At 59.3% G+C, this 57,211-nt stretch carries 53 protein-coding genes (1 of these 53 cut by a window edge); 27 read left to right on the top strand and 26 right to left on the bottom strand.

Features of this window, described 5'->3' with window-relative positions; genetic code table 11:
* Positions 1–48 carry the 5' portion of an FxsA family protein gene (locus KGA88_RS13770; RefSeq protein ID WP_008053539.1) on the bottom strand. It extends 429 nt beyond the left edge of the window, so the window shows 48 of its 477 coding nt (coding positions 1–48); the start codon lies at positions 46–48; its stop codon lies beyond the left edge, outside the window.
* Positions 49–114: 66 nt separating this feature from the next.
* On the bottom strand, positions 115–846 hold the full coding sequence (locus tag KGA88_RS13765) for a HugZ family protein (RefSeq protein WP_110660408.1): 732 nt from the start codon (positions 844–846) through the stop codon (positions 115–117).
* Positions 847–998: 152 nt separating this feature from the next.
* On the opposite strand from KGA88_RS13765, the gene KGA88_RS13760 reads away from it, so the two are divergent.
* Positions 999–1,757, top strand: coding sequence for an SDR family oxidoreductase (locus KGA88_RS13760; protein ID WP_110660409.1), 759 nt, complete (start codon positions 999–1,001; stop codon positions 1,755–1,757).
* A 133-nt stretch (positions 1,758–1,890) separates the two neighbouring features.
* Here KGA88_RS13760 and apbC read toward each other — a convergent pair whose 3' ends face one another.
* Positions 1,891–2,985: an iron-sulfur cluster carrier protein ApbC gene (apbC, locus tag KGA88_RS13755; protein ID WP_110660410.1), complete on the bottom strand. Its 1,095-nt coding sequence runs from the start codon at positions 2,983–2,985 to the stop codon at positions 1,891–1,893.
* Between the two features lie 333 nt (positions 2,986–3,318).
* Between apbC and metG the strand changes: the two genes are divergently transcribed.
* From metG to KGA88_RS13715, 8 genes are all read left to right on the top strand, one after another.
* Positions 3,319–5,370, top strand: a complete 2,052-nt coding sequence (gene metG, locus KGA88_RS13750) for a methionine--tRNA ligase (protein WP_110660411.1) — start codon at positions 3,319–3,321, stop codon at positions 5,368–5,370.
* A gap of 223 nt (positions 5,371–5,593) precedes the next feature.
* Positions 5,594–6,163, top strand: a complete 570-nt coding sequence (locus KGA88_RS13745; protein WP_110660412.1) for an electron transport complex protein RnfA — start codon at positions 5,594–5,596, stop codon at positions 6,161–6,163.
* Positions 6,160–7,173 (top strand): electron transport complex subunit RsxB, encoded by a 1,014-nt coding sequence (rsxB, locus tag KGA88_RS13740; protein WP_223591687.1) that lies wholly within the window; start codon positions 6,160–6,162, stop codon positions 7,171–7,173. Before KGA88_RS13745 ends, rsxB begins: the two co-directional genes overlap by 4 nt.
* Positions 7,160–8,146 (top strand): RnfABCDGE type electron transport complex subunit D, encoded by a 987-nt coding sequence (locus tag KGA88_RS13735; protein WP_223591685.1) that lies wholly within the window; start codon positions 7,160–7,162, stop codon positions 8,144–8,146. The genes rsxB and KGA88_RS13735 overlap by 14 nt, the downstream gene beginning before the upstream one ends.
* Positions 8,143–8,754, top strand: a complete 612-nt coding sequence (locus KGA88_RS13730; RefSeq protein ID WP_110662579.1) for an RnfABCDGE type electron transport complex subunit G — start codon at positions 8,143–8,145, stop codon at positions 8,752–8,754. The genes KGA88_RS13735 and KGA88_RS13730 overlap by 4 nt, the downstream gene beginning before the upstream one ends.
* Positions 8,747–9,331, top strand: a complete 585-nt coding sequence (locus KGA88_RS13725; protein ID WP_110662581.1) for an Rnf-Nqr domain containing protein — start codon at positions 8,747–8,749, stop codon at positions 9,329–9,331. Before KGA88_RS13730 ends, KGA88_RS13725 begins: the two co-directional genes overlap by 8 nt.
* 25 nt (positions 9,332–9,356) lie before the next feature.
* Entirely contained in the window at positions 9,357–9,995 is a 639-nt protein-coding gene (nth, locus tag KGA88_RS13720) for an endonuclease III (RefSeq protein WP_223591682.1), read from the top strand.
* A gap of 106 nt (positions 9,996–10,101) precedes the next feature.
* Complete coding sequence (locus tag KGA88_RS13715) at positions 10,102–10,281, top strand: PA3496 family putative envelope integrity protein (protein WP_110660665.1); 180 nt, start codon at positions 10,102–10,104, stop codon at positions 10,279–10,281.
* A gap of 82 nt (positions 10,282–10,363) precedes the next feature.
* Here KGA88_RS13715 and KGA88_RS13710 read toward each other — a convergent pair whose 3' ends face one another.
* A complete protein-coding gene (locus KGA88_RS13710; RefSeq protein WP_110660664.1) occupies positions 10,364–10,990 on the bottom strand; it encodes a response regulator transcription factor in 627 nt (208 codons plus the stop codon).
* A 526-nt stretch (positions 10,991–11,516) separates the two neighbouring features.
* Here KGA88_RS13710 and KGA88_RS13705 point away from each other — a divergent pair.
* Positions 11,517–12,227 carry a hypothetical protein gene (locus tag KGA88_RS13705; RefSeq protein ID WP_110660663.1) on the top strand — a complete coding sequence of 237 codons (711 nt, stop codon included), beginning with the start codon at positions 11,517–11,519 and terminating at the stop codon, positions 12,225–12,227.
* A gap of 159 nt (positions 12,228–12,386) precedes the next feature.
* On the opposite strand, the gene KGA88_RS13700 is transcribed toward KGA88_RS13705, so the two are convergent.
* Both KGA88_RS13700 and KGA88_RS13695 read right to left on the bottom strand, forming a co-directional pair.
* Positions 12,387–13,604, bottom strand: a complete 1,218-nt coding sequence (locus tag KGA88_RS13700; protein WP_223591680.1) for an argininosuccinate synthase — start codon at positions 13,602–13,604, stop codon at positions 12,387–12,389.
* A gap of 129 nt (positions 13,605–13,733) precedes the next feature.
* Positions 13,734–14,639 carry a flagellar protein MotY gene (locus KGA88_RS13695; RefSeq protein WP_110660661.1) on the bottom strand — a complete coding sequence of 302 codons (906 nt, stop codon included), beginning with the start codon at positions 14,637–14,639 and terminating at the stop codon, positions 13,734–13,736.
* A gap of 159 nt (positions 14,640–14,798) precedes the next feature.
* Between KGA88_RS13695 and pyrC the strand changes: the two genes are divergently transcribed.
* Positions 14,799–15,845, top strand: coding sequence for a dihydroorotase (gene pyrC, locus KGA88_RS13690; protein WP_110660660.1), 1,047 nt, complete (start codon positions 14,799–14,801; stop codon positions 15,843–15,845).
* Positions 15,842–16,519, top strand: a complete 678-nt coding sequence (gene rnt, locus KGA88_RS13685; RefSeq protein WP_110660659.1) for a ribonuclease T — start codon at positions 15,842–15,844, stop codon at positions 16,517–16,519. Before pyrC ends, rnt begins: the two co-directional genes overlap by 4 nt.
* A gap of 173 nt (positions 16,520–16,692) precedes the next feature.
* Here the strand turns inward: rnt and KGA88_RS13680 are convergent, their stop codons facing one another.
* Positions 16,693–17,295, bottom strand: a complete 603-nt coding sequence (locus KGA88_RS13680) for a peroxiredoxin (RefSeq protein ID WP_007971324.1) — start codon at positions 17,293–17,295, stop codon at positions 16,693–16,695.
* A 311-nt stretch (positions 17,296–17,606) separates the two neighbouring features.
* Between KGA88_RS13680 and KGA88_RS13675 the strand changes: the two genes are divergently transcribed.
* Both KGA88_RS13675 and bfr read left to right on the top strand, forming a co-directional pair.
* Positions 17,607–17,825, top strand: coding sequence for a bacterioferritin-associated ferredoxin (locus KGA88_RS13675; protein WP_223591678.1), 219 nt, complete (start codon positions 17,607–17,609; stop codon positions 17,823–17,825).
* A gap of 198 nt (positions 17,826–18,023) precedes the next feature.
* Positions 18,024–18,500, top strand: a complete 477-nt coding sequence (gene bfr / locus KGA88_RS13670; protein ID WP_110660658.1) for a bacterioferritin — start codon at positions 18,024–18,026, stop codon at positions 18,498–18,500.
* A gap of 189 nt (positions 18,501–18,689) precedes the next feature.
* Here bfr and grxD read toward each other — a convergent pair whose 3' ends face one another.
* The 3 genes from grxD to KGA88_RS13655 all read right to left on the bottom strand — a co-directional run bounded on the left by grxD (position 18,690) and on the right by KGA88_RS13655 (position 21,662).
* Positions 18,690–19,031, bottom strand: a complete 342-nt coding sequence (gene grxD / locus KGA88_RS13665; RefSeq protein WP_034149018.1) for a Grx4 family monothiol glutaredoxin — start codon at positions 19,029–19,031, stop codon at positions 18,690–18,692.
* A gap of 97 nt (positions 19,032–19,128) precedes the next feature.
* Positions 19,129–21,237 carry a molybdopterin oxidoreductase family protein gene (locus tag KGA88_RS13660; RefSeq protein WP_223591676.1) on the bottom strand — a complete coding sequence of 703 codons (2,109 nt, stop codon included), beginning with the start codon at positions 21,235–21,237 and terminating at the stop codon, positions 19,129–19,131.
* A gap of 134 nt (positions 21,238–21,371) precedes the next feature.
* Complete coding sequence (locus KGA88_RS13655; protein WP_110661865.1) at positions 21,372–21,662, bottom strand: hypothetical protein; 291 nt, start codon at positions 21,660–21,662, stop codon at positions 21,372–21,374.
* Between the two features lie 404 nt (positions 21,663–22,066).
* Between KGA88_RS13655 and argF the strand changes: the two genes are divergently transcribed.
* Together argF and KGA88_RS13645 are read left to right on the top strand one after the other, a co-directional pair.
* Positions 22,067–22,987 (top strand): ornithine carbamoyltransferase, encoded by a 921-nt coding sequence (gene argF / locus KGA88_RS13650; RefSeq protein ID WP_110661864.1) that lies wholly within the window; start codon positions 22,067–22,069, stop codon positions 22,985–22,987.
* Complete coding sequence (locus KGA88_RS13645) at positions 22,984–24,093, top strand: ABC transporter ATP-binding protein (protein ID WP_110661863.1); 1,110 nt, start codon at positions 22,984–22,986, stop codon at positions 24,091–24,093. The genes argF and KGA88_RS13645 overlap by 4 nt, the downstream gene beginning before the upstream one ends.
* A 125-nt stretch (positions 24,094–24,218) precedes the next feature.
* Here the strand turns inward: KGA88_RS13645 and KGA88_RS13640 are convergent, their stop codons facing one another.
* Together KGA88_RS13640 and ybaK are read right to left on the bottom strand one after the other, a co-directional pair.
* A complete protein-coding gene (locus KGA88_RS13640) occupies positions 24,219–25,001 on the bottom strand; it encodes a PhzF family phenazine biosynthesis protein (RefSeq protein ID WP_223591669.1) in 783 nt (260 codons plus the stop codon).
* A gap of 107 nt (positions 25,002–25,108) precedes the next feature.
* Complete coding sequence (gene ybaK / locus KGA88_RS13635; RefSeq protein ID WP_110659830.1) at positions 25,109–25,579, bottom strand: Cys-tRNA(Pro) deacylase; 471 nt, start codon at positions 25,577–25,579, stop codon at positions 25,109–25,111.
* A 346-nt stretch (positions 25,580–25,925) separates the two neighbouring features.
* Between ybaK and KGA88_RS13630 the strand changes: the two genes are divergently transcribed.
* The 4 genes from KGA88_RS13630 to glpD all read left to right on the top strand — a co-directional run bounded on the left by KGA88_RS13630 (position 25,926) and on the right by glpD (position 31,067).
* Complete coding sequence (locus KGA88_RS13630) at positions 25,926–26,777, top strand: MIP/aquaporin family protein (RefSeq protein WP_110659831.1); 852 nt, start codon at positions 25,926–25,928, stop codon at positions 26,775–26,777.
* Between the two features lie 73 nt (positions 26,778–26,850).
* Positions 26,851–28,356 carry a glycerol kinase GlpK gene (glpK, locus tag KGA88_RS13625; RefSeq protein ID WP_223591668.1) on the top strand — a complete coding sequence of 502 codons (1,506 nt, stop codon included), beginning with the start codon at positions 26,851–26,853 and terminating at the stop codon, positions 28,354–28,356.
* A 95-nt stretch (positions 28,357–28,451) separates the two neighbouring features.
* Positions 28,452–29,207 (top strand): DeoR/GlpR family transcriptional regulator, encoded by a 756-nt coding sequence (locus KGA88_RS13620; protein WP_007971301.1) that lies wholly within the window; start codon positions 28,452–28,454, stop codon positions 29,205–29,207.
* 321 nt (positions 29,208–29,528) lie between these two features.
* The gene (gene glpD / locus KGA88_RS13615; RefSeq protein WP_110659835.1) at positions 29,529–31,067 is read left to right on the top strand and encodes a glycerol-3-phosphate dehydrogenase; all 1,539 of its coding nucleotides are present in this window, start codon (positions 29,529–29,531) and stop codon (positions 31,065–31,067) included.
* Positions 31,068–31,134: 67 nt separating this feature from the next.
* Here the strand turns inward: glpD and KGA88_RS13610 are convergent, their stop codons facing one another.
* The 3 genes from KGA88_RS13610 to KGA88_RS13600 form a co-directional block, all read right to left on the bottom strand.
* Positions 31,135–32,241, bottom strand: coding sequence for an NADH:flavin oxidoreductase/NADH oxidase (locus KGA88_RS13610; RefSeq protein ID WP_110659832.1), 1,107 nt, complete (start codon positions 32,239–32,241; stop codon positions 31,135–31,137).
* Between the two features lie 380 nt (positions 32,242–32,621).
* Complete coding sequence (recJ, locus tag KGA88_RS13605; protein WP_160387033.1) at positions 32,622–34,331, bottom strand: single-stranded-DNA-specific exonuclease RecJ; 1,710 nt, start codon at positions 34,329–34,331, stop codon at positions 32,622–32,624.
* 66 nt (positions 34,332–34,397) lie between these two features.
* Complete coding sequence (locus KGA88_RS13600) at positions 34,398–34,940, bottom strand: YaeQ family protein (protein WP_007971297.1); 543 nt, start codon at positions 34,938–34,940, stop codon at positions 34,398–34,400.
* Between the two features lie 147 nt (positions 34,941–35,087).
* On the opposite strand from KGA88_RS13600, the gene KGA88_RS13595 reads away from it, so the two are divergent.
* Positions 35,088–36,287: a CaiB/BaiF CoA transferase family protein gene (locus KGA88_RS13595; protein ID WP_110659834.1), complete on the top strand. Its 1,200-nt coding sequence runs from the start codon at positions 35,088–35,090 to the stop codon at positions 36,285–36,287.
* Positions 36,241–37,197 carry a TIGR02285 family protein gene (locus KGA88_RS13590; protein ID WP_223591666.1) on the top strand — a complete coding sequence of 319 codons (957 nt, stop codon included), beginning with the start codon at positions 36,241–36,243 and terminating at the stop codon, positions 37,195–37,197. The genes KGA88_RS13595 and KGA88_RS13590 overlap by 47 nt, the downstream gene beginning before the upstream one ends.
* A 170-nt stretch (positions 37,198–37,367) precedes the next feature.
* Here KGA88_RS13590 and KGA88_RS13585 read toward each other — a convergent pair whose 3' ends face one another.
* The 6 genes from KGA88_RS13585 to xerD form a co-directional block, all read right to left on the bottom strand.
* Positions 37,368–37,655, bottom strand: a complete 288-nt coding sequence (locus KGA88_RS13585) for a DUF3509 domain-containing protein (protein WP_223591656.1) — start codon at positions 37,653–37,655, stop codon at positions 37,368–37,370.
* Positions 37,656–37,816: 161 nt separating this feature from the next.
* Entirely contained in the window at positions 37,817–39,172 is a 1,356-nt protein-coding gene (locus KGA88_RS13580) for a transporter substrate-binding domain-containing protein (RefSeq protein WP_223591654.1), read from the bottom strand.
* A gap of 119 nt (positions 39,173–39,291) precedes the next feature.
* Positions 39,292–40,701: a threonine synthase gene (thrC, locus tag KGA88_RS13575; protein WP_007971289.1), complete on the bottom strand. Its 1,410-nt coding sequence runs from the start codon at positions 40,699–40,701 to the stop codon at positions 39,292–39,294.
* Between the two features lie 109 nt (positions 40,702–40,810).
* Positions 40,811–42,115, bottom strand: coding sequence for a homoserine dehydrogenase (locus tag KGA88_RS13570; RefSeq protein ID WP_007998527.1), 1,305 nt, complete (start codon positions 42,113–42,115; stop codon positions 40,811–40,813).
* Between the two features lie 134 nt (positions 42,116–42,249).
* Positions 42,250–42,981: a bifunctional protein-disulfide isomerase/oxidoreductase DsbC gene (gene dsbC, locus KGA88_RS13565; RefSeq protein WP_110661271.1), complete on the bottom strand. Its 732-nt coding sequence runs from the start codon at positions 42,979–42,981 to the stop codon at positions 42,250–42,252.
* A 267-nt stretch (positions 42,982–43,248) separates the two neighbouring features.
* A complete protein-coding gene (gene xerD / locus KGA88_RS13560; RefSeq protein WP_223591644.1) occupies positions 43,249–44,145 on the bottom strand; it encodes a site-specific tyrosine recombinase XerD in 897 nt (298 codons plus the stop codon).
* Positions 44,146–44,252: 107 nt separating this feature from the next.
* Here xerD and KGA88_RS13555 point away from each other — a divergent pair, with 107 nt between their 5' ends.
* Entirely contained in the window at positions 44,253–46,064 is a 1,812-nt protein-coding gene (locus KGA88_RS13555; RefSeq protein ID WP_223591642.1) for a cation:proton antiporter, read from the top strand.
* A 261-nt stretch (positions 46,065–46,325) separates the two neighbouring features.
* Here the strand turns inward: KGA88_RS13555 and rplS are convergent, their stop codons facing one another.
* The 5 genes from rplS to ffh form a co-directional block, all read right to left on the bottom strand.
* On the bottom strand, positions 46,326–46,676 hold the full coding sequence (rplS, locus tag KGA88_RS13550; protein WP_003175895.1) for a 50S ribosomal protein L19: 351 nt from the start codon (positions 46,674–46,676) through the stop codon (positions 46,326–46,328).
* A gap of 45 nt (positions 46,677–46,721) precedes the next feature.
* Entirely contained in the window at positions 46,722–47,474 is a 753-nt protein-coding gene (trmD, locus tag KGA88_RS13545; protein ID WP_007897583.1) for a tRNA (guanosine(37)-N1)-methyltransferase TrmD, read from the bottom strand.
* A gap of 2 nt (positions 47,475–47,476) precedes the next feature.
* The gene (gene rimM / locus KGA88_RS13540) at positions 47,477–48,013 is read right to left on the bottom strand and encodes a ribosome maturation factor RimM (protein WP_110661249.1); all 537 of its coding nucleotides are present in this window, start codon (positions 48,011–48,013) and stop codon (positions 47,477–47,479) included.
* Between the two features lie 5 nt (positions 48,014–48,018).
* Positions 48,019–48,270 (bottom strand): 30S ribosomal protein S16, encoded by a 252-nt coding sequence (gene rpsP, locus KGA88_RS13535; RefSeq protein WP_007972721.1) that lies wholly within the window; start codon positions 48,268–48,270, stop codon positions 48,019–48,021.
* A 250-nt stretch (positions 48,271–48,520) separates the two neighbouring features.
* Positions 48,521–49,897 (bottom strand): signal recognition particle protein, encoded by a 1,377-nt coding sequence (ffh, locus tag KGA88_RS13530; RefSeq protein WP_056726162.1) that lies wholly within the window; start codon positions 49,895–49,897, stop codon positions 48,521–48,523.
* Positions 49,898–50,107: 210 nt separating this feature from the next.
* Between ffh and KGA88_RS13525 the strand changes: the two genes are divergently transcribed.
* The 4 genes from KGA88_RS13525 to KGA88_RS13510 all read left to right on the top strand — a co-directional run bounded on the left by KGA88_RS13525 (position 50,108) and on the right by KGA88_RS13510 (position 56,955).
* Positions 50,108–50,920, top strand: a complete 813-nt coding sequence (locus KGA88_RS13525; RefSeq protein ID WP_110661248.1) for an inner membrane protein YpjD — start codon at positions 50,108–50,110, stop codon at positions 50,918–50,920.
* Between the two features lie 12 nt (positions 50,921–50,932).
* Positions 50,933–52,165 carry a transporter associated domain-containing protein gene (locus KGA88_RS13520; RefSeq protein WP_110661247.1) on the top strand — a complete coding sequence of 411 codons (1,233 nt, stop codon included), beginning with the start codon at positions 50,933–50,935 and terminating at the stop codon, positions 52,163–52,165.
* A gap of 386 nt (positions 52,166–52,551) precedes the next feature.
* Positions 52,552–53,868: an MFS transporter gene (locus tag KGA88_RS13515; RefSeq protein ID WP_110663013.1), complete on the top strand. Its 1,317-nt coding sequence runs from the start codon at positions 52,552–52,554 to the stop codon at positions 53,866–53,868.
* Between the two features lie 240 nt (positions 53,869–54,108).
* On the top strand, positions 54,109–56,955 hold the full coding sequence (locus KGA88_RS13510; protein ID WP_223591633.1) for a valine--tRNA ligase: 2,847 nt from the start codon (positions 54,109–54,111) through the stop codon (positions 56,953–56,955).
* Positions 56,956–57,211: the final 256 nt, after the last annotated feature.

The following is a 57,211-nucleotide window of genomic DNA, read 5'->3' as shown; positions in this document are numbered from 1 at the left end:
CAGCTCCAACACCGGGAACAGCAGAAAGAGCAACAAAAAAGGGCGCATCAAATGGTTCCTCAACGCAAGAATGCCTTGCCAGTTCACCTTAGATGACGTCGCCGTTTCGTGATTTCAAGCGTCGGCCACTTCATTTTTCGGCCAATGTTCGGCGTGAGCCAGAGAAACCAAGGCTTCGCGGACTTGTGTCGGGGTATTACAAGGCGCTTGGAACGGCAACCAGTACAGGCTTTGACCGATACGCAAGTGCATGCCTTCTGTGTCGATACCGACCATCTGCGCCGGCGAAGTTTTCGGCAGGCCCGCCAGGTCCACGTAGTGGGCAATGGCTTTGGCATGATCGGCGTTCATGTGCTCGACCATGCTCACCTCGGCCTTGCCGGCGAACGGGTTGGCCAGGGCCAGGTCGTTGACCCAGTGAATCGCGCCAAAACCACCGATATAGCGATGGCGTACAGGCTCGAGCACCCAGAAATCGAAATCGTGGGCCTGGTGATAACCCTGCGACTCCGGGAAGTAGCGGTAGTAACGCTCGGAGGCGGCCTCGATGGCGGCTTCGTCTTCGATCTGATGAGCCTCGGCCAGATAGGTCAGGCGACCGACAGCTTGCACGTCCTCAGCCCCGCGCTCGCCGACAAAGAGCGAGCACTTCGGATCTTTTTGCAAATTATGCGTGTGCTGGGCGATGCGGCTGATCAGGATCAGCGGCCGGCCCAGCTCGTCCAGACAGTACGGAACCACGGAGCCGAACGGAAAACCGGGCATCGATTTGGAGTGCGTCGAGAGTACCCCACGGTATTCCTTGAGAAGCAATTCTCGTGCATGCTTGGCCGCTTCAACGCTCAATTTATGACTCCTTAATTAGAATCCGTCAAAAAAACGGATCGGCCACTGGTAAAAGTACCAGCACGCCATTGGGGGCAATTCTCAAGTGCCAAGGTAGGCGTGAAAGAGAAGATGCCTAATAAGAAAACACCCAGACCTACCGGGGCATGCGAATGCAACTCACTGACAAAGTAATCATTATCACTGGCGGTTGCCAGGGTTTAGGTCGCTCCATGGCCGAGTATTTCGCCAGCAAGGGCGCGAAGCTCGCACTGGTCGACCTCAATCAGGAAAAACTCGACGACGCCGTCGCGGCCTGCAAGGCCAAGGGTGTCGAAGCGCGCGCTTACCTGTGCAACGTCGCCAATGAAGAACAGGTGACCCACATGGTCTCCCAGGTCGCCGAAGACTTCGGCGCGATCCACGGTTTGATCAACAACGCCGGGATCCTGCGCGACGGCCTGTTGCTCAAGGTCAAGGATGGCGAAATGACCAAGATGAGCCTGGCCCAGTGGCAGGCGGTCATCGACGTCAACCTGACCGGCGTGTTCCTGTGCACCCGTGAAGTCGCGGCGAAAATGGTCGAGCTGAACAACAGCGGCGCGATCATCAATATCTCGTCGATTTCCCGCGCCGGCAACGTCGGTCAGACCAACTACTCGGCGGCCAAGGCCGGTGTCGCGGCGGCGACCGTGACCTGGGCCAAGGAACTGGCGCGCTATGGCATTCGCGTGGCCGGCATTGCACCGGGCTTCATCGAAACCGAAATGACCCTGGGCATGAAGCCTGAAGCGCTGGAGAAAATGACCGCCGGGATTCCGCTCAAGCGCATGGGCAAGCCGGAAGAGATCGCCCATTCGGCGGCGTACATCTTCGAGAACGACTATTACACCGGTCGGATTCTGGAGATGGATGGCGGGTTGCGGATCTAACCCTGACACAAAACCAATGTGGGAGCGGGCTTGCTCGCGAAGGCGATAGATCAGTCAACTTATTGGTTGAATGACACACCGCTTTCGCGAGCAAGCCCGCTCCCACATTTGGTCAGCGTTTATCTGACGAATATCAATCGTCGCTGATGCTGATATTCGGCATCGCCGGCGTCAACGCTTCCTGCAACACAATCCGCGCGCCAACGTGACGGGCCAGTTCCTGGTAAACCAGGGCGATCGGGCTGTCAGGCTCGGCGATCACCGTTGGCTTGCCGCCATCGGCCTGTTCGCGGATGGTCATCGCCAGCGGCAGCGAAGCCAGCAGTTCGACGCCATACTGGTTGGCCAGCTTCACGCCGCCACCCTCGCCGAACAGATGCTCGGCATGGCCGCAGTTCGAGCAGATGTGCACGGCCATGTTTTCCACCACGCCCAGCACCGGAATGTTGACCTTGCGGAACATTTCCACGCCCTTTCGCGCGTCCAGCAATGCCAGGTCCTGCGGGGTGGTAACGATGACCGCACCGGCCACCGGCACTTTCTGCGCCAGGGTCAGCTGGATGTCACCGGTGCCTGGCGGCATGTCGATGACCAGATAATCCAGGTCGCCCCATGCCGTCTGGGTTACCAGTTGCAGCAAGGCACCGGAGACCATCGGACCACGCCAGACCATCGGCGTGTTGTCGTCGGTCAGGAAGGCCATGGACATCACTTCCACACCATGGGACTTGAGCGGAACGAACCACTTCTGATCCTTGACCTCGGGACGGGTGCGCTCGGGGATGCCGAACATGATGCCCTGGCTCGGACCGTAGATGTCCGCATCGAGAATCCCGACCTTGGCGCCTTCACGAGCCAGGGCCAGGGCCAGGTTGGCCGCCGTGGTGGACTTGCCCACGCCGCCCTTGCCGGAGGCCACGGCTACCACGTTCTTGACGTTGGCCAGCCCCGGAATCTGTGCCTGGGCCTTGTGTGCAGCGATCACGCTAGTGATCTCGACACGGGCACTGGCCACGCCATCCAACCCCTGAATGGCCATTTCCAGCATCTGCGCCCAGCCACTCTTGAACAGACCGGCGGCGTAACCCAGTTCGAGCTGAACGCTGACGCGGTCGCCCTGGATCTCGATGTTGCGCACGCACCCGGCGCTGACCGGGTCCTGGTTCAGGTAAGGGTCGGTGTATTGGCGAAGGACGGCTTCCACCGCTGCGCGATTGACGGCGCTCATGGGCAACTCCGAAAACAGGACTTGGAAAAGATGACAGGTATCGTACCTGTTCCGCGCCCGAGGCGGCATGCTTGTAGATCATTTGTTGCCAATGCATGACTGTGGCGAGGGAGCTTGCTCCCGCTGGGTGGCGAAGCCGCCCCAATTCCGGCAGCCCGGTTCCTGCAGACTAATCGCATCAGCTTGATTACGACTGCTGCGCAGTCGAACGGGGGCAAGCCCCCTCGCCACAGGTTTCACCGGCTATGCATCCGGAAACAGGCTCACAGGGTGAAAAATATGCGCCAGCGCTTTATAGTGGCCGACCTCCGTTTCATCAAGTAGCCGAGCCCCATGTCCGAGCCACGCAAGATCCTCGTCACCAGCGCCCTGCCCTATGCCAATGGTTCGATTCACCTTGGCCATATGCTGGAATACATCCAGACCGATATGTGGGTGCGCTTCCAGAAGCACCGCGGCAATCAATGCATCTATGTCTGCGCCGACGACGCCCACGGTTCGGCGATCATGCTGCGCGCGGAAAAGGAAGGCATCACCCCGGAACAACTGATCGCCAACGTCCAGGCTGAACACAGCGCCGACTTTGCCGACTTCCTGGTGGACTTCGACAACTTCCACTCCACTCACGCCGAAGAAAACCGTGAGCTGTCGAGCCAGATCTACCTGAAGCTGCGTGACGCCGGGCACATCGCCACGCGCTCGATCACCCAGTACTTCGACCCGGAAAAGAAAATGTTCCTGGCCGACCGCTTCATCAAGGGCACTTGCCCGAAATGCGGCACTGAAGACCAGTACGGCGACAACTGCGAAAAATGCGGCGCGACCTACGCACCGACCGACCTGAAGGATCCGAAGTCGGCAATCTCCGGCGCCACCCCGGTGCTCAAGGATTCCCAGCACTTCTTCTTCAAGCTGCCTGACTTCCAGGCCATGTTGCAGACCTGGACCCGCAGCGGCACCCTGCAGGATGCCGTCGCCAACAAGATCGCCGAATGGCTGGATGCCGGCCTGCAACAGTGGGACATCTCCCGCGATGCGCCGTACTTCGGTTTCGAGATTCCCGACGAGCCGGGCAAATACTTCTACGTCTGGCTGGATGCGCCGATCGGCTACATGGCCAGCTTCAAGAACCTCTGCAACCGCACGCCGGAGCTGGACTTCGACGCGTTCTGGGGCAAGGACTCCACCGCCGAGCTGTACCACTTCATCGGCAAGGACATCGTCAACTTCCATGCCCTGTTCTGGCCAGCCATGCTCGAAGGTGCGGGCTACCGCAAGCCGACCGGGATCAACGTGCACGGCTACCTGACCGTCAACGGCCAGAAGATGTCCAAGTCCCGTGGCACTTTCATCAAGGCCCGGACCTACCTGGACCACCTGTCGCCGGAATACCTGCGTTACTACTACGCGGCCAAGCTGGGCCGTGGCGTCGACGACCTCGACCTGAACCTCGAAGACTTCGTGCAGAAGGTCAACTCCGACCTGGTGGGCAAGGTCGTCAACATCGCCAGCCGTTGCGCCGGGTTCATCAATAAAGGCAACGCCGGCGTGATGGTCGACACCAACGCCGCGCCGGAACTGACCGACGCATTCCTGGCCGCCGCGCCAAGCATCGCCGACGCCTATGAAGCCCGCGACTTCGCCCGCGCCATGCGCGAGATCATGGGCCTGGCCGACCGCGCCAACGCCTGGATCGCCGACAAGGCACCGTGGTCGCTGAACAAGCAGGAAGGCAAGCAGGACGAAGTCCAGGCCATCTGCGCCACCGGCGTCAACCTGTTCCGCCAACTGGTGATCTTCCTCAAGCCTGTGCTGCCGTTGCTGGCCGCCGATGCCGAGGCGTTCCTGAATGTCGCGCCGCTGACCTGGAACGACCACGCGACCTTGCTCAGCAATCATCAATTGAACGAGTTCAAGCCATTGATGACCCGTATCGACCCGGTCAAGGTACAAGCCATGACCGACGCTTCGAAAGAAGACCTGACCGCCAGCCAGACTGACACCGGCGAAGCCGCACCGGCCGGCAACGGCGAGCTGGCCAAGGATCCGCTGTCGCCGGAAATCGAGTTCGACACCTTTGCCGCGGTCGATTTGCGCGTCGCCCTGATCGTCAAGGCCGAACACGTGGAAGGCGCCGACAAGCTGTTGCGCCTGACCCTGGACATCGGCGACGAGACGCGCAACGTGTTCTCCGGGATCAAGAGCGCTTACCCGGACCCATCGAAGCTCGATGGTCGCCTGACCATGATGATCGCCAACCTCAAGCCACGGAAAATGAAGTTCGGCATCTCCGAAGGCATGGTGATGGCGGCCGGTCCTGGCGGTGAAGAGATCTACCTGCTCAGCCCTGACAGCGGCGCCAAGCCGGGCCAGCGCATCAAGTAAGGCCTGCGGCAAATCGATCCCACAGTCGTGCCTGGCGCGGCTGTGGGATTTTCATATCTGGCCCACCCTCCGTCCTTGCCGGATAATGCCTAAGCTCCTGTAGGAGCGAGTTGGCTCGCGATGGTCGTCAACGATAATGCGTGCCCACAGGTTGAACGCGGCGCTCTTGAGTCCATCGCGAGCAAGCTCGCTCCTACAACAACTGTTCCTGCCGGCATGAACAATGACCGAAATCCTGCTTACGCTTATCAGCGCCGCCCTGATCAACAACCTCGTGTTGCACTGGCCGCTGGCCGTCGATCCGCTGTTGGCCGGCCAGCGCCGTCAGGTCCATGCCCTGGGCATTGCGACAACGTGCCTGATGCTGATCGTGGGCATGCTCGGCTACGCGCTCTATCACTGGCTGCTGGTGCCCCTGCAATTGACGGCGCTGCGTCTTTTTGTGTTTCTGCCATTGAGCGTACTGCTGATTGGCCCGTTGCTGAATCTGCTGCCACGGGTGTTTTCGACACTGCCGTTCGAAGGCCTCTGGCCGTTGCTACTGGGCAATGCCGGCGTACTCGGCGTGGCCTTGTTCAATGCTCAAGAGGACAAGGGCTTGCTTCACGCCACGGCCTTGAGCCTCGGTGCGGGGTTGGGCTTCTGGCTGGTGTTGAGCCTGTTCACTGATTTGCGTGAGCGCACGGCCGACAACGATGTGCCCCTGCCCTTTCGCGGCCTGCCGATCGACCTGATCGGTGCCGGCCTGATCGCAGTGGTTTTTCTCGGATTCAGCGGACTGATCAAAACATGAGTCTGATTCAAAGCATCGACGCACTCTTGCCGCAAACCCAATGCGGCAAGTGCGGCCACCCCGGGTGCAAGCCGTACGCCGAAGGCATCGCCAACGGTGAGCCGATCAACAAGTGCCCACCCGGGGGCAACGAAACCATCGCGGCACTGGCCGAACTGCTGAAGGTGCCGGTGCTGGAACTGGACATCACTCGCGGCTCGGCACCCGCGCAGATCGCCTACATCCGCGAAGCCGAGTGCATTGGTTGCACCAAGTGCATCCAGGCCTGCCCGATCGATGCCATCGTCGGCGCAGCCAAGCTGATGCATACGGTCATTATCGATGAGTGCACCGGTTGCGATCTGTGCGTGGCGCCGTGCCCGGTGGACTGCATCGAAATGCGCCCATTGCTGGCCAATACGGTACTGCCCGTTGTCGGCGGCCTGGCCCTGACACCGCAAGCGCGGCAGGCCCGCACCCTCAAGCGCGATCACGCGCGGCGCCGCTTCGAACAACGCAATGCCCGCTTGCTGCGTGAGGAGCAACAGAAAATCGCCGAGCGCCAGGCCCGACAACGAGTCGCGCAACCTGCGCAAACAGCAGTCGACCCGGTACAGGCCGCTCTCGAGCGTGTCCGCGCACAGAAAGCCGCCAATGCCGATGCCGCGTTGAAAAAGGCCAAGATCGATGTGGCGATGAGTCGGGCACAACTGCACAAATCGCTGAAGGCCTTCGGGCATCCGCCGACCTTCGAGCAGCAATCGCAGCTGATCGTCCTGCAACAGCAGTTTGAAGCCGCCGAAAAAAACCTGGCGCAACTGGAAAGCGCCGCCCCGCCAGCCCCTGCGCCGACGATCACCGCCGTGCCATCAAATGATGCCGAGCTGAAACGGGCCAAGATCCAGTTGGCCATGCGCCGCGCCGAACTGAAGAAGGCTCAGGCCAACGAAGCACCGGCGGAACAAATCGAAGCCCTGGAGCGCACACTCGGCGAGGCCGAACGCCAGGTGAACGCCCATGCCGGCCCTTGAAGCAGTCGATGGTCGCCTGCAGCAGGCGATGAAGCTGGTGCTGCTGGCCACCCTGCCGGGAGTGCTCGCGGCGTTCTGGCTGTACGGCTGGGGTGTATTGATCAATCTGGTCCTGGCGACCGCAGCGGCGGTGGCCGTCGAAGCCGCCGTCGTGCAATGGCGCAAGCCCCCCCTGAGACCCACCCTGCGCGACGGTAGCGCGTTGGTCAGTGCCACCTTGCTGGCCTTGGCGCTGCCGCCTTACTGCCCATGGTGGCTGACTCTCAGTGCTGGCGCTTTTGCGATGGTCTTTGGCAAGCACTTGTATGGCGGCGTCGGCTCGAATCCCTTCAATCCGGCGATGCTCGGTTTTGCTCTGGTGCTAGTGACCTTTCCCCAAGCCATGACCCATTGGCCATCGCCCCATGGCATGGACCTGCTCAGTGGCTTGCAGCAAGTGTTTGGTGTCGGCCAGGCAGCGGATGCGTGGGTGCAGGCCACGGCACTGGACAGTCTGCGGATCAACAAAAGCCTGACCATGGATGAACTGTTTGCCGCCAACCCCGCATTCGGCCACTACGGCGGCCGGGGTGTTGAATGGATGAACCTGGCGTTCCTGGCGGGCGGAATGTTTCTCCTGCAGCGACGGGTCATCAGTTGGCATGCTCCGGTCGGCATGCTGGCCAGCCTATTCATCATCAGCCTGCTGTGCTGGAACGGTTCGGGCTCCGACTCCCATGGCTCACCCCTGTTTCACCTGCTGACCGGCGCGACGATGCTGGGGGCGTTCTTTATCATCACCGAACCGGTATCCGGTGCCAGAAGCCCCGGGGCAAAACTTCTGTTCGGCGTCGGCGTCGGGCTCCTGACTTACTTGATTCGTACCTGGGGCGGTTATCCGGACGGCATCGCCTTTGCCGTTCTGTCGATGAACCTGTGCGTACCGGCGCTGGAGCGGTTCGTGGCGGCCAGACAACAGCCGGAGGCACCATGAGCCGGTCATCGAGCATTGCGCTTCTGGTGCTTTTGGCCGCACTTGGCCTTGGTGTGACGTACTTCGTGCAACTCGGCAGCGCGTCGCGCATTGCCGCCGAACAGCGCCTGATCGACAGCCGTAATCTGCTGGACCTGATCGCGCCGGAAAGCTACGACAATCAACCACTCGAACACCCCATCAAGTTCGAAGCAACCGCCCTGACCAACAGCACTGTGCTCGGTGGTTATCTGGCGACCCAGGCCGATCAACCCGTCGCGGTCTTGCTGCGCAGTCAAACCATTGGCTACGCCGGTGCCATCGACCTGCTGGTCGCTGTCGATGCCAATGGCAGGTTGCTGGGCGTCAAAACCCTCAAACAGTCAGAAACACAAGGACTGGGGGCACGGATCGCCGACTGGCCTAATTCATGGCTGCAGATTTTTTCCGGCAAATCTCGAACAGAACCCGGCGAAAGCGGCTGGGCGCTGAAAAAGGATCAGGGGCAGTTCGATCAGATCGCAGGCGCAACCATCACCTCAAGAGCGGTGATCAATGCTGTCCACGATGCCTTGCGCTACTTCGATGAACACCGGCAACAACTGCTCGGAAAACCTGCCCATGGATAACTCATCGACTCTGCGCAATTGCTTGATGCTGACTCCGCTGATCGGCGCCACCCACTCGCTGACGGCCGCACTTGGCCTGTGCCTGATGTTCATGCTGGTGACCCAGTTGTTCAGTCTGGTCATGGGCGCCCTGCGATCCAGACTGGTCCCGACGGCCCGCTTGCTGGCCAGCATCCTGTTGGCCGCCACGCTTACCAGTTGCGCGGAACTCATGGCACAAGCCTGGTCGCTGCAATGGCAGCAGCATCTGGGGTTCTATGGCGCCTTGATCGCCTTGCAATGCGTCGTACTGGAATACACCGGGTTCTTTCAGAACGACTGGCGGCAACGCCTGCGACTCAATGGCCTGTTTGTCACGCTGATGATCGCGCTGAGCCTGCTGCGCGAACTCATTGGCAACGGAACACTTGGAAACCATCTATCGTGGCTGATCGGCGCAACGCAAACTGACTGGCAAGGCTGGGTGCTGGTGGCTGATGGCGGTCTGCGCCTGGCCACATTGGTCCCCGGCGGATTCATTCTGCTCGGACTGCTGATCGCCGCCTGGCAGGCCTGGCGCCCCACGCCCACACTTTGATTGCCTTTGAGGAAACGCACAGCCCATGAATGCCGCAAAACGTCTGGAAATTTTCCGCAGACTGCATGAGGACAACCCGGAGCCAAAGACCGAACTGGCCTATTCCTCACCGTTCGAATTGCTGATTGCCGTGATTCTCTCGGCGCAGTCGACCGATGTCGGCGTCAACAAGGCCACAGCCAAGCTGTTCCCGGTCGCCAATACCCCGGCAGCGATCCATGCCCTGGGTGTCGAGGGCCTGTCGGAGTACATCAAGACCATCGGCCTGTACAACAGCAAAGCGAAAAACGTGATCGAAACCTGCCGCCTGCTGGTCGAGCGCCACGCCAGCGAAGTCCCGCAAACCCGTGAAGAGCTGGAAGCGCTGCCCGGTGTCGGCCGCAAAACCGCCAATGTGGTGCTCAATACGGCATTTCGTCAGCTGACCATGGCCGTCGACACGCATATTTTCAGAGTCAGCAACCGAACTGGCATTGCGCCCGGCAAGAATGTGGTGGAAGTCGAGAAAAAGCTGATGAAATTCGTGCCCAAGGAGTACCTGCTCGACTCTCATCACTGGCTGATCCTTCACGGACGCTATGTGTGCCTGGCCCGCAAGCCGCGATGCGGAAGCTGCCGGATCGAGGACCTGTGCGAATACAAGCACAAAACCTCCGACGATTGAGCCGCTATTGGGTTTATCGAATTATCGATTGAAAAAATCTTTTTTACCCGCCGGGAGATTGTCGATATAAGGAGCGCCAAAGGCCTTCTTAGCCTGGAGTAGCTAAATGAGTACTGGCAAAGAGCAATTGGACGTAGAAGACGACTTCACCACCGCCGAAACCGATGACACCGAGCCGGTGGTTGAAGTAGCGAAAACTAATCTGAGCAAACGCCGCACCATCGACAATCTGCTGGAGGAGCGCCGACTGCAAAAGCAATTGGCCGATTACGATTTTGACTTATGACACCTGAAAGCCTCCCGAAGCGGAGGCTTTTTTTTAAGTGCCATACTCCGGTAGACGCCCCCCTTGTCGCACAGTTACCTGATCACACCAGACCATTGCGTTGTGCCAGTTCTATCAAATCGACCAGAGACCTCGCATTCAGCTTGAGCAACAGGCGGGTCTTGTAAGTACTGACTGTTTTATTGCTGAGAAACATCCCATCGGCAATCTCTTTATTGGTCTTTCCTCTGGCCAACTGTTGCAGGACCATCATTTCCCGCCCCGACAACCGATCAACCATGTCGGCCTCACTGGCGTTGCCCAGATTGCAACGCACCGTATGCAAGGCTTGATTAGGAAAGTAACTGTAGCCTGACAAAACAGCCTTTATTGCACTGAGCAACTCCGTCAGGTCTTGTTGTTTGCAGACATAACCGGCCGCACCGGACTGCATGCAACGCATGGAAAAATGCCCCGGCGCCTGGGAAGTCAGGATCAGCACTTTCATTGGCATTGAAGTCGAAGACAAACGCGCGATGACTTCCAATCCGTCCAGCTTCGGAATCCCGATATCCAGAATGACAATATCCGGCATAAGTTCACGGGCTAGTTGCAGTGCATCCACACCATTATCGGTTTCTGCAATAACTTCGTAGCCATGACGTTCCATTAGCATACGTACCGCAAGACGAATGACGGGGTGATCATCCACGATCAGCACTTTATTCATGGGCAAGTCCAATTTTCGCTGTTCGAATTTTTAGAGCCCGCACAATAGCCTAGTCGTTTCACCCATGGCATGTCGCCCCTTCCAACCACCTGCACCAAGAGACATCCCCTACAAACAACGCGGATTCCTCCTACAAAAATCCGTCGAACGGAATGAGTTGAAAACTGTAACAGCGTCATGGTGTCGCAGTTTCCAGCAATCGACCCTATCGATTTACCACCAAAATTTTCCAGAATCCTGGCTGAACGACCGCGCCCTGACGAACATAAACATCTACTCCCCCGTTAAAACGTAACTGATATTTTCGCTTCCAGCATTCACACCAGAAATATCACACACCAAGCATCCAATTACTCTTACAGCAAATATTATTTTTTGCGCAATCATTAACCACCACCACCTCCAAGAAAATCGAAGAGCAACAAATAACGAATAACACTCACTAAAGCCAACAAAAATCAAAAGCAACTATAATGAGAAATACTTCAAACAAACTTGAGACCCCATTCAAAAAAGAGAATTCAACATGAGCACAGAACAAGAGAGAAAACGAATTACCAACCCAATGACAATCATTGCCATATTCGCAACGCTCTCTGAAACCTCAGCCGCTGTTTCGCTACCTTTCCTTGGCGAAGAGGAAAAAGAACTTTATGTCTGGTTTCTGATCAGCTTTCCGTTTTATTTACTTTTGCTTTTTTTCGCGACACTGAACTTCAACTACAAATCACTGTATGCGCCTTCCGACTTTGAAAAGGGAAAACACTTCATGAAGGCCATGGATGATGCTGGGCGCTCGGAAAAGAAGGCTTCCCTGAAGGCGCCTGAGGCACCCACTCTGGAAACCTCAACGAATGACCAACCGTCAACCAGGACACCTTGCGGCGCACAGGACCCGCCATCGGAGATCGGCCTATTCACCACTGCCTTCGTTCAGCATCAACTTCAGTTACCGGACTTTGTAAAAGACCTGTACATCATTGATGCACGCTGGATGAGCAAGGAGGTCGAATTTGGAGCGCTGCTGGAAAAAATCCAGAGGCCACGGGAAAAGACGCCATACATGATTCTATTTGTCACTAGTGTCGTTTCGCAGGCGTTACTGAAAGCCAGTGTGCTAAAGCACTCACAGCAGACCAGCAAGCGCAATCCGGCCTTTTACATCGCCTACAATACGGGCTCGCACAGGTTGACGGTCATTGATCAAGCCGGACAACCGGCAAACAACAACGTGTAGGACAGGACAGGACAGGACAGGATGCTGGCAGGAGAAAAACAGGAATTCGTCAGCGCAAACGAAAACAACAGACAACGCAGGAACAGGCATCACACCCCGTTTTCAGGTGCCTGACCTCGTCCAGGACGAGATCAGGCATCCATCACGACCTCAAAGGTTTCAGAACAGCTTACGACCTTTGTTCGCCGCAATGCGCATGCGCAAGGCGTTGAGCTTGATGAAGCCCCCGGCATCCGCCTGGTTGTACGCGCCGCCATCTTCTTCGAAAGTGGCAATGTTGGCATCGAACAACGACTCGTCGGACTTACGGCCAGTGACGATCACGTTGCCCTTGTACAGTTTCACGCGCACGACGCCATTCACGTGGGCCTGGGACGCATCGATCATCTGTTGCAGCATCAGGCGCTCAGGGCTCCACCAGTAACCGGTGTAGATCAGGCTGGCATACTTGGGCATCAGCTCGTCTTTGAGGTGAGCCACTTCGCGGTCCAGAGTGATCGATTCGATCGCACGGTGGGCACGCAGCATGATGGTGCCGCCAGGCGTTTCGTAGCAGCCACGGGACTTCATGCCCACGTAACGGTTCTCGACGATGTCCAGACGACCGATACCGTGTTCGCCACCGATACGGTTCAGGGTCGCCAGCACGGTGGCCGGAGTCATTTCGACGCCGTCCAGCGCGACGATGTCGCCGTTGCGGTAGGTCAGTTCCAGGTACTGCGCCTTGTCAGGAGCGTTCTCCGGGGAGACGGTCCATTTCCACATGTCTTCTTCGTGCTCGGTCCAGGTGTCTTCCAGCACGCCGCCTTCATAGGAGATGTGCAGCAGGTTGGCATCCATGGAGTACGGGGATTTCTTCTTGCCGTGGCGTTCGATCGGGATCGCGTGCTTATCGGCGTAATCCATCAGCTTTTCACGGGACAGCAGGTCCCATTCGCGCCAAGGGGCAATCACTTTCACACCGGGTTTCAAGGCGTACGCGCCCAGTTCGAAACGAACCTGGTCGTTGCCTTTGCCGGTGGCGCCATGGGAAATGGCGTCAGCGCCGGTTTCGTTGGCGATTTCGATCAGGCGCTTGGCGATCAACGGACGAGCGATGGAGGTACCCAGCAGGTACTCGCCTTCGTAAACGGTGTTGGCGCGGAACATCGGGAAAACGAAATCGCGCACGAACTCTTCGCGCAAGTCGTCGATGTAGATCTCTTTGACGCCCATGGCCTGAGCCTTGGCGCGTGCAGGTTCGACCTCTTCGCCCTGACCCAGGTCAGCGGTGAAGGTCACCACTTCACAGTTATAAGTATCCTGCAGCCACTTGAGGATCACCGAAGTGTCCAGGCCGCCGGAATACGCCAGAACGACCTTGTTTACGTCCGCCATGCCATCACTCCACGGGGTTCTACGGAAAGCCGGGAAGTCTACCGCTCATGCAGAATAATTTACAGTGGCGCGACAGCTTATGACGACGAAGCGACAGATTATGTCGAGAGGGCGACGATGACCGAATAGTCAGGAAGTTGCCGAAGTGGCCGCTTTCGTTGCTTGCGGGGCGACTTGCTCCGCGGGCGCTCCACGCTCCAGGCGTACCGCTACCCGACGGTTCTTCGCGCGGTTGGCATTGTTGGAGTTAGGCGCCAGCGGATAACGTTCGCCATGGAAACGCACGGTGATTTGCGACTCCTGGAGGCCGTTGGCCTTGAAGAACTCCATCACGGCCAGGGCCCGGCGCCGCGACAGGTCGCGGTTGGTCAGGCGGTTGCCGCTGTTGTCGGAGTGACCGTCGAGCTCGACGTGATTGACCGTCGGATCGGCCTTCATGTACTCCAGCATCACCTGCAGCTTGGCTTTTGCTGCGCTGTCGAGTTCGATTCCGCCGCCGGGGAAACCTATTTCGGATTGCTTCACCTGTTCGAAATTCTGTGGCAACAGTTTCGCCACGCACCCCTGGTAGTCGGCAAATGCCTTGGTGAACCGGACCGGCAACAAACGTACTTCCGACACCCGCCCATCACCCGAGGAATGGCGAACCACCGGGCTGCGACCGTCCATCAGGCCACTGATCAGACGCCCGGCCTGAACCTGTGAACTGTTGAACAATACATTGCCGCTGCCGATTCTCACCGTGCCCAGGTTGATATCGTCACGCCCCGGTTGCCACGGTGCGGCAGCCGCGAGCAAGGTCGCCGAACCGCCGCCCATCATCGGGTTATAGGCTTTCAGACGAAACGTTGCCTGCTCACCGGCCTTGCGTACGAATTCGCCTGAACCGAAGTCGGTAATCGGCTGCGTCAGGCGGCATTCGAACTTGTCGCCTTCGACCGTCCACTCAATGCTCTCCAGGCGAGTCTGGAAAGTGAGCGCCATCGCGGGAAGGCTGGCAAACACACTGAGCAAGGCTAAATAACGCTGGCGCACGGGGGGCTCCACTGGCTTCTACAACAAAAAGACCGACACACATATGTTTACGGCATACCTGTTGGATATCGGAAGCTTCCCGCAAAACTTGATAGCGAGTGCCTGCAAGAGTCTTTTCCGGTAGCATTCCCCTCAGTTTGACCCGCCTGGAATCCCCTCATGTCCGACCGCCTGACCCTGCTGCGTCCCGACGACTGGCACATTCATCTTCGCGATGGTGCCGTGTTGACCAATACCGTTGCGGATGTCGCGCGCACCTTTGGCCGCGCCATCATCATGCCCAACCTGGTTCCACCAGTGCGCAACGCGGCCGAAGCCGACGGCTATCGCCAGCGGATTCTCGCTGCCCGCCCGGCCGGCAGCCCGTTCGAGCCGCTGATGGTCCTGTACCTGACCGACCGCACCCAGCCTGAAGAGATTCGCGAGGCCAAGGCCAGCGGATTCGTGTACGCCGCCAAGCTGTACCCGGCCGGCGCGACCACCAACTCGGACTCTGGCGTCACCAGCATCGACAAGATCTTCCCTGCACTCGAGGCCATGGCCGAAGTCGGGATGCCGTTGTTGATCCACGGTGAAGTCACCCGTGGCGATGTCGACGTGTTCGACCGCGAAAAAATCTTCATCGATGAGCACATGCGCCGTGTGGTCGAGCGTTTCCCGACCCTCAAAGTGGTCTTCGAACACATCACCACCGCGGACGCCGTGCAGTTCGTCAACGCGGCTTCGGCCAACGTTGGCGCGACCATCACCGCGCATCACCTGCTGTACAACCGCAACCACATGCTGGTGGGCGGGATTCGGCCGCACTTCTATTGCCTGCCGATCCTCAAGCGCAACACCCACCAGGAAGCCCTGCTCGACGCCGCTACCAGTGGCAGCGAGAAGTTCTTCCTCGGCACCGACTCGGCGCCCCACGCCCAGCATGCCAAGGAAGCCGCCTGCGGTTGCGCCGGTTGCTACACCGCTTACGCGGCGATCGAGATGTACGCCGAAGCCTTCGAACAGCGCAATGCGCTGGACAAGCTCGAAGCCTTCGCCAGCCTCAATGGCCCGCGTTTCTACGGCCTGCCGGCCAACACCGATCGCATCACCCTGGTCCGCGAAGAATGGACCGCCCCTGCCAGCCTGCCATTTGGCGAGCTGACCGTTATCCCGCTGCGCGCCGGTGAAAAACTGCGCTGGCGCCTGCTGGAGGAACACGCGTGAGTGAAGAGCATTTCGACGACGAACTGGAAGGCAATGGTGGCGGAGGCGGTTCCCGTCATCCAATGGCAGCGCGGTTTCGTGGTTACCTGCCGGTTGTCGTCGACGTAGAAACCGGTGGCTTCAATTCGGCCACCGATGCCCTGCTGGAGATCGCCGCGACCACCATCGCCATGGATGAAAAGGGTTTTGTCTACCCGGATCACACCTACTTCTTCCGTGTCGAGCCGTTCGAAGGCGCGAACATCGAAGCGGCCGCCCTGGAGTTCACCGGGATCAAGCTCGATCACCCGCTGCGTATGGCCGTGAGCGAAGAGTCTGCCCTGAACGATATCTTCCGTGGCGTGCGCAAGGCCCTCAAGGCCAATGGCTGCAAACGGGCGATCCTGGTCGGGCATAACAGCAGTTTCGACCTGGGCTTCCTGAATGCGGCGGTTGCGCGCCTGGACATGAAGCGTAATCCGTTTCACCCGTTCTCCAGCTTCGACACCGCGACACTCGCCGGTCTGGCCTACGGTCAAACCGTTCTGGCCAAGGCCTGCCAGGCAGCAGACATCGACTTCGATGGTCGTGAGGCTCACTCGGCCCGCTACGATACCGAGAAGACCGCTGAGCTGTTCTGCGGCATCGTCAATCGCTGGAAACAGATGGGCGGCTGGGAAGACTTCGACGATTGATGTGTTGTAGGAGCGAGCCTGCTCGCGATGGTCGTGAACGAAAACTCCGGGAGCCTGACACCCCGCGGTGTTCTCGAGTCCATCGCGAGCAAGCTCGCTCCTACAGAAAGCGGAAATCCCGCCCATAAAAAAACCGGCCTCGAAGGCCGGTTTTTTTGTACCTGCAACGTGCCTTACAGAGCGGCAGCGTGCTCGGTCAGGTAAGCCGCAACGCCTTCTGGCGAAGCGTTCATGCCTTTGTCGCCTTTCTTCCAGTTGGCAGGGCAGACTTCGCCGTGCTCTTCGTGGAATTGCAGAGCGTCAACCAGACGCAGCAGCTCTTCCATGTTACGGCCCAGCGGCAAGTCGTTGATGATCTGCGAACGGACAACGCCTTTGTCGTCGATCAGGAACGCGCCACGGAAAGCCACGCCGTCAGCGGACTGAACGTCGTAGGCCTTCATGATTTCCTGCTTGATGTCGGCAGCCATGGTGTAGCGAACTTCGCCGATACCACCATTGTTGACCGGGGTGTTGCGCCAGGCGTTGTGGGTGAAGTGCGAGTCGATCGATACAGCGACCACTTCAACGTTGCGTGCCTTGAACTCGGACATGCGGTTGTCCAGAGCGATCAGCTCGGACGGGCAAACGAAGGTGAAGTCCAGCGGGTAGAAGAACACCAGGCCGTATTTGCCTTTGATCGCCGAAGACAGGGTGAAGCTGTCAACGATCTCGCCATTGCCGAGTACGGCCGGTACGGTGAAGTCAGGGGCTTGTTTGCCTACGAGTACGCTCATTGGATATCTCCTGGTGTAATAGCGTGAGAAACAGGGTTCGTATCAGCCTGCCACCCTGAGGCGACAGCCCTGTGACACGATCCCCGGTCGCAAAAGACCGGCCATCATACACCGCGTGTTTGAGCTGGCTTAGCTGTTTTTTGCCCTCGCGATGAAATCCCCGACGGTTTTGCATCACCGACTTGCCAGGCAGACCGTTCGTCAGCCATCCGCGCTTATGAGGAAAAGTGCCCTGAAACCACTTTGACAATCATTCTCGTTAACATTAAGATCCATCGCAATTGAGTCACAATCAGCGACGGTCCTTCCTTATGTATGTTTGCCTCTGCACTGGCGTCACCGACGGTCAAATCCGCGATGCGATCTATGAAGGATGCTGCAGCTACAAGGAAGTCCGTGTGGCCACCGGCGTTGCCAGCCAATGCGGCAAATGTGCCTGCCTCGCCAAGGAAGTGGTCCGCGAGACCCTGACCAAACTGCAAGCGGCCCAGGCTGCAATTCCATACCCGGCAGAATTTACAGCCGCTTAAATATCGAATTTCAAGGAACCGGACATATGTCCGGTTTTTTTATGTCCGCAAATCAACTAGTTATGTTCTAGACGCGGAACACAAACATTCTTATTCAGATTAATTTTCATATAAGTTTCAATAACTTAGGTTTGACACTAGCAAATACGCGGCTCAAACTCTGTCCTATTGACAGCTATTAAAGGGCAGGACCCCATCATGAAAGGCGACGTTACAGTCATCCAGCATCTCAACAAGATCCTTGCCAATGAACTGGTCGCGATCAATCAATATTTCCTGCATGCGCGCATGTATGAAGATTGGGGCCTGAACAAGCTCGGCAAGCACGAGTACCACGAATCCATCGACGAGATGAAGCACGCGGACAAGCTGATCAAGCGCATCCTGTTCCTTGAAGGCCTGCCGAACGTCCAGGACCTGGGCAAGCTGCACATCGGCGAACACACCAAGGAAATGATCGAGTGTGACCTGCGTATTGAAAAAACCGGTCATGCCGATCTGAAAGTGGCCATCGCGCATTGCGAGAAAGTTGGCGACTTCGGCAGCCGTGAACTGCTTGAAGACATTCTCGAGTCCGAAGAAGAACACATCGACTGGCTGGAAACCCAACTGGGCCTGATCGACAAGATTGGTATCGAGAACTACCTGCAATCGCAGATGGGCGAAGACGAGTAAGTTCTACGCCGTTAATCTCGATGCAATAAAAAGCCCCGCTCTCTTTTACAGAGGCGGGGCTTTTTTGTGCCTGTTCCTGTTGTAGGAGCGAGCTTGCTCGCGATGGTCGTTAACGATAACGCGGGGAGCCTGGCACCCAGCGGTGTTCTTGAGTCCATCGCGAGCGAGCTCGCTCCTACATACAGCGAATCAGGCTTCGGACTTGTTGGCAGCAGCAGCTTCGACAGCAGCCTTGATGGTGGTCTGCAACGAACCGTCAGCAGCCATCTCAGTCATGATGTCGCTACCGCCGACCAGCTCGCCACCCACCCACAATTGCGGGAAAGTTGGCCAGTTGGCGTATTTTGGCAGGTTGGCGCGGATTTCCGGGTTCTGCAGGATGTCCACGTACGCAAACTTTTCGCCACAAGCCATCACGGCCTGCGCGGCTTTCGCGGAGAAGCCGCACTGCGGGGCATTCGGCGAGCCTTTCATGTAAAGCAGAATGGTGTTGTTGGCAATCTGCTCTTTAATCGTTTCGATGATATCCATGGAGCACCTCGGCTGAACTTTCCGACTCATGGGTCGGCACGGTGGCGCATTGTAACGGAAAGCCGAGCGCGCTGCTCGGTCTCTCCGTCGGTCTGACTCAAGCGGCTGCCACGGTCACTGGCACGCCATTGAGCGCGGCATTTCCCGACAATTCGTCAATCTGGCATTCGTCGGTCAGATCATTGGCGCTGGAACCCGGCTGACTGCTGGCAATCGAGATTTGCACGCCCGGCCGCGCATGGCCCCAGCCATGTGGCAGGCTGACCACGCCTTTCATCATGTCCAGACTGCCAAGCACTTCGACTTCGATCACGCCCACCCGCGAACTGACCCGTACGCGCTGCCCGTCACTGAGTCCGCGACTGGCCAGGTCGTCCGGATGCATCAGCAACTGATGACGCGGTTTGCCCTTCACCAACCGATGATAATTATGCATCCATGAGTTGTTGCTGCGCACATGCCGGCGGCCAATCATCAACAACTCGTCGGCGGCGGGTGCCTTCAATGCTGCGAAGCGCGCCAGGTCAGCGAGTATCGCGGCCGGTGCGGCCTGGATGCGTTGATTGGCAGTCTTCAGGCGTGGCGTCAGGTTAGGCTTGAGCGCGCCCAGATCGACGCCATGGGGATGATCGAACAAAGTCGCCAGCGACAGCCTGTGCTCAGACGTGTCGCCGTACATCCCCATGCGCAGGCCGCGATCGATCATTTGCGCCGGGGCGATGGTGGGCTTCAACTCCTTGCCGGTCCTGGCGGCAAATGCCTTGGCCAACCCGACGAAGATTTCCCAGTCGTGCAACGCGCCCTTGGGTTTGCCGAGGATTGCGCGGTTGAAACGACTGACGTTGCGCACCGCAAACAGGTTGAACGTGGTGTCGTAATGGTCGTTTTCCAGCGCCGATGTGGACGGCAGGATCAGGTCGGCATAGCGCGTGGTTTCATTGATGTACAGGTCGATGCTGACCATGAACTCCAGCCCGTCCAGCGCCTGTTCGAGCTTTCGGCCATTGGGCGTGGACAGCACCGGATTGCCCGCCACGGTAATCAGCGCCCGGACTTGCCCTTCTCCCTCAGTCAGCATCTCTTCGGCCAGTGCCGAGACCGGCAGCTCTCCAGCGTATTCCGGGCGACCGGAAACCCGGCTCTGCCACAGATTGAAGTGTCCGCCTGATGTCGTCGCCACCAGGTCCACCGCCGGTTCGGTGCACAAGGCCCCTCCCACGCGATCAAGGTTACCGGTGACCAGGTTGATCAACTGCACCACCCAGTGGCACAGCGTACCGAAGGCTTGGGTCGAGACGCCCATGCGGCCATAGCAGACGGCACTCGGCGCCGCGGCGAAGTCCCGCGCCAACTGGCGGATCTGTTCGGCCGGTACGGCGCACAACGGGCTCATGACTTCGGCGGTGAATGGCGCGACAACCTCCCGCACCTGCTCTAGATCGTCTACCGGCAGATGGCTGTCGCGGGTAAGCTCCTCAGCGAACAAGGTATTGAGCAGGCCGAACAACAGCGCGGCATCGCCGCCCGGGCGCACGAACAGATGCTGATCGGCAATGGCCGCCGTTTCACTACGGCGCGGGTCGACCACCACCACTTTGCCGCCCCGCGCCTGAATCGCTTTCAAACGCTTTTCCACATCCGGCACGGTCATGATGCTGCCGTTCGAAGCCAGCGGGTTGCCGCCCAGGATCAGCATGAAGTCGGTGTGATCGATGTCCGGGATAGGCAGTAACAAACCGTGGCCGTACATCAAATGACTGGTCAGGTGATGAGGCAGTTGATCGACCGATGTAGCGGAAAACCGGTTGCGGGTTTTCAGCAGGCCGAGGAAGTAATTGCTGTGGGTCATCAGCCCGTAATTGTGCACGCTCGGGTTGCCTTGATAGACCGCCACGGCATTTTGTCCGTGCTGTTCCTGTATTGCAGCAAGGCGTTCGGCGACCAGATTGAATGCCGCTTCCCATTCGATGGGTTGCCATTCATTGCCCACCCGCCGCATCGGCTGATGCAGGCGGTCCGGATCGTTCTGGATGTCTTGCAGCGCTACCGCCTTGGGGCAGATGTGTCCACGACTGAATGTGTCCAGGGGATCACCCTTGATCGACGTGATCTGGACGTTTCCGCCTTCGACCTCAGTGGTTTCGATGGTCAGGCCACAGATTGCTTCGCACAAATGGCACGCACGGTGATGGAGAGTCTTGGTCATGGCCAGTCTCTGTCTTGTTATGGGCGGGCAACGTAGGCCGCGGAAACAAAACTATGGCGCCAGAGCCGTCGCTACACCAGCGACGTTCGTCTTGTGAATCGAGGGTTATCAGGCCAGCCGATGGCCACGAGAGTTCAGTTCGAAGGCAACCTGGGTGGCGCCTGCAACTGGATGTCCTGACGGGTTTCGAACTGCCCGCGAGCGACATCGACACCGGTCAGTTCGCCGATCAGGCGCCAGTGTTCGTCGAGCCCGGCACTGATGGTGGCCATGCGATCGACCATGTGACGGCCGGCGGCTCGGGTAATCTCGTCTTCACTGCGCAGCAACTCGAAGGACATCGTCGTCACTGAGGCGGTGAGGTGGGTCAGGGAGCGTGCCGTGAGGCCCAGTAGTTCCATTAACAGCTGTTCTTTCGATTCCATCGGAAAGCTTCCTGCGTCGCTCGAGATTTATTTATAACCCAGCACTTTGCATTAGCAAATATTTCAGGCTGGCGACAGGCCGCTCAAGCACTGGAATGACAGGTCAGAAACCGACTGTCAGCGCACCATTGCCGCCCCGTCTGATTGCCAAGCCCCGAGAGGCCGGTGTACAAATGAGCCGCTGCTATAAGGAATCAAGCTTCAAAGCGCTACCTCGGTGAACCCGTAGCACCTCTGAAACTCCCTAAAAACTGTAGCCCTATTGGTAAGACGCGACATTTAATTATAAGATCGCGCCTTCCCCTATTTCGTCGCCCCGTGCGGCTTACGCCGCAGGTCTCGCCCGTTGTTCCGTTAAACAAGGCTTTGAGCATCTGCGGTTTGTAGCAAAAAGGTAGTCAATGATGAGCGCAAGGCACTTTCTCTCCCTGATGGATTGCACGCCCGAAGAGCTGGTCAGCGTGATCCGTCGAGGCGTTGAGCTCAAGGACCTGCGTAACCGCGGCGTACTGTTCGAGCCTCTGAAAAATCGCGTCCTGGGGATGATTTTCGAGAAATCCTCGACCCGCACCCGGATCTCCTTCGAGGCCGGCATGATCCAGCTCGGCGGCCAGGCGATCTTCCTGTCGCCACGTGACACCCAACTGGGTCGCGGCGAGCCGATCGGCGACTGCGCCATCGTCATGTCGAGCATGCTCGATGCGGTGATGATCCGTACCTTTGCCCACAGCAACCTGACCGAATTCGCCGCCAACTCCCGCGTACCCGTGATCAACGGCCTGTCCGATGACCTGCACCCGTGCCAGTTGCTGGCCGACATGCAGACCTTCCTCGAACACCGCGGCTCCATCCAGGGCAAGACCGTGGCCTGGATCGGCGACGGCAACAACATGTGCAACAGCTATATAGAAGCGGCGATCCAGTTCGACTTCCAGTTGCGCGTTGCCTGCCCGGAAGGCTACGAGCCCAATCCTGAATTCGTGGCCAAGGCCGGCGATCGGGTCACCATCGTTCGCGACCCGAAAGATGCCGTGCGCGGCGCACACCTGGTGAGCACCGACGTCTGGACCTCCATGGGCCAGGAAGAGGAAACCGCCAAGCGCCTGAAGCTCTTCGCACCGTATCAGGTCAACCGCGCCCTGCTCGACCTGGCCGCTGACGACGTGCTGTTCATGCACTGCCTGCCGGCACACCGCGGCGAAGAAATCAGCGTCGACCTGCTCGACGACAAACGCTCGGTGGCCTGGGATCAAGCCGAAAACCGTCTGCATGCGCAAAAAGCCCTGCTCGAATTCCTCGTCCCACCTTCGTATCACCACGCATGAGCCAGCCATTACTGCTTAACCTGAGAAACCTCGCCTGCGGCTATCAAGACCAGCGCGTGGTGCAGAACCTGAACCTGCATTTGAACGCTGGCGACATCGGTTGCCTGCTGGGCTCTTCGGGCTGCGGCAAGACCACCACCCTGCGGGCGATTGCCGGTTTCGAACCGGTACACGAAGGTGAAATCCAGCTGGCGGGCGAGACCATCTCCAGCGCCGGCTTCACCCTCGCCCCGGAGAAGCGTCGCATCGGCATGGTGTTCCAGGACTACGCACTCTTTCCGCATTTGAGCGTGGCCGACAACATCGCCTTCGGCATTCGCAAGCATCCGCAAAAGGATCGCGTCGTCGAAGAGCTGCTGGAACTGGTCAACCTGAAGAACCTCGGCAAGCGCTTCCCCCATGAGCTTTCCGGTGGCCAGCAGCAACGCGTCGCCCTGGCCCGCGCCCTGGCGCCGGAACCGCAACTGCTGTTGCTCGACGAGCCGTTCTCCAACCTCGATGGCGAATTGCGCCGCAAGCTCAGCCACGAAGTGCGCGACATCCTCAAGGCCCGTGGCACCAGCGCGATTCTGGTGACTCACGACCAGGAAGAAGCCTTCGCGGTCAGCGACCACGTTGGCGTGTTCAAGGAAGGTCGACTGGAGCAGTGGGATACGCCCTACAACCTGTATCACGAACCGCTGACACCCTTTGTGGCCAGCTTCATCGGCCAGGGCTATTTCATTCGCGGTCAGTTGAGCAGCCCCGAATCGGTGCAAACCGAGCTGGGTGAGTTGCGCGGCAATCGGGCCTACACCTGGCCGGTCGGTGGCGCCGTGGATGTGCTGCTGCGTCCGGACGACATTGTCTATGCACCGGATAGCGAGCTGAAGGCGCGAATCGCTGGCAAGACGTTCCTGGGCGCGTCGACCCTGTATCGCTTGCAGCTGCCGACAGGCGCACAGCTGGAATCGATTTTCCCGAGCCATGTCGATCGTCAGGTCGGGGCGGATGTGGGCATTCGTGTCGCGGCTGAACACCTGGTGCTGTTCCAGGCGTCAGGCAGCACGGCGGCGCAGATTCCGACTGTTGAATCAGGTGTCCGGCGCTACAGCACCGCCCACTGATACACACAAAAACCTGTAGGAGCGAGCTTGCTCGCGAAAAACGTCGGAGCGCCGCGTTCATCCAGCGAGCACTCGTCATCGTTGACGTCCATCGCGAGCGGGCTCGCTCCTACAGTAGTTTTGCATTAGCCCAAGATTAGCGTTCCACGCGCAACGAGCGTCGCATCCCCGCCAATCTTCACCCGATCGCCTTCCAACCGGCAGAACAACTCCCCACCCCGCGCCGAACGCTGGAAAGCCGTCAGGCTCGACTTGCCCAAACGCTTTGACCAGTACGGAATCAGGAGGCAATGGGTCGATCCGGTCACCGGGTCTTCATCAATGCCGATGGCCGGAGCGAAGTAACGGGAAACGAATTCGTGCTGCTCGCCCCGCGCCGTCACGATGGCGCCCAACCACGGCAACTTCGCCAGGGCAGCCATGTCCGGTGTGCAGTCAAGCACGGCCTGCTCGGATTCGAGCACCACGAACAGCTCGTTCGAAGCCAGCACTTCCACGACTTTCACACCCAGTGCACGTTCGATAGCCACAGTGTCGCTCACTGGCGTCGGCACGATGGTCGGAAAATCCAGCCACAGGCGCCCGCCCTCCCGCATCACGCTCAACGGGCCGGATTTACAGGTGAAGTCCAGTCGCTCGACTGGCTCCTTGTAGATCTCAAACAACACATAGGCACTGGCCAGCGTCGCGTGCCCGCACAATGGCACCTCGGTGGTCGGCGTAAACCAGCGGATGTGCCAGCCCTGCCCTTCGCGCACGACAAACGCCGTTTCGGCGAGGTTGTGCTCGGCAGCAATCTTCTGCATCAATTCATCGGCGAGCCAGGTATCGAGCCGATAGACCATCGCCGGGTTGCCGCTGAATGGCTGATTGCTGAACGCGTCGACCTGATGAAACTCAAGCTGCATAAACTTCTCCCTTTGTCAGACCCGTCGAGCATGCCGCGTTGGTCGAACCGGCACCAGTGACAGAGCAGGCTGATTTTCACCATACAGCGCTGCGCCCACTTCGATGCTCACGCACGGCCGATATCGGCAAACTTTGCCTGGGTGTGTTCGGCCAGCACCGCCGGTGCCAGCTCGACTTCCAGTCCACGTCGACCGGCACTGACAAAAATGCTGGCGAAGGGCTGGGCCGAATTATCAATGAAGGTACGCAAACGCTTTTTCTGCCCCAGCGGACTGATCCCGCCCAACAGATAGCCAGTGGAGCGCTGCGCCGCCGCCGGATCGGCCATTTCGACCTTTTTCACGCCAGCGGCGTGGGCCAGCCCTTTCAAGTCCAGGCTGCCGGCCACCGGCACCACCGCCACCAGCAATTCCCCTTTTTCGCTGGCCGCCAGCAAGGTCTTGAACACCTGTGCCGGGTCGAGCCCGAGTTTTTCCGCAGCTTCCAGACCATAGGAGGCAGCCTTCGGGTCATGCTCGTAACTGTGTACGCGATGTTCGGCCCGAACCTTTTTCAACAAATCCAATGCGGGGGTCATGACAGCTCCAGACTCGGCGGCAGAAGAAAATACTGCGCCGGATTCTAGGACATTGATCGTTAAAAGGCTTCAGGGCAGCACATCCATAACGCCACTGCCCGGCGTTCCCATCGCCCAATGACTCGTTCATTCATGCGACGAATAGTTTCTTTATGACCGACGGTTCACTTTCGACCTTTGACAGCAGTGTTTCTTGTCTATATTTTTTCGTTTCTGAAACTGTACGAAACGTCCTACCGCAGCACCCGGCAGCAAACCGTGACCAGGATGGGGATCCTGCCTCGGCGAAAAACGCGCTCCGACCACTATGGGAAAAGCGCCAGACAACAAAAAAAATGAGGTTTCAATGACAACTGCTTTGCAACAACCGTCGCTCTCGAGCCAATGCATGGCCGAGTTTCTGGGTACGGCGCTGCTGATCTTTTTTGGTACGGGTTGCGTTGCCGCGCTCAAAGTCGCGGGTGCCAGTTTTGGCTTGTGGGAAATCAGCATTATCTGGGGCATCGGCGTCAGCATGGCGATCTACCTCACCGCCGGGGTTTCCGGGGCGCACCTGAACCCTGCCGTGAGCATTGCCCTGAGCATTTTCGCGGATTTCGAAAAGCGTAAACTGCCTTTCTACGTACTGGCCCAAGTGGCGGGTGCCTTCTGTGGCGCGTTGTTGGTTTACACGCTCTACAGCAATCTATTCTTCGAATTCGAACAATCGCATCACATGGTTCGCGGCACTCAAGCCAGCCTTGAATTGGCTTCGGTGTTCTCAACCTTCCCAAATCCTGTGTTGACCACCGCCCAGGCATTCCTGGTCGAGGTGATCATTACGGCCATCCTGATGGGCGTGATCATGTCCCTGACCGACGACAACAATGGCCTGCCAAAAGGCCCGCTGGCACCGCTGCTGATCGGCCTGCTGATTGCGGTGATCGGCAGCTCGATGGGACCGTTGACCGGTTTTGCCATGAACCCTGCGCGGGACTTCGGCCCTAAACTGATGACTTTCTTCGCTGGCTGGGGTGAAATTTCCTTCACCGGCGGACGCGATATTCCGTATTTCCTGATTCCTGTTTTTGCACCGATTGTCGGTGCCTGCCTCGGCGCTGCCGCCTATCGCGGGCTGATTGCCCGCCATCTGCCCGGCGCCGTACCTGCTACAAAGGATGAAACACCGGCCATTGACGGCAAACCCAGAACTTCTTGATACCGTCGGCGCGTGCCCTGCCCCTTGATCGCGCGCCAGACCTCACTCCCTTATTTCGTCCAAGGCAATCGACATGACCGACACACAGAATAAGAACTACATCATTGCCCTCGATCAGGGTACGACCAGCTCCCGCGCGATCATTTTCGACCGCGACGCGAACGTGGTCTGCACCGCCCAACGGGAGTTCGCCCAACATTACCCGCAAGCCGGCTGGGTCGAGCATGACCCGATGGAAATCTTCGCCACTCAAAGCGCGGTAATGGTCGAGGCCCTGGCGCAAGCCGGCCTGCACCATGACCAGGTGGCGGCCATCGGCATCACCAACCAGCGCGAAACCACCGTGGTGTGGGACAAGAACACCGGCCGCCCGATCTACAACGCCATCGTCTGGCAATGCCGCCGCAGCACCGAGATCTGCCAGCAACTGAAGCGCGATGGCCACGAGCAATACATCAGCGAAACCACCGGCCTGGTCACCGATCCGTACTTCTCCGGCACCAAGCTCAAGTGGATCCTCGACAACGTCGAAGGCAGCCGCGAGCGCGCACGCAACGGCGAGCTACTGTTCGGCACTGTCGACAGTTGGCTGATCTGGAAGTTTACCGGCGGCAAGGTGCATGTCACCGACTACACCAACGCCTCACGCACCATGCTCTTCAATATCCACACCCTGGAGTGGGACGCGAAGATGCTGCAAGTCCTCGACATCCCGCGTGAGATGCTGCCAGAGGTCAAATCGTCGTCCGAAATCTACGGCCACACCAAAAGCGGCATCGCCATCGGCGGTATTGCCGGTGACCAGCAAGCCGCCCTGTTCGGCCAGATGTGCGTCGAGCCAGGCCAGGCGAAAAACACTTACGGCACTGGCTGCTTCCTGCTGATGAACACCGGCGACAAAGCCGTGAAGTCCCGGCATGGCATGCTGACCACCATCGCTTGCGGCCCTCGCGGCGAAGTCGCTTATGCATTGGAAGGCGCAGTGTTCAACGGCGGTTCCACCGTGCAGTGGCTGCGTGACGAGCTGAAGATCATCAACGATGCCCACGACACCGAGTACTTCGCCAACAAGGTCAAGGACAGCAATGGCGTGTATCTGGTGCCGGCTTTCACCGGTCTTGGTGCTCCCTACTGGGACCCGTACGCCCGTGGCGCACTGTTCGGCCTGACCCGCGGCGTCCGTGTGGATCACATCATCCGTGCCGCGCTGGAGTCGATTGCCTACCAGACCCGCGACGTGCTCGACGCCATGCAGCAGGACTCCGGCGAACGCCTAAAGGCCCTGCGTGTGGACGGCGGTGCAGTGGCGAACAACTTCCTTATGCAATTCCAGGCCGACATCCTCGGCACGCAGGTCGAGCGCCCGCAAATGCGCGAAACCACGGCACTCGGCGCCGCCTACCTGGCAGGCCTGGCCTGTGGCTTCTGGGGTAGCCTTGAAGAGTTGCGCGGCAAGGCCGTGATCGAGCGCCAGTTCGAGCCGACGCTGGATGAAACGGCGAAGGAAAAACTCTACGCCGGCTGGAAAAAAGCGGTCAGCCGCACCCGCGATTGGGCGGCTGAAGACGAGGCTGAGTAAGCGAACTCCAGCCTCCGTATCTGTATGTAACTGGTAGGGAGCAGATTCCTGCGGCATCATGGGCAAATTTTGCACGGCAGCCCAAAGGAAGCCCCATGAATCTGCCTCCCCGTCAGCAGCAAATCCTCGAACTGGTCCGCGAACGCGGCTATGTCAGCATCGAGGAAATGGCCACGTTGTTCGTTGTTACACCGCAGACCATCCGCCGCGACATCAATCAGCTCGCGGAAGCCAATTTGTTGCGTCGCTACCACGGCGGCGCGGCTTACGACTCCAGCGTTGAAAACACCGCCTACGCCATGCGCGCCGATCAGATGCGCGATGAAAAACAGCGTATCGGCGAAGCCATTGCCGCGCAGATTCCCGACCATGCCTCGTTGTTCATCAACATCGGCACGACCACCGAATCCATCGCCCGGGCACTGCTCAACCACAGTCACCTGAAAATCATCACCAACAACCTGCATGTGGCTTCGATGCTCAGCGCCAAGGACGACTTCGACGTGCTGCTGACCGGCGGCAACGTGCGCCGCGACGGTGGTGTGGTCGGTCAGGCGAGCGTCGATTTCATCAACCAGTTCAAAGTCGATTTCGCCCTGGTCGGCATCAGTGGTATCGATGAGGATGGCAGCCTGCTGGACTTCGATTATCAGGAAGTGCGGGTATCCCAGGCGATCATCGCCAATGCCCGACAAGTGATCCTCGCCGCCGACTCCAGCAAGTTCGGACGCAACGCCATGATTCGCCTGGGGCCGATCAGCCTGGTCGATTGCCTGGTCACTGATCAGCAGCCGTCCCCGGCGCTGGCGCAGCTGTTGAACCAGCACAAGGTTCGGCTGGAGGTCGTTTAAGCACACCGCTCCCCTGTGGCGAGGGGGCTTGCCCCCGTTGGGCTGCGAAGCGGCCCCCAAACCATTCAACCGAGATCATTCAGATTCACTCGGTCAGCTGCAATTGCGACAGCTTCGCCGTCGAACGGGGGCAAGCCCCCTCGCCACAAAAGCAGCCTGCAACCTTTCAATGTTCGTAAATTTTCCTTTACCGGCCCTTCGATGAGTATTTTCAATCGAAGCTGACTGGCTGCGCGCGTCTTTATGGGCTAGTATTTTCGCAAATGAACATTAATGTTCGAATTCAAATACAGAACATCAAAGAATTCCGAGGCCGTGCCGATGCCCACTTCTACCTTGCCTACGCCCCCTCTCGCTGAGGTCTACGATATCGCCGTCATCGGTGGCGGGATCAATGGCGTGGGGATCGCAGCGGATGCCGCCGGTCGCGGTCTCTCGGTGTTCCTTTGCGAAAAGGATGACCTGGCCAGCCATACCTCGTCGGCCAGCAGCAAGCTGATCCACGGCGGCCTGCGTTACCTCGAGCATTACGAATTCCGCCTGGTGCGTGAAGCCCTGGCTGAACGTGAAGTGCTGCTGGCCAAGGCTCCGCACATCGTCAAGCAAATGCGCTTCGTGTTGCCACACCGCCCGCATCTGCGTCCGGCGTGGATGATTCGCGCCGGTCTGTTTCTCTATGACAACCTGGGCAAGCGCGAGCAACTGCAAGGTTCGAAAAGCCTGAAGTTTGGCCCCGACAGCGCACTGAAAAGCGAGATCACCAAAGGCTTCGAATATTCCGATTGCTGGGTCGACGACGCCCGCCTGGTGGTGTTGAACGCCATGGCTGCCCGGGAAAAAGGCGCCCACGTGCACACCCAGACCCGCTGTGTCAGCGCGCGCCGCACCAAGGGCCTGTGGCACCTGCACCTGGAGCGCGCCGATGGCAGCCTGTTTTCGATCCGCGCCAAGGCATTGGTGAACGCGGCCGGGCCATGGGTTGCGAAGTTCATTCGTGATGACCTGAAGATGGAATCGCCATACGGCATCCGCCTGATCCAGGGCAGCCACCTGATCGTGCCAAAATTGTACGAAGGTGAACACGCGCACATCCTGCAAAACGAAGATCAGCGCATCGTGTTCACCATTCCGTACCTGAACCGCTTCACCCTGATCGGCACCACCGACCGCGAGTACACTGGCGATCCGGCGAAAGTGGCAATTACCGATGGCGAAACCGATTACCTGCTGAACGTGGTCAATGCCCATTTCAAAAAGCAGATCAGCCGCGACGACATCCTGCACAGCTATTCCGGTGTGCGCCCGCTGTGCAACGACGAATCCGACAACCCGTCGGCCGTGACCCGCGACTACACCCTGGCACTGTCTGGCACTGGCGAAGAAGCGCCGTTGCTCTCGGTATTCGGCGGCAAGCTCACCACCTATCGCAAACTGGCTGAGTCGGCGCTGGCGCAACTGGCACCGTATTTCAAGCACATCCAGCCGAGCTGGACCGCCAACGCCACCTTGCCCGGCGGTGAGGACATGACCACTCCACAAGCCTTGAGCTCGCGTATCCGCGACAAGTTCGACTGGGTGCCAAGCGAGATCGCTCGCCGCTGGGCTACCAGCTATGGCAGCCGTACCTGGCGCATGCTCGAAGGCGTACAAGACCTCAGCGATCTGGGCGAGCACATCGGCGGCGGTCTCTACACCCGTGAGGTCGACTATCTGTGCAGCGAAGAATGGGCAACCAGCGCCCACGACATCCTCTGGCGCCGCAGCAAGCTTGGCTTGTTCACAACGGTGGCCGAACAGGAAAAGCTCAAGGACTACCTGAACCAGGTCGAACAGAACCGCAGCAAGATCGAAGCCGCCTGATCGGTCGCTGGCATAAACAAAAGCCCCTGAGTCGCGCGATTCAGGGGCTTTTTCGTATCGATGGAATTCAGTCGCGCAAATCCGACTCGTGAATGGGCTGCTCGCGGTGAGTCGCCCGCTGGTACTGCGCCGGCCACACGGCCTTGTGTCCGCCCAGATCGTCATCGGCATGCAACGCCCAGTACGGATCACGCAACAACTCACGGGCCAGGAAGATGATGTCCGCCTGACAGGTGCGCAAGATGTGCTCGGCCTGGGCCGGCTCGGTGATCATGCCCACCGTGCCGGTGGCCATGCCCGACTCCTTGCGCACACGTTCGGCGAAGCGGGTCTGATAGCCAGGGCCTGTGGGAATCTCGGCATTCACCGCCGTCCCGCCCGACGAAACGTCGATCAGGTCCGCCCCCAGGTTTTTCAGACGACGCGCCAGCTCCACGGTTTCATCGGGGTTCCAGCCGTCTTCCACCCAGTCGGTGGCCGAGACCCGGACAAACACCGGCAACTCCTCAGGCCAGACCGCACGCACCGCTTCGGTAACCTGCAGCACCAGCCGGATGCGATTTTCGAACGAACCGCCATATTGATCGCGCCGCTGATTGCTCAGCGGCGACAGGAACTGATGCAGCAGGTAACCATGGGCCGCGTGCACTTCGACCACCTTGAAACCGGCCGTCAGGGAGCGCTTTGCCGCATCGACAAAGGCCAGGATCACATTGGCGATCTCGCCTTCATCCAATTGTCTGGGTTGGGTGTGCTGCGGGTCGAACGCAATCGGCGAAGGTCCGACCGGCAACCAGCCGCCCTCGTCGGGTTTGACGCTGCCATGCTTGCCGAGCCAAGGCCGGTAGGTACTGGCCTTGCGCCCGGCATGAGCCAGTTGAATGCCAGCAACGGCCCCCTGGGCGGTGATGAAACGGGTGATGCGTTGCAGAGGTTCGATTTGCTCGTCATTCCACAGACCGAGGTCCTGAGCGGTGATACGCCCGTCGGCGGTGACCGCCGTGGCTTCGGTAAACACCAGCCCGGCGCCGCCGACAGCGCGGCTGCCGAGGTGGACCAGGTGCCAGTCATTGGCCAGGCCATCTGCACTGGAATACTGGCACATCGGCGATACCGCAATGCGGTTGGGCAGGGTCAATTGGCGAAGGGTAAAGGGTTCAAGCAGCAGACTCATGGGGCACCTCTCGAATCAGTGGGCAGGCTCCAGGTTCTGTTTGAATAGTCGACGAGTGACAGGAAAAAGGTACAGCACCCGCCCCCGCGGGCAAAAAATTCGACAAGACGTCACAAGGCCAAAATCAAGCAGTGCTTAGAGCCTAGTCGACATCGGGGGATCAGGGAGGGTTCAAGAATTGAAACACCTCAATAGCAGGTAAATCGAGGTTCTGTGGCGAGGGGGCTTGCCCCCGTTCGGCTGCGCAGCAGCCGCAAATTGATTCGGCACGGTTTATCTTGCCGAATTCGATAGCAGATTTGGGGCCGCTTCGCAGCCCAACGGGGCGGTGCGGCGATCCGACAAGCCCCCTCGCCACAAAAGCAAGGCAGTGATCCGACTTATCGCGGTTCGATGTGGGCAATCATCAGTTGCACAGTCTCGTTGCCACGAAACTCGTTGAGGTCGAGTTTGTAGGCCAGTTCCACCCACTTGATGGTCGGATTCGGCCAGATGTCGCGGTCGATCCCGAAGGCGATGCCGTCGAGCTTCACCGAACCACATTCACTTTTCAGCACGACTTTAAGGTGCCGTTCGCCCACGACCCGCTGTTCGACCAACTGGAACACCCCATGAAACAACGGCTCCGGGAAATGCTGCCCCCAAGGGCCGGCATGCCGCAGGGCGCGGGCCAGTTCCAGGTGGAATTCTTCCACAGCCAGGGTGCCGTCCGACAACAGGCGGCCCGTCAGGTCTTCTTCGCGCAGCTGCCGGCGCACTTCAGCGTCAAAGGCTTCGGCGAACAAGGGAAAATTCGCCTCCGGCAGCGTCAGGCCGGCCGCCATCGCGTGGCCGCCGTACTTGGTGATCAGATTCGGATGCTGCGCCGCCACCACGCTCAGGGCATCGCGGATGTGAAAACCCTGGACCGAACGCCCCGAGCCCTTGAGCAGGCCATCTCCTGCATCGGCAAAGGCGATGGTCGGGCGGAAGTAGCGCTCTTTCATCCGCGACGCGAGGATACCAATGACACCCTGGTGCCACTCGGGATCGAACAGGCACAAGCCGAACGGCATCGACTCCACTGGCAAATCCTTGAGCTGCGCCAGCGCTTCACGCTGCATGCCCTGCTCGATGGACTTGCGATCCTGGTTCATGCCGTCCAATTGAGCAGCCATTTCACGAGCCAGGCCTGCGTCTTCGGTCAGCAGGCATTCGATGCCCAGGCTCATATCATCCAGGCGTCCTGCCGCGTTCAGTCGCGGGCCGACAATGAACCCCAGGTCGGTGGAAGTGATGCGCGCATGGTCACGCTTGGCCACTTCGAGGATCGCCTTGATCCCCGGCCGGGCACGTCCGGCGCGAATCCGCTCGAGGCCCTGATGCACCAGGATCCGGTTGTTGGCATCCAGCGGCACCACGTCGGCCACGCTGCCCAGGGCCACCAGATCGAGCAGTTCGCCGATATTCGGCTGCGGCTTGCTGGTGTACCAGCCGAGCTCGCGCAACCGCGCACGCAGGGCCATCAGCACATAAAAAATCACCCCGACACCGGCCAGCGCCTTGCTCGGAAATTCGCAACCCGGCTGGTTCGGGTTGACGATGGCATCAGCCAAGGGCAGTTCGTCACCGGGCAAGTGGTGATCGGTTACCAGCACCTTGAGCCCGGCCTTTTTCGCCGCTGCCACGCCTTCGACGCTGGAGATGCCATTGTCGACGGTGATCAGCAAATGCGGCTGACGCTCCAGCGCCACCGCGACGATCTCCGGTGTCAGGCCGTAGCCGTAATCGAAACGGTTCGGCACCAGGTAATCGACATGCGCCGCCCCCAGCAAACGCAGGCCCAGCGTGCCCACGGTACTGGCCGTCGCGCCGTCGGCATCGAAGTCGCCGACGATCAGAATGCGCTGGCGCTGTTCGAGCGCCGTCACCAGCAGATCCACGGCGGCATCGATGCCCTTGAGTTGCTGGAACGGAATCAACCGCGCCAGGCTCTTGTCCAGTTCCGCCTCCGATTGCACGCCCCGCGCTGCGTACAAGCGGGTCAACAGCGGTGGAATATCACCGAGGAATGGCAGGGTGTCGGGCAGCAGGCGAGGTTCGATGCGCATGGGGTGACAGGAGCTTCTCTTCAATACGTAGGATAAAACCGGGTGACGCAGTGCAGTGACGAAAAATCAGCCACGCTCACCCGCAAGCCACTGCAACTGGACTTCGTGCTGACCACGGTCGTCGGTAACGAAGATCGTCCCTTCGCTGATCATCACGTCCCACTTGATGACGCGGGGCATGTCTTTGGCCAGGGTTTCCAGGACTTCCTGAGGCACGGCAGCGATGTTGACGTTCTTCAGGTTTTTCACCGCCGGCACCACCTTGCCTTCCCACACGCGCAGGCTGCCGTAGGCCAAAAGGCTGGTGCGCTCGGTGCGACGCGAACACCAGGTCAGGCGCTCGGCATCGGGCTGGCCGACTTCGATCCAGTGAAGGACGCGGTCATCCAGGCTTTTTTCCCACAAGGCCGGTTCATCCACTTCCGACAGACCACGGCCAAACGACAGCTGCTCGTTGTACCAGAGGGCGTAGGCCAGCAGGCGCACGGTCATGCGCTCTTCGGTTTCCGAAGGGTGACGGGCGATGGTCTGCTTCACGCTCTCATAGACACTGCGGTCGAGGTCGGTGAGGTTCAGTTCAAACTTGTAGGTCGTGGACGGCTGGGCCATGAACGGGCTTCTTGATACGAGGAAAGGCGGCAAGTCTAACCGATGCGACGGGCAATCCACGAATTGAAGGTGATCAACCTCAAGCGCCTGACAGTCGGCTATGTTAAAACGCTGTATTCGCTCAACCCTTGTCCTACAGGATCCCGCATGCCGTTCACCGCCAAACCGCTTTCCGGTCTGAAAGTCATCGAATTGGGTACCTTGATTGCCGGCCCGTTTGCTTCACGCATTTGCGCCGAGTTCGGCGCCGACGTGATCAAGGTCGAGTCCCCGGACGGCGGCGATCCGTTGCGTAAGTGGCGCAAACTGTATGAAGGCACTTCGTTGTGGTGGTTCGTCCAGGCGCGCAACAAAAAATCCCTGACCCTCAATCTCAAGCACCCCGAAGGCCAGGCGATTCTGAAACAACTGCTGAGCGAAGCAGACATTCTGATCGAGAACTTTCGTCCCGGTGTCCTGGAAAAACTCGGCCTGGGCTGGGACGTCCTGCACGCCTTGAACCCGAAACTGGTCATGGTGCGGCTGTCGGGATTCGGCCAGACCGGCCCGATGAAAGATCAGCCCGGCTTTGGAGCGGTTGGCGAATCCATGGGGGGCCTGCGCTACATCACCGGTTTCGAGGATCGGCCACCGGTGCGCACTGGCATTTCCATCGGCGACTCGATTGCCGCGCTCTGGGGCGTGATCGGCGCGTTGATGGCCCTGCGTCATCGCGAGGTCAACGGCGGCCAGGGGCAAGTGGTGGACGTGGCGCTGTATGAAGCCATCTTCGCCATGATGGAAAGCATGGTCCCCGAGTTCGACGTGTTCGGCTTCATCCGCGAACGCACGGGCAACATCATGCCGGGCATCACCCCGTCCTCGATCCATACCAGTGCCGACGGCAAACACGTGCAGATCGGCGCCAATGGCGATGCGATTTTCAAACGCTTCATGCTAATCATTGGCCGGGAAGACCTGGCGAACGACCCGCAGCTTGCCAGCAACGATGGCCGCGATGCCCGACGCGACGAGATTTATGGCGTCATCGATCGCTGGGTCAACTCGTTGCCGCTGGACACCGTACTGGCGCAACTCAATCAGGCCGACGTGCCGGCCAGCCGGATCTTCAGCGCCGAAGACATGTTCAATGACCCCCAGTACCTGGCGCGGGAAATGTTCCTGCAAGCCAAGCTGCCGGACGGCAAAGACTTCAAGATGCCAGGCATTGTGCCGAAACTCTCAGAGACACCCGGTGAATGTGAATGGGTCGGGCCTCAACTGGGTGAGCACAACGCACAGGTACTCCAGGAACTTGGCTATGACGCGTCGCGGATCGCACAGTTGCGCAAAGACGGAGCCATCTGATCTGAGGCGCCCACCTCGACGCTACCCGTCGCGCGACGGGTGGCTGCCGTGCATGCTGGCGATTTTACTCTTGCTCCTCGAACCGATCCCGTCAGCCCTGGCGCAACCCAAGGAAAACCTGATCTGGCTCAAGCGCGACCTGCCGCCGCTGACGATCTTCGACGGGCCGAAAAAAGGCCAGGGCGTCATCGATCAACTACTTCCACTCTTGATAGCCGGCATGCCGCAGTACCAGCACAGCGTGATGAGGGTCAATCGCGCACGTGGACTGCAAATGCTCCACGAACCGTCTCTCGTCTGCGACGCTGCGCTGAACTGGAGCAAGGAACGGGAACAATGGATCGCCTTTTCCATTCCGGTCTTTCGCGCCATGAGCAATGGCCTGGCCGTGCGGCGCGCTGACCAGAAAGTGCTGGCTCCCTTCATCAAGGATGGCGAAGTGGACCTGGCAGCGCTGCTCGCCAGCGGCCGCGAAAAACTGGGCGTTATTGCCGAGCGCAATTACGGCGAATACCTCGATGGGCTGCTCAAACAAGCGCCAGTCGATGCACTGACGCCTCATTACGGCAACGACGCCTTGGGCAGCCTGCTGCAAATGCAGCGCCTGGGACGCTTGCGCCTGCTGTTGGGCTATCGCCCGGAAATTCGCTACCAGGCCTCATTGCAAGGCATCGCCGAGGATGAACTGCAGTTCTATCCAATCCGTGGCACGGGCAAATACCTGTCCGGTTACATCGGTTGCACCGACACGCCAAAGGGCCGCCAGGCCATTGTCGAAATCAACCAGGTGCTGCGCACCCTTCCCCGCGAACGCCTTGATGAGGCCTACGCCGCCTGGCTGGACCCCGAAAGTCGCAGCGATTACCTGAAAGACACCAAGGCGTTTTTCGACAATCTGGCGCAGCCATGAAAAATCCCGGGCAAAAAGAAACCCCGAGAAGTGGGGAGACGACTCGGAGTTAAACGTGGCCTGCTTAGAGACCAGTAGCAGCAAGCTACAAGCACCGGAGCACAATGCTTGATCCTGCTGTTACAAAGTCTGACCGACCTGGGCGCGGGAAGGTTCCCACAAAAAACCGTTCAATTGCGGCTGGACAGAAGCTTGTCCTGTGCCGCATTACGCAATGCCGCGATGACACAAGGCTCAAGGCGTCCTTCGGCGATCAGCACGTCGCGGTGCAAACCGTCGACCACATCCGTCAGCAGGCGCTTGTCATTCAACTGGGCCTGATTGAACTCGCGCTCGACCACCGTCGCACCGATAGCATTCTTCAGGGTCACCCGGCATTCGCCACGAATGCCTGACGGGGTCAACGTAACCTGATACGGGCTCAGCGCTTCACCGAGCAACAGACTGATACTTTCCATCCCGATCACCACTCAATAGTCTGAAAACAACGTGCCTGGGGCATGCCTACAACAAATGACCGCTGGCCCGAGAAGAAAGTTCTGGATACTGACCGCAGGCGAACCTGCAGCCCAGTCAAGAGAGCATGCACGGCGAACATGACAGAGAAAAAACGCAACCATCACGTCTGTCGGGTACGCCGGGCGATGTCGGCCCAGCCCCCCAACAATCCTCGTAGCTGGCCATCCGCCGTGTAGAACGGCACCGTCCACTGGTAGATATCCCTGACGCCTTCCTTGAACAACAATTGACGCTCGAAGAAGCGCGACCGGCGCGTTTTCAACTGCGCCAGAAATTCGCCATGCAGCAGTTCCGCGGTTTGTCTGGGCATGACATCGACTTCGATCAGCTGCCGCCCCTGCATCCGGTCAAAACGTGTCGCCAGGGCGTCCTCATAACTTTTGTTGCACATGATCAAACGCCCGTGCAGGTCCCGGACAAACATCGGGTCAGGCATGGCATCCATCAGGGCATGCTGGAATGCGAGCTGATCGTGCAGGCTCCTTTGGGCATCGAGCCGCTGCCTGACCACCACCGCCAACCGCCGATTCCAGAGCAGGGACAACAGACAGAACAGGCTGAGCACAAACATGCCCCAGCAAATCCACGTGTCAAATCGCTGCCAGAAGCCAGGTGCCTGTAGCGTGATAGCGCCGCCGAACCACTTACGGCGAAGATCGCGCAGTTCCTGTTCAGTAAACGCCTCAAGCGCCTTGTTGAGGATACTCAGCAACTGCGGCTGGCCTTTGCGCACCGCCAGATAATCCCCATCCCATTTGCCCGGCACCACGGCGCCGATCTGTAGCCGGTCCGACGGAATAAGCTGGGCGCGGATTTCACTTTCGATAGTGGCGTAGGCTTCGCCGCTTTCCACCCAGGCGCGGGCTTCGGCGTGGGTTTTAACCGAACGCAACTCGATGGACGGATAATTGCGACGGATCATCGCTTCCAGTGCATGCCGGGTCGGCAGCACCACCACCCGCTTCGCCAGATCCTCCAGCGACTGCACCGGTGGTGTTCCGGGCTGCCCGACAAAGACCCATCCTGCACCGCCGAACGCATGGCTGAAATCGAGAAACGCCTTGCGTTCGTCATTCATCGCCAGGGTCGTACTCAAATCCGCAGCGCCGCTTTCCAGATGGGCCAGCATCTGATCGGTGGAAAAAGACTCTTGGTAAACGAACTGCAACCCCGTCATGTCACTGATGCGTTTGAGCAGGTCATTGTTCAGACCCGTCCATTGACCATACTCATCCTTGAACTGGTACAACGGGTATTCCAGTGCCGTGACCACGACCCGTGGATGGTTGGCTATCCACTGCAACTCCTGGTCATCCAGCACGACCACTGAACGTGCGACAGACTTCCCACGCTCCTGGATCGTTGCCGGGCTTGCCGCTCCCCATTGGGCAACACCCAGGATGCCGAGCAAAAACAGCCAGCGCGTGACTGACTTGAACACACTTGTAAACAGCATTCCCATGTCCTTGGTGATCCATACGCCTGTCCTTTCGCGGCGATAACATGACAAGTGTGCATGCAGAAATGAAAAAGCCCGTCAGGAGACGGGCTTCAAAATGTTACAGCGCTGACCGGTTACAGCGGCTTGCCACGGTTGCCATGCTGGCTGACAAAGGCCTGCACGGCCTTCAAGTCATTTGGCAACACGGTGCAACGTTCGTCTCGCTCAAACAAATCAGAAAGATGTACAGGCAGTTCGAGCGCTTTTCCTACACCGGCTTTTTCCACGGCGTCCGGGAATTTGACCGGGTGGGCAGTCCCCAGGATCACCATTGGAATGTCCAGGCTACGGCGGCATTCCCGCGCGGCTTTCACGCCGATAGCAGTGTGCGGGTCCAACACTTCGCCAGTCTGCTCGTAGACTTCGGCGATGGTTTCGCAGGTTTGCGCGTCATCCACGGCCAGCGAGTCGAACAACTTGCGGGCTTCGGTCCAGCGCTCTTGCTCGACGCTGAAACCGCCGCCCTGCTTGAACGAATCCATCAACCCGGCGATTGCCGCGCCGTTGCGACCATGCAGGTCGAACAGCAAGCGTTCGAAGTTCGATGACACCATGATGTCCATGGACGGCGACAGAGTGGCGTGCAGGGTTTCCTTGACGTACTGGTTGCCGCTCATGAAGCGGTGCAGGATGTCGTTGCGGTTGGTGGCGACGATCAACTGATTGATCGGCAGGCCCATGTTGCGCGCCAGGTAACCGGCGAAAATGTCGCCGAAGTTGCCGGTCGGTACCGAGAACGCCACCGAACGCGCCGGGCCGCCCAACTGCAGGGCTGCGTGGAAGTAGTAGACGATCTGGGCCATGATCCGCGCCCAGTTGATCGAGTTCACAGCCACCAGGCGAGTGCCCTTGAGGAAACCTTGGTCGGCGAAGCTCGCCTTGACCATTTCCTGGCAGTCATCGAAGTTGCCTTCGATGGCAATGTTGTGGATGTTCTCACCGAAAATGGTGGTCATCTGCCGACGCTGCACTTCGGACACCCGGTTGTGCGGGTGCAGGATGAAGATGTCGACGTTTTCGCAGTGCTTGCAGCCCTCGATGGCGGCCGAACCGGTATCACCGGAAGTAGCGCCGACGATGACAACACGCTCGCCGCGCTTTTCCAGCACGTAGTCGAGCAGGCGACCGAGCAGTTGCAGGGCGAAGTCCTTGAACGCCAGGGTCGGACCGTGGAACAGCTCCAGCACCCATTCATTGCCGTTCAACTGACGCAGCGGTGCCACGGCGCTGTGGGCGAACACACCGTAGGTTTCTTCGAGGATTTTCTTGAAATCAGCGTCTGGAATGCTGCCGGTGACGAACGGGCGCATGACGCGGAAAGCCAGTTCGTGATACGGCAGGCCGGCCCAGGAAGCGATTTCTTCCTGGGTGAAACGTGGCAGGTTTTCCGGGACGTACAGACCGCCGTCGGTGGCAAGACCTGCCAGCAGGACGTCTTCGAAATTCAGGGCCGGTGCCTGGCCGCGGGTACTGATGTAGCGCATAGGGGCAAACCTTCGGTTTGAGCTTTGAGCTTCAAGCCATAAGCGACAAGTTAAAGCTGGACTGCTTTCAACTTGTCGCCAGGGGCTTACAGCTCGCCGCTGTTTTTATTTAGTTCAGGTGCTCGACACGGATACGTACGACCGGACCAACCACGCCCGCCAAAGCTTCCAGAGCAGCGATGGCGTCGTTGATGTGCTGTTCCAGCACGCGGTGGGTCAGCAGGATCATCGGCACCAGGCCGTCGTGCTCCTCGGCTTCCTTCTGCATGATCGACTCGATGTTGATGCCTCTCTCCGAGAGGATGCTCGCGACCTGAGCCAATACGCCCGGATGGTCCTTGGCCTGAATACGCAGGTAGTAGGCGCTTTCGCAGGCTTCGATCGGCAGGATTGGGTGAGCCGACAGCGAATCCGGCTGGAACGCCAAGTGCGGTACACGGTTTTCCGGGTCGGAAGTCATGGCGCGGACCACGTCCACCAGGTCGGCGATCACCGACGAAGCGGTCGGCTCCATGCCGGCACCGGCACCGTAGAACAGGGTCGAACCGGCAGCATCGCCATTGACCATTACCGCGTTCATCACGCCGTTGACATTGGCGATCAGGCGATCGGCCGGGATCAGCGTCGGGTGCACGCGCAGTTCGATACCGGCCGCGGTGCTACGCGCCACGCCCAGGTGCTTGATGCGGTAGCCCAGCGCTTCGGCGTAGTTCACGTCGGCGGTGGTCAGCTTGGTGATGCCTTCGGTGTAAGCCTTGTCGAATTGCAGCGGGATGCCGAACGCGATGGACGCCAGGATCGTCAGCTTGTGGGCGGCGTCGATACCTTCGACGTCGAAGGTCGGATCGGCTTCGGCGTAACCCAGGGCCTGGGCTTCGGCCAATACGTCTTCGAAGGTACGACCTTTCTCGCGCATTTCCGTCAGGATGAAGTTGCCGGTGCCGTTGATGATGCCGGCCACCCAGTTGATGCGGTTGGCGGACAGGCCTTCGCGGATCGCCTTGATCACCGGAATGCCACCGGCTACCGCCGCTTCGAACGCAACGATCACGCCCTTCTCGCGAGCCTTGGCGAAAATTTCATTACCGTGAACGGCGATAAGTGCCTTGTTCGCGGTGACCACATGCTTGCCATTCTCGATGGCCTTGAGTACCAGCTCGCGGGCAACGGTGTAGCCGCCCATCAGCTCTATAACGATGTCGATCTCAGGGTTCGTGGCCACTTCGAAGACATCGTTGGTAATCGCAATACCGGTCGTTTGGAACTGAGGCTTTGGCGTGCGCATGGCAATTTGTGCCACTTCGATCCCACGCCCGGCACGACGAGCAATTTCCTCGGCGTTGCGCTGAAGTACGTTGAAGGTACCGCCACCGACGGTTCCTAACCCACAGATGCCTACTTTGACCGGTTTCACTGTGAACTCCCCATAAAACGGCCGACTCGAGGCCGGCCGTGAAAACAACCGCAGACTCGCGGTTCTCTATTGATGGCCCGGCGAATGTCGCTACCGGACCATGATCGTCAATGGCTGACCGTGACGATGCGAATTTACTTCGCGCCCAGCGCCAGTTTGGCGACTTGTGGCGCAGGCTGGTAGCCCGGAATGACCTGACCGTCGGCCAAAACGATGGCCGGTGTACCGTTCACGCCAATCGACTGGCCGAGTGCGAACTGTTTGGAAACCGGGTTATCGCACTTGGCGGCCTTGATTTCCTTGCCGTCGACCATTTTGTCCATGGCCGCTTTCTTGTCTTTCGAGCACCACACTGCCTGCAACTGTTCGTCGCCCGGCGAGCCCAGGCCCTGACGCGGGAACGCGACATAACGCACTTCGATGCCGCGCTTGTTCAACTCGGGCACTTCGGCGTGCAGCTTATGGCAGTACGGGCAGGTGGTGTCGGTGAATACGGTGATGTGCGACTTGGTTTCGCCAATAGCCGGGTACACCACGGTTTCCGCAACCGGAATATCATTGATCAGCTTGGAGATGCCCAGGCGTTCGGTCTTCTCGGTCAGGTTGACCGGCTTGCCGTCCTTGAGATCGAACAGGTAGCCCTGAACCACGTACTGGCCGTCGGCACTGGCGTACAGCACACGGCTGCCTTGGAGTTTGACTTCGTACAGGCCAGGCAACGGGCTGGCGGTGATGCTTTCTACCGGCACTTCGAGCTGGAGGTTTTCCAGGCTTTTACGAATGGCTTTGTCGGCCGCGTCATCGGCGACGGCAAAGGTGCTGACCAACGCAATGGCTGCGGCGGCGAAAATCTGGGTCAGACGCATGAGAACTCCTGAAGGCGAACATATGGGACGATCAGAACGCCCGTGCCGAAACACCGGGTCATAACCGCCCATCGTGCAAACCGGCCAAGCCTATCACATAAGGCCCCTGTGGCGAGGGGGCTTGCCCCCGTTCGGCTGCGCAGCAGCCGTGATTCCGATGTATGCAGGGTGCCTGAATGAACTGGGTAAAGGGTTTTAGGGCTGCTTCGCACCCCAACGGGGGCAAGCCCCCTCGCCACAGGTCTGTATTCCATTGCAAGGGCTGCGTTAGCCTCTGGGATGGTGCTTGGCATGCAGATCCTGCAAGCGTGCCCGGGCAACGTGAGTGTAGATCTGGGTCGTCGACAAGTCGCTGTGCCCCAGCAGCATCTGCACCACCCGCAAGTCTGCGCCGTGGTTGAGCAGATGCGTGGCAAAGGCATGGCGCAGGGTGTGCGGCGACAGCGACTTGCCGATCCCGGCGACCTTGGCCTGATGCTTGATGCGGTGCCAGAAAGTCTGGCGGGTCATCTGCTCGCCACGCTGGCTCGGGAACAGCACATCGCTGGGACGCCCGCCAAGCAGTTCGCCGCGGGCATCACGCATGTAGCGTTCGACCCAGACAATTGCCTCCTCGCCCATCGGCACCAGCCGCTCCTTGCTGCCTTTACCCATCACGCGCAACACGCCCTGACGCAAATTGACTTGTTCCAGGGTGAGGCTGATCAACTCGGTCACCCGCAGGCCACAGGCATACAGCACTTCAAGCATGGCCCGGTCACGCTGACCGATGGCTTCGCTCAAGTCGGGCGCCTTCAGCAAGGCTTCCACATCCGCCTCGGACAAGGACTTTGGCAGTGGCCTGCCGAGTTGCGGCATATCAACGCGCAATGTCGGATCGACCGAGATCACCTTTTCCCGCAACAGATAGCGATAGAAGCCACGCACACCCGAGAGAAATCGCGCCGTGGAGCGTGGCTTGTAGTTCTGCTCCAGGCGCCAGGCCAGGTGGTCGAGTATCAACTCGCGACCGGCATTGACCAGTTCCAGCCCCTTGTCCTGCAGCCAGCCGTTGAACAGCGCCAGGTCACTGCGATAGGCATCGCGGGTGTTATCGGAAAGGCCTTTCTCCAGCCACAGGGCATCGAGGAATTGGTCTATCAGCGGGTTATCGATGGCAGGCATGGGTACTCGAATCATGCAGCCTGGAGGCCGCGCACGAAATTAAAATTGGACATGGAAACGGCCGCTAGTCTTTCATAGGCCGCCATTTCAAGGAACAGGGAGCAGCAATGAGCGAGCAGCAGATTTTATTGGCATTTGGCGGGATAGGCGCGGCGGCGCTGCTTTGCCAATGGCTGGCCTGGCGGTTGAAATTGCCGGCGATTCTTTTTCTGCTGTTGACCGGCATCCTGGCCGGCCCCGTGCTGCACTTGCTCGACCCGCAGGAGATGTTCGGACCACTGTTGATGCCGCTGGTATCACTGGCAGTGGCGCTGATCCTGTTCGAAGGCAGCCTGACCCTGCATCTGTCCGAATGGCGCGAAATCGGCAGCGTCGTCCATCGCCTGGTCACCATAGGCGCCCTCTCCACCTGGGTGGTCATTGCTGTCGCCACTCACTGGCTGCTGGATTTCGACTGGATGCTGGCCATCCTGTTCGGCAGCCTGACCCTGGTGACCGGGCCGACCGTGATCGTGCCGATGCTGCGCGTCGTGCGCCCGAAAGCGTCGATTGCCAACATCCTGCGCTGGGAAGGCATTGCCATCGACCCCATCGGTGCCCTGCTGGCGGTGGTCGTCTATAGCTTCATTATCGCCAGCTCCAAAGGTAACGGCCTCGAGGAAAGCCTGCTGACCTTCGGTGGCGTGATTCTGTGCGGCAGCCTGTTCGGTGTTTCTGGCGGCTGGTTGCTCGGTACACTGATTCGCCGCCAGTGGTTGCCGGAATACCTGCACAACCTGGCAGCGCTCGCGGCAGTCCTGGGTATTTTCATTGGCTCCAACGAAGTCACCAACGAATCCGGGTTGCTGGCCGTGACCTTGATGGGCATGTGGCTGGCCAACATGAAAGGCGTCGACGTGCGGCACATCCTGCACTTCAAGGAGAACCTCAGCGTGCTGCTGATCTCCGGCCTGTTCATTCTGCTGGCGGCACGGCTGGACTTGAATGCCATGATCGGCCTCGGGCCACTGGTGCTGATTTTGCTGCTGGTCATTCAGTTCATCGCCCGTCCTTTGAATGTGCTGCTAAGCACGGCAGGCTCCAGCCTGGGTTGGCGTGAGCGAGCGCTGCTGGCGTGGATTGCGCCAAGGGGTATCGTGGCAGCGGCGGTGTCGGCAATCTTCGCCATTCGCCTGCATGAGGCCGGCCATCAGGGGGCATTGCTGCTGGTGCCGCTCACCTTTGCGGTGATCATCGGCACGGTGGTGTTGCAAAGCGCGACGGCACGACCGCTGGCTCGCTTGCTGAAGGTGGCGGAACCGGCACCGAGTGGTTTCCTGATCATCGGTGCCAACGGACCTGCGCGCACCCTGGGCAAGGCACTGCAACAACTAGGCAGTCGCGTACTGCTGACGGATTCGAGCTGGGAAAACATTCGCGCAGCGCGGATGGAAGGCTTGCCGACTTATTTTGGCAATCCGGCGTCACAACATGCCGATGCGCATCTGGACCTGGTAGGCCTTGGGCACTTGCTGGCGCTGTCGCCTTCTGGCGAGATGAACACCCTGGCGCTGATGCGCTTTCGTCATGAACTGGGCCATCAGCGCATGTTCGGCCTGGCCAGCGGCCAGGAAAGCCGCCGCACCGACAAACACCGCACCAGCCTTGAACATCGCGGCAATCAATTGGGCAGCGAAGCGCTGACCTACGCCAAGCTCGCCAGCCAGTTGAGCCAGGGCTCGGAGCTATACAGCACGACATTGACGGATGGCTTCGGCTGGGACGATTACCGCGCGCTGCATGGTGAGCGGGCGACTTTGCTGTTCGTGCGCGACGACAGCGGCTGGGTGCATGTGGTGACGCCGGAGAGCACGTTGAAGCCTTCGGCGGGGTGGACCCTGTTGGCGCTGATTCAGCCGGAGACTGTTGGGGCCGGCTAAACCCCATCGCGAGCAAGCTCGCTTCCACAATGACCTTTAGTGCTCACAAATATTGCGCCCACTGAAGATCCACTGTGGGAGCGAGCCCGCTCGCGAAAAACGTATGGATAACGCGGTCATCCAGAAAGGGCGCGTTATCGTTGACGTCCTTCGCGAGCAGGCTCGCTCCTACAGGGTTTCGCGCAGACCCTGGCCATCATCAAATCGCAGGCAACAAAAAAGCAGCCCGTAGGCTGCTTTTTTCTGCATCGGAAGCTGGACTTAAGCCAGTTTTTCCTTGATGCGAGCTGCTTTACCCGACAGGTCACGCAGGTAGTACAGCTTGGCTTTACGTACGTCACCGCGACGCTTGACAGCCATGCTGTCGATTTGCGGGGAGTAGGTCTGGAAAGTACGCTCTACGCCAACACCGTTGGAGATCTTACGAACGGTGAATGCACTGTTTACGCCGCGGTTACGCTTGGCGATAACAACACCTTCGAACGCTTGCAGACGCGAACGGTCGCCTTCCTTCACTTTCACCTGAACGACAATGGTGTCGCCCGGGGCAAAGGTAGGGATCTCTTTGGTCATCTGCTCTGCTTCGAGTGCAAGGATGATTTTGTTAGTCATGCTGTGCTCCTAAGGTAAATCGTCTGATCTACCATCGATACGTTGTTAACTATCGTCCCGCTCGCGGATGTATTCCTCGAGCAGCTTCTTCTCTTCTCCAGAAAGCGAGCGGCTTTCCAGAAGATCGGCGCGTCGTTCAAAGGTCCGACCAAGGGACTGCTGTAAACGCCAACGCCGGATGTGCGCGTGATTGCCACTTAGCAATACGTCGGGAACACGCTGATCCGCATACACCTCCGGTCGGGTGTAGTGCGGGCAATCCAGCAAACCATCCGTAAAGGAATCTTCCTCGGCGGAGTCCGCATGCCCTAAAGCTCCAGGCAGCAGTCGTGTAACCGCATCGATCAGGACCATCGCCGGCAGCTCGCCGCCAGACAGTACATAGTCGCCAATCGACCACTCTTCATCGACATGAGCATCAATAAAACGCTCGTCAATGCCTTCATAGCGGCCGGCAATCAGGATCAATGCATCCAGATTCGCCAACTCGCGTACCGCCGACTGAGTCAGTTGACGGCCTTGGGGCGACAGGTAAATTACCTTCGCCGCCTCCCCGGCTGCTGCCTTGGCCTGAACCAGAGCATCTTCCAGGGGCTTGATCTTCATCACCATGCCCGGACCACCGCCAAACGGGCGATCGTCCACAGTGTGATGTCGATCCGTCGTGTAGTCTCGCGGATTCCAACAGGTGAGCTGCAAGAGCCCCTGTTTCACCGCACGACTGGTGATGCCGTACTCGCTGATGGCGGAGAACATCTCGGGAAACAGACTGATCACTTCTACGCGCAAGTTAGCCACGCTTAGAAATCCGCGTCCCAATCCACCTTCATCTCGCCCGCGGCCAGGTCGACGGCCAACACGCATTGCTCGGTATAGGGCAACAGGCGTTCGCGATCATCCAGGCTGCCAGCGCAAGGCTTGACCACCATTACATCATTCGAGCCAGTCTCCAGCAGGTGATCGATTTTCCCGAACAGTTGTCCGAGGGTGTCGATGACCTTGAGACCTTCCAGCTGGTACCAGTAGTACTCGCCGTCGGTCAGTTCAGGAAACAGGTTACGCGGCACGCAGATCTCATAACCGGCCAGAAGACGAGCTTCTTCGCGATCATCGAGACCCTTGAGCTTTGCGACCAGGAACTTGTCGTTCCCGCGCCCGCTGACCAGCTCTACCTGCTTAACATTGCCTTCACGCTTGAGCGTCCAGGTTTTGTATTCCAGCAGGTTCTTAATCGGATCAGTAAAGGAGTACACCTTCACTTCGCCGCGAACGCCGTGAACTGAGTAAATCTTGCCGATAACGATCAAATCATCAGCAATGGCTGGCGTCGCGTTCATATTGCTCAGGCCGCAGCCTTAGCAGATTCCTTCAACAACTGAGCAACGCGCTCAGAAGGTTGTGCACCAACGCTCAGCCAGTAGGCTACGCGCTCTTGGTTCACGGACAGACGAACTTCCTGACCACGAGCAACAGGGTTGAAGTAGCCAACCTGTTCCTTGTGCGAACCGTCGCGCGGGTTGCGGCTGTCGGTTACGGTCAAGTGGTAAAACGGGCGCTTTTTGGAGCCGCCAAGGGCAAGACGGATTGTTAGCATGTGAACATCGTTCCTGTAGTCGGTGCTGCAAATCTAAAGGCACAGCGGGCATGGGTGCCCGAAAGGCCGCATATTCTAAGGAATATCCGGACTTTTGCAAATGACTTTTTCCGGCGGTCTATCGGCCGCCTTGCAGATTTGCTATAGAGCCGTCGTTGAAAACGGCCGATCAGCTCCCGCCAAGTGCGGGTTTGCTGTGTATCCCACGTCCGTGTGGGTTAGCGCCGGTGCGACGACCGGCGCGAATTCTTTACATCTTTGGCATGCCGCCGCCGGGTAGCATTCCACCCATGCCGCGCATCATCTTGGCCATCCCGCCTTTCGCGGAGAACTTCTTCATCATCTTCTGCATCTGCTTGTGCTGCTTGATCAAGCGACCGATGTCCTGCACCTGGGTGCCGGAACCCATGGCAATCCGACGTTTGCGCGAACCGCTGATCATCTCGGGGTCGCGGCGCTCGGCCGGGGTCATGGAGTTGATGATGGCTTCCATCTGCTTGAATTGCTTTTCTGCCGCACCCTGGGCGTTGCCCATCTGCGCCAGATTCACGCCACCCATGTTCGGCAGCTTGTCCATGAGTCCGCCGAGGCCGCCCATGTTCTTCATTTGTTGCAGCTGATCACGGAAGTCTTCGAGGTCGAAGCCCTTGCCCTTCTTCAGCTTCTTGGCCAGCTTGTCGGCCTTGTCCTTGTCGAGGGTCGCTTCCGCCTGCTCGATCAGGCTGAGTACGTCGCCCATGCCGAGGATGCGCGAGGCGATACGCTCAGGGTGGAACGGATCGAGCGCTTCGCTCTTCTCGCCCATACCGATGAACTTGATCGGCTTGCCGGTGATGGCACGCACCGACAGGGCGGCACCGCCACGGGCGTCGCCGTCGACCTTGGTCAGGATCACACCGGTCAGCGGCAATGCATCGCCGAAGGCCTTGGCCGTGTTGGCGGCGTCCTGGCCGGTCATGGCGTCGACCACGAACAGGGTTTCGACCGGGTTGATCGCGGCATGCAGCGCCTTGATCTCGCCCATCATCTCTTCATCGATGTGCAGGCGACCGGCGGTATCGACGATGACCACGTCGATGAATTTGAGTTTCGCTTCCTTAATAGCCGCTTGCGCGATCTCGACCGGCTTCTGGCTCAGGTCGGACGGGAAGAAGGTAACGCCGACTTCACCGGCGAGCATTTCCAGCTGCTTGATCGCCGCGGGACGATAAACGTCGGCGGACACAACCATGACCGATTTCTTCTTGCGCTCTTTAAGGAAGCGCGCGAGCTTGCCGGCGGTGGTGGTTTTACCAGCGCCCTGCAAACCGGCCATCAGGATGACCGCTGGCGGCACTGCGCTCAGGTTCAAATCTTCGTTGGCCGCGCCCATCAGGCTTTCGAGCTCGGCCTGGACGATCTTCACGAAGGCCTGGCCCGGCGTCAGGCTGCGCGATACCTCGGTACCGACGGCACGTTCCTTGACCGAGTTGACGAAATCCTTGACCACCGGCAGGGCGACGTCGGCTTCGAGCAACGCCATGCGCACTTCGCGCAGGGTGTCTTTGATGTTGTCTTCAGTCAGCTTGGCCTTGCCGGTGACATGGCGCAGCGTCTGCGAGAGACGGTCGGTTAAGTTTTCAAACATTGCGCGATCCTTTCAGGCCCTGTGTAGACCGGGATAATGGCGGCCCGGACCGGACTAAACGTGTGCTCGGCGAGCCTGCGGCGTGGGCAGGTCGCGGATTATAGCGAAGACTGTGGCCGGCGGACACCTCGCCGTCAGGTTGCGCGGTCTTTCGTGTGGCGGGGGTTCTATGCCAAACTCAGCGACTTTCGGGCTTGCCTAACAGGATTTATGCTCCCCTTGTCACCCAGTTTGCTTACTACCCTCGCCGCCGCCTGCTTGTATGCCGCTGCGACCATTTATCAGGGCACTCGCCTGGCTTCCGGTGCCAAGGCCAACAAACGCCTGCTGGTCATGCTTGGCGTGCTCGCCGTAGTGACCCACAGCGCCAGCCTGCTCAGCCATCTGCTGACCCCGATCGGCCTGGGCCTGGATTTCTTCAATGCCGCCAGCCTGATTGCCGTGGCGGTCATTGCATTGACCCTGCTGGCCTGCTCGCGGATTCCGGTGGAGAACCTGCTGGTCCTGCTGTTCCCGCTTGGCGCCCTGACTGTGCTGCTGGCGCATTTCACGCCGGCCGGTACGGTGCAGGTCATCGATGAGGAGCCGGGCATCCTCGCCCACATCCTGCTCTCGATTCTGGCCTACGGCATGTTCACCATCGCGGTGTTCCAGGCTTTGCTGCTACTGGTTCAAGACCACCAGCTCAAGCACAAGCACCCCTCCGGCCTGATCAAGAACTTCCCGCCGCTGCAAACCATGGAAAGCCTGCTGTTCGGTTTCCTCTGGGCCGGCTGGACGCTGTTGTCGCTGTCACTGATTTCCGGCTGGCTGTTCGTCGAAAACCTGTTCGCCCAGCATCTGGTGCACAAAACCCTGCTGGCCTGCCTGGCCTGGCTCGTTTTCAGCGTGCTGCTGTGGGGGCGCAATCGCCTCGGCTGGCGCGGGCACAAAGCCATTCGCTGGACCCTGGCCGGCTTTTGCCTGCTGATGCTGGCGTATTTCGGCAGCAAACTGGTTCGTGAATACATCCTGCATATCTGACGGGCGGCATTAATGGACGACTTGCCCATAGGGCCGATGCTCGCGGTAGTGACCCTGTTGATTTTATGGTCGGGGCTGTTTACCGCCATCGAAGCGGCGCACCAACATTTATTGGCCCAGCGCACCGCGACGCGCTCCAGTGACAAACCGGTGGCGAAACTCAGCTTCCCCCTGGCCAGCCTGATTTTTTGCAACACCCTCTGCCGTGCACTCGCGGTGGTCATCAGCACCTTGCTGGCCATTTTCACCTGGGCCGAGAATGGCCCGTGGGTCGCTTGCCTTGGGGCGGGCGCGATTCTGCTGGTGTTTTCTGATTATTTGCCACGGGCGCTGGCCACCCGCTATCCGGATGCGATCCTGGCCCAGGGCAACAATCTGTTGCGCATACCACTGAAATTCATCTATCCCGCGGCATGGCTGCTCAACAGCATCAGTCAATTGCTGACGCGACCGTTCGCCCGTAAAGCCAAAGTGGTGCAACGAAGTGAGGACGAAACACCGCCGGAGCGGCAGGACACGCCGGAAACCGTAAGTCGCCCTCACCCGCTGCCAGGCATCCACGCGCTGGACAACATCACGGTCAATGACATCCTGGTGCCGCGCAGCGACGTGGACGGCATCAACCTCGATGACCCCATCGACGAAATCATCGAACAATTGCGCCACAACAAGCGCACGCGCCTGCCGGTATTCCACAGTGATATCAACCAGGTCGAAGCCGTCCTCAACACCCGGCACATCCTGCACTTGCTGCCCGATGCGAGCCTGACCAGGGAAGCGTTGCTGGCAGCCAGTCACGAGCCGTACTTCGTGCCGGAAAGCACTCCGCTGCAGCTGCAATTGCTCAACTTCCACAAGCAGCAGCGACGCCTGGGCATGGTGGTCGATGAATACGGCGAAGTGCTGGGCATCGTCACCCTGGAAGACATTCTCGAAGAAATCGTCGGCGAGTTCGAAAGCCAGCACAGCCAGGACAACCCGCACATTCATCCGCAAGCCGACGGGCGCCTGGTGATCGACGGTGCCGCATCCATCCGCGAACTGAACAAGAGCCTCGGCTGGCACCTGCCCAGCGATGGCCCGAAAACCCTGAACGGTTTGGTCACCGAGGCCCTGGAAACCATTCCCGAAAGCGCGGTGTGCCTGAAGATTGGCCGGTATCGCCTGGAAATTCTCGAGACCGAAGACAACCGTGTCACGCGGGTGCTGATCTGGCAGACCAGTTCGATGCCTGTCGCTATCTAACGCCTGACACAATCCCCTGTGGCGAGGGGGCTTGCCCCCGTTCGGCTGCGAAGCAGTCGTAAATCAACCGGCACACCGGCTTGGGGGCTGACTTATTCTGGCACTGCTTCGCAGCGCAACGGGGGCAAGCCCCCTCGCCACAATGTCCTCGCCATACCCCTTGTTCGATCGTTAGCCACCTTCCTATAATCGAATCGCTTACCCAAGCCTCGCCGGCCCCGTGCTTACCCCGCACCTAGCAGCTTCCGGCCCGACCATCGACAAGAACTGCAAAAAACCGACGCCTGTTCCTACCTGAAACAGCGACCGCGCCCTCACCCACATCCCTGGGTTCTCGACCATAATAATTCGCTCCACTGGAGCACAAAACTGTCAGGGATCACTGCATGACGACCAGCACGACTTACAACGACTCCGCACCTGCGCAACCGACGAACTCCGCCACCCGCGTGGCTACCGCGAGTTTCATTGGTACCGCCATCGAGTTCTACGATTTCTATGTCTATGCCACTGCCGCCGCGCTGGTGATCGGCCCGGTGTTCTTTCCACAGACGTCCGGCACCGCCCAGATGCTTTCGGCGTTTCTCACGTTCGGTATCGCCTTCCTCGCCCGCCCGCTGGGTTCGGCGTTGTTCGGCCACTTCGGCGACCGTATCGGCCGTAAATCGACGTTGGTCGCCTCCCTGCTGCTGATGGGCGTGTGCACCACGCTGATCGGCGTGCTCCCGGGTTACGACAGCATTGGCGCCTGGGCACCGATCCTGTTGTGCGTCCTGCGCTTCGGCCAGGGACTGGGGCTGGGTGGTGAATGGGGTGGCGCAGCGCTGCTGGCCACGGAGAACGCGCCCAAAGGCAAGCGCGCGTGGTTCGGCATGTTCCCGCAACTCGGCCCATCCATCGGTTTTCTCGCGGCCAACGGCCTGTTCCTGACACTGGCCGTGGTGCTGGACGATGAACAGTTCCGCTCATGGGGCTGGCGTATTCCGTTCCTGCTTAGCGCCGCGCTGGTGATGGTTGGCCTGTATGTACGCCTCAAGCTGCATGAGACCCCGGTGTTTGCCAACGCTATCGCGCGCCAGGAACGAGTGAAGATCCCGCTGTTCGAGCTGTTCGGCCAATACTGGATGCCGGTATTGCTGGGCGCCGGCGCGATGGTGGTGTGCTACGCGCTGTTTTACATCTCCACCGTGTTTTCCCTGAGTTATGGCGTTGCAACGCTCGGCTACAGCCGTGAAACCTTCCTTGGCCTGCTGTGCTTCGCCGTGCTGTTCATGGCGGCCGCCACCCCGCTGTCAGCCTGGGCCAGCGACCGTTACGGGCGCAAACCGGTGCTGATCATCGGCGGCGTGCTGGCGATCCTGTCCGGTTTCCTCATGGAGCCGCTGCTGACCCAGGGCTCGACCTGGGGCGTGGCACTGTTCCTGTGCATCGAGCTGTTTCTGATGGGCGTGACATTTGCGCCGATGGGTGCGCTGCTGCCGGAGCTGTTCCCCACCCACGTGCGCTACACCGGCGCCTCTGCCGCCTACAACCTGGGCGGGATTGTCGGGGCCTCGGCTGCACCATTCTTCGCCCAGAAACTGGTGGCGATGGGTGGTTTGAGTTACGTCGGCGGCTATGTGTCCGGGGCGGCGGTGCTGAGTTTGATTGCGGTGCTGTGCCTGAAGGAAACACGTCATAACGATTTGAATCGCATCGACTGATAGACCGCCATCGCGGGCAAGCCACGCTCCCACAGGGTTAGTGTCGTACTACCTTTTTGTGATCGACACCGACACTGTGGGAGCGTGGCTTGCCCGCGATGGCGTCATTGCAGACAAAACACCCCCTGAAAAACCACAACTTTTCCCCCGCCCATTGTCACCTCGCTCTACGCGCATCGGCTCATCCCCGCTATACTTCCCGGCTTTTCCTGAATAAATGCCAATAGGGTCCCGCCGCGCATGGATAAGACCTACCAGCCGCACGCCATTGAAACTTCCTGGTACAACACCTGGGAGTCAGAGAATTACTTCGCCCCGCAAGGCGCGGGCGAGTCCTACACCATCATGATCCCGCCGCCGAACGTCACCGGCAGCCTGCACATGGGTCACGGCTTCAACAACGCGATCATGGACGCCCTGATCCGCTTCCGCCGCATGCAGGGTCGCAACACCCTGTGGCAGCCGGGTACCGACCACGCCGGTATCGCTACGCAGATGCTGGTGGAGCGTCAGCTCGAAGCCAAAGGCCAGAACCGTCACGATCTGGGTCGCGAGAAATTCCTCGAGAAAGTCTGGGAGTGGAAGGATGAGTCCGGTGGCAACATCAGCCGTCAGATCCGCCGCCTCGGCTCGTCCGTAGATTGGAGCCGCGAGCGCTTCACCATGGACGACGGCCTCTCGGAAGCCGTTAAAGAAGCTTTCGTACGCCTGCACGAAGACGGCCTGATCTATCGCGGCAAGCGCCTGGTCAACTGGGACACCAAGCTGCACACGGCGATTTCCGACCTCGAAGTGGAGAACCACGACGAGAAAGGTTTCCTGTGGAACCTGAAATACCCGCTGGCCGACGGCGCCAAGACCGCTGAAGGCAACGATTTCCTGATCGTCGCGACCACTCGCCCGGAAACCATGCTCGGCGACTCCGCCGTCGCGGTTAACCCGAACGATGAACGCTACAAAGCCCTGATCGGCAAATTTGTCGAGCTGCCACTGGTTGGCCGCCGCATCCCGATCATCGCCGACGATTACTGCGACCCTGAATTCGGCACCGGCTGCGTGAAAATCACCCCGGCCCACGACTTCAACGACTACGAAGTCGGCAAGCGTCACAACCTGCCGCTGCTGAACATCTTCGACAAGAACGCCGCCGTTCTGCCGGCCTGCCAGGTGTTCAACCTCGACGGCACGCTGAACGAATCCATCGACGGCAAGATCCCGGCCGAATACGCCGGTCTCGACCGCTTCGAAGCACGCAAGCAGATCGTGGCCGCGTTCGACGCTGCCGGCCTGCTGGTCAGCGTTGACGACCACGCCCTGAAAGTGCCGAAAGGCGATCGCTCCGGCACCGTCATCGAGCCATGGCTGACCGACCAGTGGTACGTATCCACCAAGCCTTTGGCCGAACCTGCGATTGCCGCCGTTGAAGACGGTCGCATCCAGTTTGTGCCGAAACAATACGAAAACATGTACTTCTCGTGGATGCGTGACATACAGGACTGGTGCATCAGTCGTCAGCTGTGGTGGGGCCACCGGATTCCGGCCTGGTACGACGAGTCGGGCAAGGTCTACGTCGGTCGCGACGAAGCCGAAGTACGCGCCAAGCACAACCTCGGCCCGGACGTTGCATTGCAACAGGACAATGACGTTCTCGACACCTGGTTCAGCTCGGGCCTGTGGACGTTCTCCACCCTCGGCTGGCCGGAAAAAACCGAGTTCCTGAAGAAATTCCACTCCACCGACGTGCTGGTGACTGGCTTCGACATCATTTTCTTCTGGGTTGCCCGGATGATCATGCTCACCATGCATTTGGTGAAAAACGAAGACGGCACGCCACAGGTTCCGTTCAAGACTGTGTACGTTCACGGCCTGGTGCGTGACGGCCTGGGCCAGAAAATGTCCAAGTCCAAGGGCAACGTCCTGGACCCGCTGGACATCATCGACGGCATCGAACTCGAAGCCCTGGTGCAGAAACGTACCTCCGGCATGATGCAGCCGAAACTGGCGAAGAAGATCGAGAAGCAGACCCGCGACGAGTTCGCCGAAGGCATCGCCAGCTACGGCACCGATGCCCTGCGCTTCACCTTCTGCTCGCTGGCGTCCACCGGTCGTGACATCAAGTTCGACATGGGCCGCGTCGAAGGCTATCGCAACTTCTGCAACAAGATCTGGAACGCCGCCCGCTACGTGCTGGACAAGGGCGAAGACTGTGGCCAGAACGGCGAAGCCTATGAACTGTCCCTGGCCGATCGCTGGATCATTTCGCAGCTGCAACGCACCGAAGCCGAAGTGACCCGCCAGCTCGACCAGTTCCGTTTCGACCTGGCTGCGCAAGCCTTGTACGAGTTCATCTGGAACCAGTATTGCGACTGGTACCTGGAACTGTCCAAGCCTGTGTTGTGGGACGAGAACGCTCCGGTCGAACGCCAGCGCGGCACCCGCCGCACTCTGGTTCGTGTATTGGAAGTCGCCCTGCGCCTGGCGCATCCGTTCATGCCGTTCATCACCGAAGAAATCTGGCAGCGCATCGCGCCGCTGGCCGGTATCGAAGGCAAGACGATCATGCTGCAACCTTGGCCAGTGGCCAACGAAACCCGCATCGATCCGGCGGCCGAAGACGACATCGAATGGCTCAAGGGCCTGATGCTCGGCACCCGGAACATTCGTGGCGAAATGAACATCGGCCCGGGCAAACCGCTGCCATTGTTCCTGAAGAACGTCAGCGTCGAGGATCAGCGTCGCCTGACCGAGAACGAAGCCCTGCTGAAGAAACTGGCGCGCCTTGAATCGATCACCGTATTGGCTGCCGGCGAAGAAGCACCGCTGTCCGCCACCGCACTGGTCGGCGAGATGGAAGTACTGGTGCCGATGGCCGGCTTGATCGACAAAGGTGCGGAACTGGCGCGTCTGGACAAGGAAATCCAGCGTCTGCAAGGTGAAGTGCAACGTGTCGGCGGCAAGCTGTCCAACGCCGGTTTCGTTGACAAGGCGCCTGCCGAAGTCATCGAGAAAGAACGCGCCAAGCTGGCCGAGGCCGAACAGGCCCTGGGCAAGCTGGCCGAGCAGCATGCGCGGATTGCCAGCCTGTAACGGCAAATCGCAATGAAGAAGGGAGGCCCAAGTGGCCTCCCTTTTTTTGCCTGTCACCTTCTTATATCCAATGAAGATCCCCCTGTGGGAGCGGGCTTGCTCGCGAAGAGGCCATAACATTCGATATAGATATTGACTGAAAGTCCGCTTTCGCGAGCAAGCCCGCTCCCACATTTGATTAGTGTGGCTCTCAGATGTGGGACAATGCCCACCACTTTCAGCCATGCCCGAATCGACCACACCCATGACCGCCCCC

The organism is Pseudomonas sp. A-R-19 (genome assembly GCF_019956575.1).
In the GTDB taxonomy this organism is placed as follows: Bacteria; Pseudomonadota; Gammaproteobacteria; order Pseudomonadales; family Pseudomonadaceae; genus Aquipseudomonas.
The sequence above is the reverse complement of the archived record's forward strand: the minus strand, read 5'-3'. Positions and strand labels throughout refer to the sequence as shown.

What these genes read in the sequence shown, in the direction of transcription:
- KGA88_RS13760 (WP_110660409.1), top strand. Translation starts at nt 999, where the DNA reads ATGCAACTCACTGACAAAGTAATCATTATCACTGGCGGTTGCCAGGGT.
- apbC (WP_110660410.1), bottom strand. Translation starts at nt 2,985, where the DNA reads ATGAGCGCCGTCAATCGCGCAGCGGTGGAAGCCGTCCTTCGCCAATAC.
- metG (WP_110660411.1), top strand. Translation starts at nt 3,319, where the DNA reads ATGTCCGAGCCACGCAAGATCCTCGTCACCAGCGCCCTGCCCTATGCC.
- KGA88_RS13745 (WP_110660412.1), top strand. Translation starts at nt 5,594, where the DNA reads ATGACCGAAATCCTGCTTACGCTTATCAGCGCCGCCCTGATCAACAAC.
- rsxB (WP_223591687.1), top strand. Translation starts at nt 6,160, where the DNA reads ATGAGTCTGATTCAAAGCATCGACGCACTCTTGCCGCAAACCCAATGC.
- KGA88_RS13735 (WP_223591685.1), top strand. Translation starts at nt 7,160, where the DNA reads ATGCCGGCCCTTGAAGCAGTCGATGGTCGCCTGCAGCAGGCGATGAAG.
- KGA88_RS13730 (WP_110662579.1), top strand. Translation starts at nt 8,143, where the DNA reads ATGAGCCGGTCATCGAGCATTGCGCTTCTGGTGCTTTTGGCCGCACTT.
- KGA88_RS13725 (WP_110662581.1), top strand. Translation starts at nt 8,747, where the DNA reads ATGGATAACTCATCGACTCTGCGCAATTGCTTGATGCTGACTCCGCTG.
- nth (WP_223591682.1), top strand. Translation starts at nt 9,357, where the DNA reads ATGAATGCCGCAAAACGTCTGGAAATTTTCCGCAGACTGCATGAGGAC.
- KGA88_RS13715 (WP_110660665.1), top strand. Translation starts at nt 10,102, where the DNA reads ATGAGTACTGGCAAAGAGCAATTGGACGTAGAAGACGACTTCACCACC.
- KGA88_RS13710 (WP_110660664.1), bottom strand. Translation starts at nt 10,990, where the DNA reads ATGAATAAAGTGCTGATCGTGGATGATCACCCCGTCATTCGTCTTGCG.
- KGA88_RS13705 (WP_110660663.1), top strand. Translation starts at nt 11,517, where the DNA reads ATGAGCACAGAACAAGAGAGAAAACGAATTACCAACCCAATGACAATC.
- KGA88_RS13700 (WP_223591680.1), bottom strand. Translation starts at nt 13,604, where the DNA reads ATGGCGGACGTAAACAAGGTCGTTCTGGCGTATTCCGGCGGCCTGGAC.
- pyrC (WP_110660660.1), top strand. Translation starts at nt 14,799, where the DNA reads ATGTCCGACCGCCTGACCCTGCTGCGTCCCGACGACTGGCACATTCAT.
- KGA88_RS13680 (WP_007971324.1), bottom strand. Translation starts at nt 17,295, where the DNA reads ATGAGCGTACTCGTAGGCAAACAAGCCCCTGACTTCACCGTACCGGCC.
- KGA88_RS13675 (WP_223591678.1), top strand. Translation starts at nt 17,607, where the DNA reads ATGTATGTTTGCCTCTGCACTGGCGTCACCGACGGTCAAATCCGCGAT.
- bfr (WP_110660658.1), top strand. Translation starts at nt 18,024, where the DNA reads ATGAAAGGCGACGTTACAGTCATCCAGCATCTCAACAAGATCCTTGCC.
- grxD (WP_034149018.1), bottom strand. Translation starts at nt 19,031, where the DNA reads ATGGATATCATCGAAACGATTAAAGAGCAGATTGCCAACAACACCATT.
- KGA88_RS13660 (WP_223591676.1), bottom strand. Translation starts at nt 21,237, where the DNA reads ATGACCAAGACTCTCCATCACCGTGCGTGCCATTTGTGCGAAGCAATC.
- KGA88_RS13655 (WP_110661865.1), bottom strand. Translation starts at nt 21,662, where the DNA reads ATGGAATCGAAAGAACAGCTGTTAATGGAACTACTGGGCCTCACGGCA.
- argF (WP_110661864.1), top strand. Translation starts at nt 22,067, where the DNA reads ATGAGCGCAAGGCACTTTCTCTCCCTGATGGATTGCACGCCCGAAGAG.
- KGA88_RS13645 (WP_110661863.1), top strand. Translation starts at nt 22,984, where the DNA reads ATGAGCCAGCCATTACTGCTTAACCTGAGAAACCTCGCCTGCGGCTAT.
- KGA88_RS13640 (WP_223591669.1), bottom strand. Translation starts at nt 25,001, where the DNA reads ATGCAGCTTGAGTTTCATCAGGTCGACGCGTTCAGCAATCAGCCATTC.
- ybaK (WP_110659830.1), bottom strand. Translation starts at nt 25,579, where the DNA reads ATGACCCCCGCATTGGATTTGTTGAAAAAGGTTCGGGCCGAACATCGC.
- KGA88_RS13630 (WP_110659831.1), top strand. Translation starts at nt 25,926, where the DNA reads ATGACAACTGCTTTGCAACAACCGTCGCTCTCGAGCCAATGCATGGCC.
- glpK (WP_223591668.1), top strand. Translation starts at nt 26,851, where the DNA reads ATGACCGACACACAGAATAAGAACTACATCATTGCCCTCGATCAGGGT.
- KGA88_RS13620 (WP_007971301.1), top strand. Translation starts at nt 28,452, where the DNA reads ATGAATCTGCCTCCCCGTCAGCAGCAAATCCTCGAACTGGTCCGCGAA.
- glpD (WP_110659835.1), top strand. Translation starts at nt 29,529, where the DNA reads ATGCCCACTTCTACCTTGCCTACGCCCCCTCTCGCTGAGGTCTACGAT.
- KGA88_RS13610 (WP_110659832.1), bottom strand. Translation starts at nt 32,241, where the DNA reads ATGAGTCTGCTGCTTGAACCCTTTACCCTTCGCCAATTGACCCTGCCC.
- recJ (WP_160387033.1), bottom strand. Translation starts at nt 34,331, where the DNA reads ATGCGCATCGAACCTCGCCTGCTGCCCGACACCCTGCCATTCCTCGGT.
- KGA88_RS13600 (WP_007971297.1), bottom strand. Translation starts at nt 34,940, where the DNA reads ATGGCCCAGCCGTCCACGACCTACAAGTTTGAACTGAACCTCACCGAC.
- KGA88_RS13595 (WP_110659834.1), top strand. Translation starts at nt 35,088, where the DNA reads ATGCCGTTCACCGCCAAACCGCTTTCCGGTCTGAAAGTCATCGAATTG.
- KGA88_RS13590 (WP_223591666.1), top strand. Translation starts at nt 36,241, where the DNA reads ATGACGCGTCGCGGATCGCACAGTTGCGCAAAGACGGAGCCATCTGAT.
- KGA88_RS13585 (WP_223591656.1), bottom strand. Translation starts at nt 37,655, where the DNA reads ATGGAAAGTATCAGTCTGTTGCTCGGTGAAGCGCTGAGCCCGTATCAG.
- KGA88_RS13580 (WP_223591654.1), bottom strand. Translation starts at nt 39,172, where the DNA reads ATGCTGTTTACAAGTGTGTTCAAGTCAGTCACGCGCTGGCTGTTTTTG.
- thrC (WP_007971289.1), bottom strand. Translation starts at nt 40,701, where the DNA reads ATGCGCTACATCAGTACCCGCGGCCAGGCACCGGCCCTGAATTTCGAA.
- dsbC (WP_110661271.1), bottom strand. Translation starts at nt 42,981, where the DNA reads ATGCGTCTGACCCAGATTTTCGCCGCCGCAGCCATTGCGTTGGTCAGC.
- xerD (WP_223591644.1), bottom strand. Translation starts at nt 44,145, where the DNA reads ATGCCTGCCATCGATAACCCGCTGATAGACCAATTCCTCGATGCCCTG.
- KGA88_RS13555 (WP_223591642.1), top strand. Translation starts at nt 44,253, where the DNA reads ATGAGCGAGCAGCAGATTTTATTGGCATTTGGCGGGATAGGCGCGGCG.
- rplS (WP_003175895.1), bottom strand. Translation starts at nt 46,676, where the DNA reads ATGACTAACAAAATCATCCTTGCACTCGAAGCAGAGCAGATGACCAAA.
- rimM (WP_110661249.1), bottom strand. Translation starts at nt 48,013, where the DNA reads ATGAACGCGACGCCAGCCATTGCTGATGATTTGATCGTTATCGGCAAG.
- rpsP (WP_007972721.1), bottom strand. Translation starts at nt 48,270, where the DNA reads ATGCTAACAATCCGTCTTGCCCTTGGCGGCTCCAAAAAGCGCCCGTTT.
- ffh (WP_056726162.1), bottom strand. Translation starts at nt 49,897, where the DNA reads ATGTTTGAAAACTTAACCGACCGTCTCTCGCAGACGCTGCGCCATGTC.
- KGA88_RS13525 (WP_110661248.1), top strand. Translation starts at nt 50,108, where the DNA reads ATGCTCCCCTTGTCACCCAGTTTGCTTACTACCCTCGCCGCCGCCTGC.
- KGA88_RS13520 (WP_110661247.1), top strand. Translation starts at nt 50,933, where the DNA reads ATGGACGACTTGCCCATAGGGCCGATGCTCGCGGTAGTGACCCTGTTG.
- KGA88_RS13515 (WP_110663013.1), top strand. Translation starts at nt 52,552, where the DNA reads ATGACGACCAGCACGACTTACAACGACTCCGCACCTGCGCAACCGACG.
- KGA88_RS13510 (WP_223591633.1), top strand. Translation starts at nt 54,109, where the DNA reads ATGGATAAGACCTACCAGCCGCACGCCATTGAAACTTCCTGGTACAAC.